Source organism: Mesorhizobium wenxiniae, assembly GCF_002284535.1.
Lineage (GTDB): Bacteria > Pseudomonadota > Alphaproteobacteria > Rhizobiales > Rhizobiaceae > Mesorhizobium > Mesorhizobium wenxiniae.
Genome location: NZ_NPKH01000034.1, coordinates 114542 through 171440, shown reverse-complemented (window position 1 = coordinate 171440; position 56899 = coordinate 114542). Strand labels below are relative to the sequence as shown.

Annotated in this window: 50 protein-coding genes, 2 tRNA genes, 1 other RNA gene and 1 pseudogene (2 of these 54 cut by a window edge); 31 read left to right on the top strand and 23 right to left on the bottom strand. The window is 62.4% G+C overall.

Annotated elements, in window-relative coordinates:
- Together CIT31_RS27205 and ffs are read right to left on the bottom strand one after the other, a co-directional pair.
- A protein-coding gene (locus CIT31_RS27205; RefSeq protein WP_095521130.1) for a DNA polymerase III subunit gamma/tau crosses the window boundary here: on the bottom strand, window positions 1–692 show its 5' portion. 1132 nt of this gene lie to the left of the window's left edge; the window shows 692 of its 1824 coding nt (coding positions 1–692); the start codon lies at window positions 690–692; its stop codon lies beyond the left edge, outside the window.
- A 105-nt stretch (window positions 693–797) separates the two neighbouring features.
- An RNA gene (gene ffs, locus CIT31_RS27200) (signal recognition particle sRNA small type) lies at window positions 798–894 on the bottom strand.
- Between the two features lie 248 nt (window positions 895–1142).
- On the opposite strand from ffs, the gene CIT31_RS27195 reads away from it, so the two are divergent.
- From CIT31_RS27195 to CIT31_RS27185, 3 genes are read left to right on the top strand one after another with little or no spacing between them, the layout of a single operon-like run.
- Window positions 1143–1562, top strand: a complete 420-nt coding sequence (locus tag CIT31_RS27195) for an HIT domain-containing protein (RefSeq protein ID WP_029356985.1) — start codon at window positions 1143–1145, stop codon at window positions 1560–1562.
- Between the two features lie 36 nt (window positions 1563–1598).
- Complete coding sequence (gene nudC, locus CIT31_RS27190; RefSeq protein WP_029356986.1) at window positions 1599–2540, top strand: NAD(+) diphosphatase; 942 nt, start codon at window positions 1599–1601, stop codon at window positions 2538–2540.
- Between the two features lie 18 nt (window positions 2541–2558).
- The gene (locus tag CIT31_RS27185) at window positions 2559–2852 is read left to right on the top strand and encodes a Dabb family protein (RefSeq protein WP_095521129.1); all 294 of its coding nucleotides are present in this window, start codon (window positions 2559–2561) and stop codon (window positions 2850–2852) included.
- Between the two features lie 46 nt (window positions 2853–2898).
- On the opposite strand, the gene CIT31_RS27180 is transcribed toward CIT31_RS27185, so the two are convergent.
- From CIT31_RS27180 to CIT31_RS27165, 4 genes are all read right to left on the bottom strand, one after another.
- A complete protein-coding gene (locus tag CIT31_RS27180; RefSeq protein ID WP_095521128.1) occupies window positions 2899–3552 on the bottom strand; it encodes a glutathione S-transferase family protein in 654 nt (217 codons plus the stop codon).
- Between the two features lie 144 nt (window positions 3553–3696).
- The gene (locus tag CIT31_RS27175; RefSeq protein WP_095521127.1) at window positions 3697–4500 is read right to left on the bottom strand and encodes an alpha/beta hydrolase; all 804 of its coding nucleotides are present in this window, start codon (window positions 4498–4500) and stop codon (window positions 3697–3699) included.
- Between the two features lie 64 nt (window positions 4501–4564).
- Window positions 4565–5428, bottom strand: a complete 864-nt coding sequence (locus CIT31_RS27170) for a prephenate dehydratase (RefSeq protein ID WP_029356989.1) — start codon at window positions 5426–5428, stop codon at window positions 4565–4567.
- 20 nt (window positions 5429–5448) lie between these two features.
- Complete coding sequence (locus CIT31_RS27165) at window positions 5449–6177, bottom strand: 3-deoxy-manno-octulosonate cytidylyltransferase (protein WP_095521126.1); 729 nt, start codon at window positions 6175–6177, stop codon at window positions 5449–5451.
- A 192-nt stretch (window positions 6178–6369) separates the two neighbouring features.
- Between CIT31_RS27165 and CIT31_RS27160 the strand changes: the two genes are divergently transcribed.
- From CIT31_RS27160 to CIT31_RS27125, 7 genes are all read left to right on the top strand, one after another.
- Window positions 6370–7074 carry a c-type cytochrome gene (locus tag CIT31_RS27160; protein WP_095521125.1) on the top strand — a complete coding sequence of 235 codons (705 nt, stop codon included), beginning with the start codon at window positions 6370–6372 and terminating at the stop codon, window positions 7072–7074.
- A 158-nt stretch (window positions 7075–7232) separates the two neighbouring features.
- The gene (locus tag CIT31_RS27155; RefSeq protein ID WP_095521124.1) at window positions 7233–9113 is read left to right on the top strand and encodes an extracellular solute-binding protein; all 1881 of its coding nucleotides are present in this window, start codon (window positions 7233–7235) and stop codon (window positions 9111–9113) included.
- Window positions 9113–10999, top strand: coding sequence for an extracellular solute-binding protein (locus tag CIT31_RS27150; RefSeq protein WP_095521123.1), 1887 nt, complete (start codon window positions 9113–9115; stop codon window positions 10997–10999). Before CIT31_RS27155 ends, CIT31_RS27150 begins: the two co-directional genes overlap by 1 nt.
- A gap of 279 nt (window positions 11000–11278) precedes the next feature.
- Window positions 11279–12373, top strand: coding sequence for a microcin C ABC transporter permease YejB (locus CIT31_RS27140; RefSeq protein WP_095521121.1), 1095 nt, complete (start codon window positions 11279–11281; stop codon window positions 12371–12373).
- Window positions 12373–13512, top strand: coding sequence for an ABC transporter permease (locus tag CIT31_RS27135; protein ID WP_095521120.1), 1140 nt, complete (start codon window positions 12373–12375; stop codon window positions 13510–13512). The genes CIT31_RS27140 and CIT31_RS27135 overlap by 1 nt, the downstream gene beginning before the upstream one ends.
- Window positions 13509–15140, top strand: a complete 1632-nt coding sequence (locus CIT31_RS27130) for an ABC transporter ATP-binding protein (RefSeq protein ID WP_095521119.1) — start codon at window positions 13509–13511, stop codon at window positions 15138–15140. The genes CIT31_RS27135 and CIT31_RS27130 overlap by 4 nt, the downstream gene beginning before the upstream one ends.
- 30 nt (window positions 15141–15170) lie before the next feature.
- Window positions 15171–16112, top strand: coding sequence for a 2-hydroxyacid dehydrogenase (locus CIT31_RS27125; protein ID WP_095521118.1), 942 nt, complete (start codon window positions 15171–15173; stop codon window positions 16110–16112).
- Between the two features lie 101 nt (window positions 16113–16213).
- Here CIT31_RS27125 and CIT31_RS27120 read toward each other — a convergent pair whose 3' ends face one another.
- The gene (locus CIT31_RS27120; protein WP_029356998.1) at window positions 16214–16573 is read right to left on the bottom strand and encodes a hypothetical protein; all 360 of its coding nucleotides are present in this window, start codon (window positions 16571–16573) and stop codon (window positions 16214–16216) included.
- Between the two features lie 218 nt (window positions 16574–16791).
- On the opposite strand from CIT31_RS27120, the gene CIT31_RS27115 reads away from it, so the two are divergent.
- A complete protein-coding gene (locus CIT31_RS27115) occupies window positions 16792–17802 on the top strand; it encodes a ligase-associated DNA damage response exonuclease (protein WP_095521117.1) in 1011 nt (336 codons plus the stop codon).
- Between the two features lie 51 nt (window positions 17803–17853).
- Window positions 17854–19455: a cisplatin damage response ATP-dependent DNA ligase gene (locus tag CIT31_RS27110; protein ID WP_095521116.1), complete on the top strand. Its 1602-nt coding sequence runs from the start codon at window positions 17854–17856 to the stop codon at window positions 19453–19455.
- A gap of 3 nt (window positions 19456–19458) precedes the next feature.
- Here the strand turns inward: CIT31_RS27110 and CIT31_RS27105 are convergent, their stop codons facing one another.
- On the bottom strand, window positions 19459–20649 hold the full coding sequence (locus CIT31_RS27105) for a hypothetical protein (protein ID WP_095521115.1): 1191 nt from the start codon (window positions 20647–20649) through the stop codon (window positions 19459–19461).
- Between the two features lie 341 nt (window positions 20650–20990).
- Between CIT31_RS27105 and CIT31_RS27100 the strand changes: the two genes are divergently transcribed.
- Both CIT31_RS27100 and CIT31_RS27095 read left to right on the top strand, forming a co-directional pair.
- A tRNA-Thr gene (locus tag CIT31_RS27100) sits at window positions 20991–21066 on the top strand.
- 957 nt (window positions 21067–22023) lie between these two features.
- Window positions 22024–22338, top strand: coding sequence for a hypothetical protein (locus CIT31_RS27095; protein WP_133116211.1), 315 nt, complete (start codon window positions 22024–22026; stop codon window positions 22336–22338).
- 93 nt (window positions 22339–22431) lie between these two features.
- Here CIT31_RS27095 and CIT31_RS27090 read toward each other — a convergent pair whose 3' ends face one another.
- The 10 genes from CIT31_RS27090 to CIT31_RS27040 all read right to left on the bottom strand — a co-directional run bounded on the left by CIT31_RS27090 (window position 22432) and on the right by CIT31_RS27040 (window position 34013).
- The gene (locus CIT31_RS27090) at window positions 22432–23679 is read right to left on the bottom strand and encodes a TadE/TadG family type IV pilus assembly protein (protein ID WP_095521113.1); all 1248 of its coding nucleotides are present in this window, start codon (window positions 23677–23679) and stop codon (window positions 22432–22434) included.
- Between the two features lie 433 nt (window positions 23680–24112).
- Complete coding sequence (locus CIT31_RS27080) at window positions 24113–24583, bottom strand: tetratricopeptide repeat protein (protein ID WP_095521111.1); 471 nt, start codon at window positions 24581–24583, stop codon at window positions 24113–24115.
- A 134-nt stretch (window positions 24584–24717) separates the two neighbouring features.
- Window positions 24718–25686, bottom strand: a complete 969-nt coding sequence (locus CIT31_RS27075) for a type II secretion system F family protein (protein WP_095521110.1) — start codon at window positions 25684–25686, stop codon at window positions 24718–24720.
- Between the two features lies 1 nt (window position 25687).
- Entirely contained in the window at window positions 25688–26653 is a 966-nt protein-coding gene (locus CIT31_RS27070) for a type II secretion system F family protein (RefSeq protein ID WP_095521109.1), read from the bottom strand.
- Window positions 26654–26656: 3 nt separating this feature from the next.
- Window positions 26657–28075, bottom strand: a complete 1419-nt coding sequence (locus CIT31_RS27065) for a TadA family conjugal transfer-associated ATPase (RefSeq protein WP_095521108.1) — start codon at window positions 28073–28075, stop codon at window positions 26657–26659.
- Window positions 28072–29283: a CpaE/TadZ family protein gene (locus CIT31_RS27060; protein WP_095521107.1), complete on the bottom strand. Its 1212-nt coding sequence runs from the start codon at window positions 29281–29283 to the stop codon at window positions 28072–28074. The genes CIT31_RS27065 and CIT31_RS27060 overlap by 4 nt, the downstream gene beginning before the upstream one ends.
- Before the next feature lie 27 nt (window positions 29284–29310).
- A complete protein-coding gene (locus tag CIT31_RS27055; protein ID WP_240992599.1) occupies window positions 29311–29559 on the bottom strand; it encodes a hypothetical protein in 249 nt (82 codons plus the stop codon).
- Window positions 29560–29576: 17 nt separating this feature from the next.
- Window positions 29577–31001, bottom strand: coding sequence for a type II and III secretion system protein family protein (locus CIT31_RS27050; protein WP_095521106.1), 1425 nt, complete (start codon window positions 30999–31001; stop codon window positions 29577–29579).
- Window positions 31002–31053: 52 nt separating this feature from the next.
- Window positions 31054–31980, bottom strand: a complete 927-nt coding sequence (cpaB, locus tag CIT31_RS27045; protein ID WP_245316481.1) for a Flp pilus assembly protein CpaB — start codon at window positions 31978–31980, stop codon at window positions 31054–31056.
- 905 nt (window positions 31981–32885) lie between these two features.
- Window positions 32886–34013 carry a PQQ-dependent sugar dehydrogenase gene (locus CIT31_RS27040; protein ID WP_095521104.1) on the bottom strand — a complete coding sequence of 376 codons (1128 nt, stop codon included), beginning with the start codon at window positions 34011–34013 and terminating at the stop codon, window positions 32886–32888.
- 304 nt (window positions 34014–34317) lie between these two features.
- Between CIT31_RS27040 and CIT31_RS27035 the strand changes: the two genes are divergently transcribed.
- The 5 genes and pseudogenes from CIT31_RS27035 to CIT31_RS27015 form a co-directional block, all read left to right on the top strand.
- Window positions 34318–34743 (top strand): globin family protein, encoded by a 426-nt coding sequence (locus tag CIT31_RS27035; RefSeq protein WP_095521103.1) that lies wholly within the window; start codon window positions 34318–34320, stop codon window positions 34741–34743.
- Between the two features lie 66 nt (window positions 34744–34809).
- Complete coding sequence (locus tag CIT31_RS27030; RefSeq protein WP_029357011.1) at window positions 34810–35136, top strand: hypothetical protein; 327 nt, start codon at window positions 34810–34812, stop codon at window positions 35134–35136.
- A 127-nt stretch (window positions 35137–35263) separates the two neighbouring features.
- Complete coding sequence (locus CIT31_RS27025) at window positions 35264–35800, top strand: DUF2380 domain-containing protein (RefSeq protein WP_095521102.1); 537 nt, start codon at window positions 35264–35266, stop codon at window positions 35798–35800.
- Window positions 35801–35844: 44 nt separating this feature from the next.
- A tRNA-Thr gene (locus CIT31_RS27020) sits at window positions 35845–35920 on the top strand.
- Window positions 35921–36189: 269 nt separating this feature from the next.
- A pseudogene (locus CIT31_RS27015) lies at window positions 36190–36969 on the top strand (FkbM family methyltransferase); the annotation flags it as partial.
- A gap of 139 nt (window positions 36970–37108) precedes the next feature.
- Here CIT31_RS27015 and CIT31_RS27010 read toward each other — a convergent pair.
- From CIT31_RS27010 to CIT31_RS26985, 5 genes are all read right to left on the bottom strand, one after another.
- Window positions 37109–38701 carry an indolepyruvate oxidoreductase subunit beta family protein gene (locus CIT31_RS27010; RefSeq protein ID WP_095521101.1) on the bottom strand — a complete coding sequence of 531 codons (1593 nt, stop codon included), beginning with the start codon at window positions 38699–38701 and terminating at the stop codon, window positions 37109–37111.
- Window positions 38694–40847, bottom strand: coding sequence for a thiamine pyrophosphate-dependent enzyme (locus CIT31_RS27005; protein ID WP_095521100.1), 2154 nt, complete (start codon window positions 40845–40847; stop codon window positions 38694–38696). The genes CIT31_RS27010 and CIT31_RS27005 overlap by 8 nt, the downstream gene beginning before the upstream one ends.
- Window positions 40848–40891: 44 nt before the next feature.
- The gene (locus CIT31_RS27000) at window positions 40892–41371 is read right to left on the bottom strand and encodes a MarR family winged helix-turn-helix transcriptional regulator (RefSeq protein ID WP_095521099.1); all 480 of its coding nucleotides are present in this window, start codon (window positions 41369–41371) and stop codon (window positions 40892–40894) included.
- Entirely contained in the window at window positions 41371–42942 is a 1572-nt protein-coding gene (locus CIT31_RS26995) for a phytoene desaturase family protein (RefSeq protein WP_095521098.1), read from the bottom strand. The genes CIT31_RS27000 and CIT31_RS26995 overlap by 1 nt, the downstream gene beginning before the upstream one ends.
- A 313-nt stretch (window positions 42943–43255) precedes the next feature.
- Window positions 43256–44047, bottom strand: a complete 792-nt coding sequence (locus CIT31_RS26985) for a cyclase family protein (protein WP_095521159.1) — start codon at window positions 44045–44047, stop codon at window positions 43256–43258.
- Window positions 44048–44169: 122 nt separating this feature from the next.
- Between CIT31_RS26985 and CIT31_RS26980 the strand changes: the two genes are divergently transcribed.
- The 12 genes from CIT31_RS26980 to CIT31_RS26920 all read left to right on the top strand — a co-directional run.
- Window positions 44170–45744 (top strand): phytoene desaturase family protein, encoded by a 1575-nt coding sequence (locus CIT31_RS26980; protein WP_095521096.1) that lies wholly within the window; start codon window positions 44170–44172, stop codon window positions 45742–45744.
- Between the two features lie 106 nt (window positions 45745–45850).
- Entirely contained in the window at window positions 45851–47377 is a 1527-nt protein-coding gene (locus tag CIT31_RS26975; RefSeq protein ID WP_095521095.1) for an ABC transporter substrate-binding protein, read from the top strand.
- A gap of 70 nt (window positions 47378–47447) precedes the next feature.
- Window positions 47448–48455, top strand: a complete 1008-nt coding sequence (locus tag CIT31_RS26970; protein WP_095521094.1) for an ABC transporter permease — start codon at window positions 47448–47450, stop codon at window positions 48453–48455.
- A complete protein-coding gene (locus CIT31_RS26965; RefSeq protein ID WP_095521093.1) occupies window positions 48448–49296 on the top strand; it encodes an ABC transporter permease in 849 nt (282 codons plus the stop codon). The genes CIT31_RS26970 and CIT31_RS26965 overlap by 8 nt, the downstream gene beginning before the upstream one ends.
- Complete coding sequence (locus tag CIT31_RS26960; protein ID WP_095521092.1) at window positions 49293–50180, top strand: ABC transporter ATP-binding protein; 888 nt, start codon at window positions 49293–49295, stop codon at window positions 50178–50180. The genes CIT31_RS26965 and CIT31_RS26960 overlap by 4 nt, the downstream gene beginning before the upstream one ends.
- Window positions 50173–51003, top strand: coding sequence for an ATP-binding cassette domain-containing protein (locus CIT31_RS26955; RefSeq protein WP_095521091.1), 831 nt, complete (start codon window positions 50173–50175; stop codon window positions 51001–51003). The genes CIT31_RS26960 and CIT31_RS26955 overlap by 8 nt, the downstream gene beginning before the upstream one ends.
- Window positions 51004–51109: 106 nt before the next feature.
- Complete coding sequence (locus tag CIT31_RS26950; protein WP_065005946.1) at window positions 51110–51721, top strand: VOC family protein; 612 nt, start codon at window positions 51110–51112, stop codon at window positions 51719–51721.
- 143 nt (window positions 51722–51864) lie between these two features.
- Window positions 51865–54159 (top strand): bifunctional salicylyl-CoA 5-hydroxylase/oxidoreductase, encoded by a 2295-nt coding sequence (locus CIT31_RS26945; protein ID WP_095521090.1) that lies wholly within the window; start codon window positions 51865–51867, stop codon window positions 54157–54159.
- Window positions 54156–54929 (top strand): SDR family NAD(P)-dependent oxidoreductase, encoded by a 774-nt coding sequence (locus tag CIT31_RS26940; protein WP_095521089.1) that lies wholly within the window; start codon window positions 54156–54158, stop codon window positions 54927–54929. The genes CIT31_RS26945 and CIT31_RS26940 overlap by 4 nt, the downstream gene beginning before the upstream one ends.
- Window positions 54923–55393, top strand: a complete 471-nt coding sequence (locus tag CIT31_RS26935; protein ID WP_029357027.1) for a MarR family winged helix-turn-helix transcriptional regulator — start codon at window positions 54923–54925, stop codon at window positions 55391–55393. Before CIT31_RS26940 ends, CIT31_RS26935 begins: the two co-directional genes overlap by 7 nt.
- A complete protein-coding gene (locus CIT31_RS26930; protein ID WP_095521088.1) occupies window positions 55390–56202 on the top strand; it encodes an enoyl-CoA hydratase family protein in 813 nt (270 codons plus the stop codon). Before CIT31_RS26935 ends, CIT31_RS26930 begins: the two co-directional genes overlap by 4 nt.
- 233 nt (window positions 56203–56435) lie before the next feature.
- On the top strand, window positions 56436–56899 hold the start of the coding sequence (locus CIT31_RS26920; RefSeq protein ID WP_095521158.1) for an acyl-CoA dehydrogenase family protein. The gene runs 685 nt beyond the window's last position; 464 of the gene's 1149 nt are visible here — the first part of the coding sequence; the start codon lies at window positions 56436–56438; the stop codon falls past the right edge of the window.

Here is a 56899-nt window from a genome sequence, read left to right as displayed (position 1 = left end):
CGCGCCGATCCTTCGGCCGCACGGGCGATCATCGCCAGTGCGTCGTCGTCGACCGCAATGCCTTCTTTGCCGGCGATCGAGGACAGATGCGCGACCAGCGTGCCGGCATCGATACGCCTGAGGTCGAAGCGCTGGCAACGCGACAGAACGGTGATCGGAACTTTTCTGATTTCGGTGGTGGCGAAGATGAATTTGACGTGCGGCGGCGGCTCTTCCAGCGTCTTCAGCAGGCCGTTGAAGGCCTGGGTCGAGAGCATGTGCACTTCGTCGATGATGTAGACCTTGTAGCGCGCCGACACCGGGGCGTAACGCACGCGCTCGATGATGTCTCTGATGTCGTCGATGCCGGTATGCGAGGCGGCGTCCATCTCGATCACGTCGACATGGCGGCCTTCCATGATCGCTTGGCAATGCTCGCCCAGCACGGCAAGGTCGACCCAAGGCTGGTCGACGGTGGCGGTCTTGTAGTTGAGCGCCCGCGCCAGAATGCGCGCCGTCGTCGTCTTGCCGACACCACGCACACCGGTCAGCATCCAGGCCTGGGCGATGCGGCCGGTGGCGAAAGCATTGGTGAGGGTGCGAACCATCGGCTCCTGGCCGATCAGTTCGGAAAAATTAGCAGGACGGTATTTGCGCGCCAGAACGCGATAGGCGACTGCCTTTTCCGTTCCCGCATTTCCGGCTTCGCTCATTCGCCCGTAAAGCTCCAAGGGCCGCGCCTGCAGGCGGCCGATTCCTGCGCATAGTTTCGCCCGCAGGGCTTGGCGCCGTCAATGTCGCGGGAGAAAGGCGAAGAGGTGGGAGGCTGGAACAATGACCCGTTCCGGGCTCGTTAGGGCTGCTTCCTTCCGGACCTGACCCGGTTGGCGAGTGGACCGTCCACCACCAACCTCCCGCTTCCATATCGGCAATCCGGCGATGAAATGCAAGGGCGCAGGATTCAATCAGCCGGGAGTGCCGCCGAATGCTGAAACAGAAAACCCGCCTCGGGGCGGGTCATTGGCGCAAAGCAGCACCATGGCCGAACCACTAGCATAACTGCCGTCACAAAGCAACGATTCGCTTGCCGCCTCTTGCGGGCCACCGGCAGCCGCTTTAGCGTTCAAAAGTCTAAAAAACACGACAAAAGTGAAGGAACGCCGATGTTGCCGGGCCTCAAGGCCGGATTTACGCTGGATGCTCGTCTGGAGGCGGACAGCGAGCAATTGATGTGGCTCGGCCTATGCGAGCTGCGGGTGATGAACGACCGCCGCTGGCCGTGGCTGCTTCTGGTGCCGCAGCGACCGGGCGTGGAGGAAATCCACGATTTGACGCCGCTCGACCAGGCGATGCTGACCTTCGAGACCAATATGGTGGCGCAGGCGCTGAAGAGGGTGAGCGGCTGCACCAAGATCAACAGCGGCGCCCTCGGCAACGTCGTGCGCCAGTTGCATGTCCATGTCGTCGCCCGCTCGGAAGGCGATCCCGGCTGGCCGGGCCCGGTGTGGGGGCACGGCATGCGCGAGCCCTATCAGCGCTCGGACCTTCGCCGGTTTGCGCAACAGATAAAGGCGGCGCTATAAGCCTGTCCCGTGTCCATCCTGAACCTTGAGTCTCCCATGAGCATCCGCCTGTTTGACGCGCCCTTGCGCGAGCCGAGCCAGTTCGTCGGCTTCGCCGGCAATGTGATCGACCGGCAATCGGAAAACCGCGCCGACGATTCCGTCGAAATGGCGCTCGCCGATCCCTCGGTCAGGCTTTTGCTGATGCATGGCGGGCGGCTCTACCTGAAGCTCAGGGATGGCGGCTTCGACCCCTGGTTCGGCGCCGAGGAAAGCCAGCCGCTCCAGGTGTCGCTCGACCATGGCGTCCTGCTCGGTTTTTCCGACAGCGGCCCGGTGCTCGCCGTGCCGGCCGGGCTCGATCCCGAACAATTGCCGGAGTCGATCAAGGCCATCGACTATCGCTCGGTCTATATGCAGGGGCTGATCGACGAGGCGGCGGCCGGCGCGATGGCGCAAGGAGCAGCGCTGCTCGCCTGGCATGCCAGCCACCGGTTCTGCAGCAAATGCGGCACCGAAGCCGAAATGCGGGCTGGCGGCTACAAGCGACTTTGCCCGGCCTGCGCCGCCGAGCATTTTCCGCGCACCGACCCGGTGGCGATCATGCTGACGGCGACCCGCGAAAAATGCCTGCTTGGCCGCGGCCGGCATTTCGCACCGGGCATGTATTCGGCGCTCGCCGGCTTCATCGAACCCGGCGAGACGATCGAGGCGGCGGTGCGCCGTGAAACGCTGGAGGAAGCCGGCATCCGGCTTGGCCGCGTCGTCTACCATGCCAGCCAGCCCTGGCCGTTTCCCTATTCGCTGATGATCGGCTGCTTCGGCGAACCGCTCAACGACGACATCCAGGCCGACCTCAACGAACTCGAAGACTGCCGCTGGTTCTTTCGCGACGAGGTGCTCTCGATGCTGGCCCGCGAGCATCCGGGCGGCCTGGTCACCCCGCCGAAGGGGGCGATCGCCTATAACCTCATCCGCGCCTGGGCCGACAGCGCATAAAAACTTATAGGGGAGCAAGTGATCCGTCACACAGTGGTGTTCAGGCTGAAGCACAAGGACAGCTCAGTCGAGGAGGCAAGATTCCTCGCTGATGCGAAAATACTGGCTGCGATACCGGGCGTCGAAAAGTTCGAGCAGCTGCGTCAGGTAAGCCCGAAGAACGATTATCGTTTCGGCTTCTCGATGGAGTTCGCCGACCAGGCCGCCTATACAGGTTACAACGACCATCCCGACCACATCGCCTTCGTCCGCGACCGCTGGATCCCCGAGGTCGAGGCGTATCTCGAGATCGACTACGCGCCGCTGTCCTAAGATCAGAGTTCTGAACGAGCAAGTTCGTCCCCATAGCGGACCTTTATCAGCCGGTCGGTGACGTCCCAGCGAAAACCGCCAACTGAGCGGCGAAAGCACGCTTGTAGGCCGGCCGGGCTTCGCCCCGGGCGACATAGGCGAAGAGGTTCGGATATTCGTCCAGTATACCCGACCCGCTCAACCTTAGCAGCACGTGCACCATCATCAGGTCCCCCGCGCTGAACGCACCATCGAGCCAGTCGGCATCGCCCAGGCGATCGGAAAGTTCGCCCAGCCGGTCACGGATGCGATCCTCGACCGTAGGCAGGCGCTGTTCGTGCCAGGTCTCGTCGCGCTCCAGGAGCACCGCGGTTTGGCGCTCAAGGATCGGCGGCTCCACCGTGTTGAGCGCGGCAAACATCCATGTGATCGCGCGCGCCCGCGCATTCGCATCGTCCGGCAACAGGCCCGCATGGCGCTCGGCGATATGGAATACGATCGCCCCCGACTCGAACAGGGCGAGATCGCCTTCCTCATAGGTCGGAATCTGTCCGAAAGGATGGAGTGCTCGATGCGCGGGTTCGTTCATCGCTTTGAACGAAACAAGACGAACCTTGTAGGGCTGGCCGACTTCTTCAAGCGCCCAACGAACGCGCATGTCACGCGCCAGTCCCCTTCCGCGATCGGGCGACCGTTCAAAGGCGGTGATGGTGGGGGTCATTGGAAGGCTCCGGATGATTGCATGACGCCATCGTGCGTGACGTCGTCGATTGAGCAGTTTCCTCATCTCGTCGCGTCCCTTCTTCGATTGAGGCAACCAAAGGACGAATGTCGAGCCGGAATTCCGACATCTGGGAACTGCTCGTCAATCGCGCGTGACCGCTGCAACGGAGGCGCGTAGCGCTCCGGCGAAATCGGGATGGCCATAGAGGTCGTTGTGGCCGGCCGCTATGGCGATGTGGTTGCGCAGATCACGGGCAGCCTCGCGCAGAGGTGCCGAACGTGCGGCAGGAACGATGGTGTCGTTTTCGGCGGTGATTACGGCCGTGGGCACATCGAGGTCGCGCAGGGATTCTGCCGCCTCCATGCGGTGCCGCAGCAGGAGGCGAACCGGCAGCCAGGGATAGTGGTGAGCGGCGAGTTCTCTCAGCGAATCGAAGGGTGTAACCATGACGATGCCGCGCAACGGCCGGGCCGTCGCCAGATCGACCGCAACCGCAGCGCCGACGCTAAGGCCGATGGCGACGATGCCGGCTTTGGCATCGGTGGCCAGGTGGTCGTGGGCGCGTCGGGCGTCCTCGAACAGGGCGGCGGCCGACGGGCTTCCGCTGCTCGGCGCATATCCGCGGTAGTGCAGCGCAGCGACCTGATGTTCTGGGAAAAGCTGGTGCAGCATGAGGGCAAGTGCGTCGGCATTCCAGGCATTGCCGGCGAATCCCAGCAGGAGCGGGCGCGGCGTGGCCGGCGTCTGCCTTGCCGGCAGGCGCACCAGAACGACGCGCTCGCCGTCCTTCGTCCCCAGTTCGACATGGCGGGCCCCGGCCGGCAGATCGGGTCCGAACGCCGCAAGGCCGGCCGGAAAGATCAGCCAGGACTGAAGCACATACACCACGGTGACAACGGCCGCATACAATGCAGCGACTGCGAGCATCAGTTTCAGAAGCCACATCGCAGGAATGTCGCCCGACGCTCGTCACCTGGCAAGGCGCTAGGTCCGGACGCCGCAGGGGGAGCTAATCCGCCACCTTCCATTGCTCGCGCGATTCGCTGGCCGGGTAGACGCCAAGGATCCGCATTTCGCGCGAGAAGAAGGCAAGCTCGTCGAGTGCCAGCTTGACCAAAGGATCGTCGGGATGGCCCTCGATATCGGCATAGAACAGAGTCGCGGTGAATGCGCCGAGCTGGTAGCTCTCCAGCTTGGTCATGTTGATGCCGTTGGTGGCAAAGCCCCCCATCGCCTTGTAGAGCGCGGCCGGCACGTTGCGGACGCGGAAGATGAACGTCGTCATCATCCTGGCTTCGGCGGAAGGGCGTTGTGCCCACTGCCTGTTCTTGGTCAGCACGACGAAACGGGTGACGTTGCTGTCGGTGTCCTCGACATTCTCCTCGATGATGTCGAGCCCGTAGAGCGTCGCGGCCAAGGCCGGCGCCAGCGCCGCCATGGTGCGGTCCTTCAGCTCGGCGATCAGCTTGGCGGCACCCGCCGTGTCGCCGGCGACCACCGGCTTCCAGCCGTTCTTGCGGATGTATTTGCGGCACTGGCCGAGCGCATGGATGTGGCTGTGCACGGTCTTGATCTCGTCGCGCCTGACGCCCGGCAAGACCATCAGCTGGAAATGGATCGGCAGGAAATATTCGCCGACGATGTGCAGCTTCGATTCCGGCAGGAGGTGGTGGATGTCGGCGACGCGCCCGGCAATCGTGTTCTCGATCGGGATCATGGCGAGGTCGGCCTTGCCGGTCTCGACCGCATTGAAGGCATCCTCGAAGGTCGGACACGGCAACGGCTCCATATCTGGGAACATGTTGCGGCAGGCAGTGTCGGAATTGGCGCCCGGCTCGCCCTGGAAGGCTATTCTGTTGGTTTTTTCAGGCATTCTCAGGTTGACCGGATGTTTCAGGTTGAAAGGAGGGTTCTGGCGCGTTCGAGATCGTCCGGCGTGTCGACGCCGAACGGCGCCGATTGCACAATCTCGGCGTCGATGCGCATGCCGGCCTCCAGCGCCCGCAACTGCTCGAGCTTCTCGCGCCGTTCCAACGGCGATGGCTTCAGCGCGACGAAGCGTTCGAGCGCTGAGCGGCGATAGGCATAGAGGCCGATGTGGTGATAGAGCGGCCCCTCGCCCCAGGGTGCCGTGGCGCGGGTGAAATAGAGCGCCCGCAGCCGTGTCTCCGACAGCGGCGAGCCGACGATCTTGACGACATTCGGGTTGGTCTTTTCCTCGTCGCGGACGATCTCGATACCGAGCGTGGCGATGTCGACCGTCGCATCCGCGAAAGGCCTCAGCGCGGCATTGATGATGTCGGGATCGATGGTCGGCAGGTCGCCTTGCACATTGACGATCGTTTCGACCTTACGCCCGGGATCCAGCGTGGCCAGCGCCTCGAAGATGCGGTCGGAGCCCGATTCGTGGCCGACGCGCGTCATCACCGCCTCGAAACCGTGCGCGCGCACCGCTTCGGCCACGCTTTCGGTATCGGTGGCGACCACCACCCGGCCGAGCCCTGCGTGGGCGGCGCGGCGGGCGACATGGACGATCATCGGGACGCCGGCGATGTCGGCTAGCGGCTTGCCCGGCAGGCGGGTCGAGGCCATGCGGGCCGGGATGAGGATGAGCGTGGACATCGGTGATGAAGCGTCCGAAAAAGAGGGAGGGAAAAGTGGCAAAAGGTCTCACTGGAAGCGCCCTTATAGGTGTTGCAACGCCAGAGCAAAAGACCTAGTTTCCGCCCGATTTGACCGCCTTGTGGGGTGGTTCACGATTACCGACGGACGGAGTGGACGGATCGGTCCGCCGGAAAAGGGAGCCTGGGGCGTATGGACTCTTTCGAAATCAACAAGCTGATCGGCGGCCTGCTCGGAACCGTGTTCGTCGTCTTCTCGGTCGGCATTGTGTCCGACGCGCTGTTCGCCTCCCCCGCACCGGAAAAACCCGGCTTTGCCATCGAGGCGACCGAGGAGCCTGCCGAGGGCGGCCCGGCAGCCCCCGCTTCAGAAGCCAAGCCGATCGCCGACCTCCTGGCCAACGCCAATGTCGAGGCGGGTGCCGCCGTGTTCAAGAAGTGCCAGGCCTGTCACTCCGGCGAGAAGGGCGGGCCGAACAAGGTCGGCCCCGATCTCTGGGACCTCATCGACCGTCCCGTCGCCGAGCATGGAGGCTTCGCCTATTCGGCCGGGATGAAGGATTTTTCCAAGGGCGGCGCCGAGAAGTGGACCTATGACAACCTCAATCACTTTCTCCTCTCGCCGAAGAAGCTCGTGAAGGGCACGGCGATGGGCTTCGCCGGCCTGCCGAAGGACGAGGACCGCGCCAACGTCATCGCCTATCTGCGCACGCTGTCGGACAGTCCAAAGCCGCTGCCGGCACCCGGCGCTTCGGCCGAGAATGCCGCCGCGCCCGCCGAAGGCGCGGCGCCGGCCAAACCGGCAGAAAGTGCAGCACCGGCCAAACCCGCAGAGGGTGCAGCGCCGGCAGCACCTGCGCCGGCCCCAGCTGCTCCGCCACCAGCGCCGGCGCAATAACGCAATTGTAATCGTACATTCCTTGAAAAAGCCGGGTTCAGCCCGGCTTTTTCAATCGGAGAAGCGCATGTGCGGCGACAAAGGCGACCTGTCGCGGTTTTCATGAGCGTCAAATGAACTAGATTGTCGGCTGACAGCTATCGCGCAGAGGAGAAGGCATGACGGTTGGCCGAACGTTTCTCAGATCGACGCTGGTTGTGGCGGCTTTCGCCGGCGGCCTGCAAGCAGCCTTCGCGGACGAATGGCGCACCACCTCGTCGCTGATCGGCGAATCCAAATACGGCAACAACTTCCAGCGCTACGACTACGTCAATCCGGACGCGCCGAAGGGCGGCACCCTAAATTCGGTGGTGCTCGGCACGTTCGACAGCTTCAATCCCTATATCGTCCAGGGTTCCTTCGCCGCCGGCTTCGTCCCGTTCGGCGGCGGCCTGCTCTATGACACGCTGATGGAGCAGGCGACCGACGAAGGCAGCGTCAGCCATCCGCTGATCTCCGACGCCTACAAACATCCGGACGACTATTCCTCGGCGACCTACCGTCTCGATCCGCGGGCCAAGTGGCACGACGGCAAGCCGATCACCACCGACGACGTGATCTGGTCGTTTCAGGTGCTGAAGGCCAACAGCCCGATGTACAGCCGCTATTTCGAGAACGTAACCGATGCCGTCGCGATCTCGGACCGCGAGGTCGAGTTCCATTTCGACCAGAAGGGCAATCGGGAGCTGCCGAAGATCCTCGGCGATCTGGTGGTGCTGCCGAAGCACTGGTGGGAAGGCACCGACGCCAACGGCAAGAAGCGCGACATCACCAAGCCGACGCAGGAGCCGCCGCTCGGCTCGGCCGCCTACAAGATCGCCACCTTCAAGCCTGGCACTGAGATCGTCTGGCAGCGCGTCCCGGACTACTGGGGTGCCAAGCTGCCGGTGAAGATCGGGCGAGAGAATTTCGACAGGCAGCGTTTCAGCTACTTTCTCGACGACAATGCCTCTTGGCAGGCCTTCACCAAGGGCGGCTTTGAGGATTTTCGCGTTGAGTCACGGGCCCAGAGATGGGCAGTCGAGTACACCTTTCCCGCCATCAAAGCGGGGGACGTCATAAAAGCGGAATATCCCACAACCTCGCCGGAACCCATGCAGGCCTACGTGATGAACACGCGCCGGTCGCTCTTTCAGGACGTGCGCGTGCGCCAGGCTCTGACCTACGCCTATGATTTCGAGAGCATGAACCGCACCATCTTCTTCGGCGCCTATACGCGCACGGACAGTTATTTCGAAGGTGGCGATTTAGCCTCAAGCGGTCTGCCGCAGGGCAAGGAGCTGGAAATCCTGCAGCAATATCGCGACAAGCTGCCGCCCGAACTGTTCACCCAGGAGTTCAAGCTGCCCGTCTACACCACGCCGCAGTCGGGGCGTGAAAATCTTCGGAAGGCCTATGACCTCTTCAAGCAAGCGGGTTGGGTCAATCGCGGCGGCAAGCTCGTCAACGAAAAGACCGGCGAACCGTTCAGGATCGAATTTCTCGGCAACGACCCCGTAGACGAACGCGTCGCCGGGCCCTTGATTGACAATCTCAGACGTCTCGGCATCGATGCCACGCTGCGCATCGTTGACGACAGTCAGTACACGAACCGGACCCGCGCCTTCGATTTCGATATGCTGGCGGTTGCCGGCTTCCAGCAATCCAATTCGCCGGGTAACGAACAGCGGGATTTCTTCAGCTCCACTGCAGCCGATACATCAGGGTCACGCAATTTGGCAGGGATCAAGAACCCGATCGTCGACGCCCTCATCGACCGAGTGATCTTTGCTACCGATCGGAACGATCTCATAGCGGCCACCCACGCACTGGACCGCGTGCTGCTCTGGAACTACTACATGATCCCACAGTGGCACTTGGGAAAAATTCGTATCGCCTACTGGAACAAATTCGGCATCCCGGAGAAGCAACCGGCCTATAGCGGCGTCGACCAGAGTTCCTGGTGGATCGACCCGGACAAGGAAAAGGCGCTGGCGGCAAAATACAAGAGTGGCAATTGATGGCGGCGCTCCCCTGCCGCAACTCTCTGGCCCGCCGCGACTTTCTGGCCCTGGGCGCCGCGGCCACGGCGGCAGCTTTGCTGCCCGGCCGGGCCTTCGCCGCCATCGCGACCGGCGTCAAGCTGCACGGGCTGTCGGCCTTCGGCGACCTCAAATATTCCCCAGGTTTCACACATTTCGACTATGTCAATCCGGACGCCGCCAAGGGCGGCCAGATGAATTTCGCACCGCCGAACTCCACCTTCAATCAGAGCTTCCTGACGTTCAACACGCTGAATTCCCTGGTGTTGAGGGGGGAATCGCCGCCGCGCACCGAACTCTGTTTCGATTCGCTGATGGCAAGCGCACTCGATGAGCCGGATGCGGTCTATGGCCGGCTTGCCGAGTCCGTCACCTTATCGCCGGACCGCAATGGCTTCCGCTTCAGCCTGCGACCTCAAGCGCGCTTCCACGACGGCTCGCCACTGACGGCGGAGGACGTCGCCTTCGCATTGAAGCTTTACAAGGACAAGGGCCACCCGAACCTGTCCCAGGTGTTGCGGCATATGACGGAAGCGGTGGCGGTCGATCCGGTGACCCTCGACCTTACCTTCAACGGCAAACAATCCGCGCAGAATATCCTTGCGATCGTGGCAATGCCGATCGTGTCCAAAGCCTTTTATACGGTCAATGATTTCGATGCCTCGACGATGAAACCGCCGCTCAGCTCCGGACCATATAAAATAGGGCGCGTGGCGGCCGGGCAGACCGTCGAATATGAACGCGTCGCCGACTATTGGGGCAGGGATCTGGCCGTGAACCGCGGCCTCTATAATTTTGACCGCATCCGTATCGATTTTTACATCAATCGCCAGGCAGCGTTTGAAGCCTTGAAAAAGGGGGACACGCATTTTCGCGAGGAATTTACCTCGCGCGTATGGGCGACCGGTTACGATTTCCCGGCGCTGAAGGACGGCAGAGTCGTCAAACGCGAATTTCCCGGCGAGAAAACGCCATCCATGCAGGCTGTCGCGCTGAACCAGCGCCGTGCGCAATTCCGCGATGTGCGCGTCAGACGAGCGATTGCCAATTGCTTCGATTTCGAATGGACCAAGCGGGTTTTGTTCTACGGCGCCTACGAGCGCTCGCAATCGAACTTCGAACGGTCGGATTACAAGGCCGAGGGCCTGCCCTCGGCCGAGGAATTGGCCCTGTTGGAGCCGTTTCGAGCCGAGCTGCCGCCGGAAACCTTTGGCGAAGCGGTGATGCAGCCTGTCTCCGACGGTTCGGGCCACGACCGTAAGCTGCTGCGCGCGGCTTCGAGACTGCTTGCCGAAGCCGGCTGGAAGCGGGCGGGCAATTTCGTCGTCAATGAAAAGGGCGAGCGGCTGCGGGTGGAAATGTTGGCCGAGGACGATGGCATCGTTCGGCTTTTCTCGCCGTGGGCCGAGAACATGAAAACGATCGGCATCGACGCTTCGATCCGGCAGGTCGATTCGACACAGTATGAACAGCGGCAGAGCAATTTCGACTTCGATTTCACCCTGCTCGCCTGGTCGATCGGGGCGACGCCGACTGCCGACGGCCTGGAGATACTCTATGATTCCCGGATGGCGAAAACGCCGGGAATGCGCAACTATCCCGGTACGGAAAGCAGGGCCATCGATGCGCTGATCGAGGCAGCCGGCAAGGCGCAAAGCCGGATCGAACTGGTCACGGCGCTCAAAGCACTCGATCGGGTCTTGCGCGCGCGGCTAGACTGGATTCCAACATATTATCTCGCGAATCACCGAGTAGCCTATTGGGACATGTTCGGCTTTCCCGAGCAGAAGCCTGATTTCGGCTTTCCGGTCGAGGCGCTGTGGTGGTTCGACAAGGACAAGGCGGCAAAGATTGGCAAAGCCTAAATTTCTTGCGGGCGTTGGCGCCGCCCCTCACCTGCCTGCCGGCATCCTCTCCCCGTATAGCGACGGGGAGAGGGGCGCTTCCATCGAGGGTTTCGCCAATCACAAGCGGGGCAATAAAAGCGCCGAGATTGCGGCCAGCCCCTTTCTCCCCGTCCCTATACGGGGAGAAATGTCCGGCCGGACAATGAGGGGCGGCGCCAGTGTCGAAAATTGGTTCGAGGCGATTGCCTTGGCGGCATCTCCAGACACAATGGTCTCCCTCAAGGAAGACAACATCTGATGGGCGCCTATATCCTGCGCCGCATCCTGCTGATGATCCCGACCCTGTTCGGCATCATGGCGGTGTCCTTCGCCGTCATCCAGTTCGCGCCGGGCGGGCCGGTCGAGCAGGTCATCGCCAGGCTGACCAACCAGGGCGGCAGCGATCGCCTTGGCGGTGGCGGTGGCGACGCCGGCGCCAGCAATTTCGACGTGGCCGGCAACGTCGGTTCGAAATATCGCGGCGCGCAGGGGCTCGACCCCGAATTCATCGCCAAGCTGGAAAAGCAGTTCGGCTTCGACAAGCCACCGCTCGAGCGCTTCGGCATGATGCTGTGGAACTATATCCGGTTCGATTTCGGCGACAGCTATTTCCGTGACATCTCTGTGATCGATCTGATCCTGGAGAAGATGCCGGTATCGATCTCGATCGGGCTGTGGATCACGCTGCTGTCCTACCTGATCTCGATCCCGCTCGGCATCCGCAAGGCAGTCAAGGACGGCTCGGCATTCGACGTATGGACCAGCGGCGTCGTCATTGTCGGCTACGCCATTCCGGGCTTCCTGTTCGGCATCCTGCTGATGGTGCTGTTTGCCGGCGGATCCTTCTACGACTGGTTTCCGCTGCGAGGCATCACCTCCGACAATTGGGACCAACTGTCCTGGCCGGCGCGGATCGTCGACTATCTCTGGCACATGACCTTGCCGCTGACGGCGCTGGTGCTGTCGGCCTTCGCCACCACGACGCTGCTGACCAAGAATTCGTTCCTCGAAGAAATCCGCAAGCAATATGTGGTGACCGCGCGCGCCAAGGGCCTGTCGGAACGGCAGGTTCTCTACGGACACGTCTTCCGCAACGCCATGCTGATCGTCGTTGCCGGCTTTCCCGGCGCCTTCATCTCGGCCTTCTTCACCGGCTCGCTGCTGATCGAGAACATCTTTTCACTCGACGGCCTCGGCCTGCTCGGTTTCAGGTCGGTGGTCGAGCGCGACTACCCGGTGGTGTTCGCCAATCTCTACATCTTCTCGCTGCTTGGCCTGATCGTCGGGCTCCTGTCCGACCTGATCTATACCTGGGTCGACCCGCGCATCGACTTCGAGCGGAGAGACGTCTGATGGCCGGGGCCGCAGCCCAAACGGCGCCGGACCGGATTGCCCGGCCCTGGCTGTCGCCGCTCAACCAGCGGCGCCTGCAGAATTTTAGGGCCAACCGGCGCGGCTATTGGTCGTTGTGGATCTTTCTCGTGCTTTTCGTGCTGTCGCTGTTTTCCGAATGGATCGCCAACGACAAGCCGGTCCTCGTTTCCTACAAGGGCGAGATCCTGTTTCCGGTCCTGGTCGCTTATCCCGAGGAGAAGTTCGGCGGCTTTTATGCGGTCACCGACTATCGTGACCCGGTCATCCAGGACGAGATCAATGCCCATGGCTGGATGATCTGGCCGCCGGTCCGCTACTCCTACCGGACCGTCAACAACGCGATCCCCGAGGCGGCGCCCACCAAGCCGTCCTGGCTCTATGACGTCAAGACACGCTGCAACCAGTATCCGCAAGGTGCCGCCGACCCCAATTGCGCCGTCGGCAACTGGAACTGGCTGGGCACCGACGACCAGGCCCGCGATGTGCTGGCGCGCGTTATTTACGGATTCAGGGTCTCGGTGCTGTTCGGCCTGATCCTCACCGCCGGCTCGGCGCTGATCGGCGTGACGGCCGGGGCATTGCAGGGCTATTTCGGCGGCTGGACCGACCTTCTGTTCCAGCGCTTCATAGAGATCTGGTCGGCGATCCCGGTGCTCTATCTCTTGCTGATCGTCGCCGCCATCCTGCCGCCCGGCTTCTTCATCCTGCTTGGACTGATGCTGCTGTTCTCCTGGGTGGCGCTGGTCGGCGTGGTGCGGGCCGAGTTCCTGCGCGCCCGCAACTTCGAATATGTCAACGCCGCCCGCGCGCTCGGCGTACCCAATGGCACCATCATGTTCCGGCATCTGTTGCCAAACGCCATGGTGGCGACGCTGACCTTCCTGCCCTTTCTGCTCAGCGGCTCGATCTCGACGCTGACCTCGCTCGACTACCTTGGCTTCGGCCTGCCGCCCGGCTCGGCGTCGCTGGGCGAGCTCCTGAAGCAGGCGCAGCGCAACCTCAACGCGCCATGGCTGGGCATTTCCGGCTTCGTCGTCATCTCGCTGATGCTGTCGCTGCTGGTCTTCGTCGGCGAAGCGACCCGCGACGCCTTCGATCCGCGCAAGACGTTTAGATGAGCGAAGCCCCTCTCCTCTCCGTGCGCGATCTCAGCGTCGCCTTCGCGCAGGAAGGCCGCCAGTCGACGGCCGTCGACCACATCTCCTTCGACATCGCCAAGGGCGAGACGGTGGCGCTGGTCGGCGAATCCGGCTCCGGCAAGTCGGTCTCGGCGCTGTCGGTGCTGAAGCTGCTGCCTTATCCGGCTGCCAGCCATCCATCGGGAAAGATCCTGTTCCAGGGCGCCGACCTGCTCGCCACCGACGAGAAGGCATTGCGCCGCGTGCGCGGCAACAAGATCACCATGATCTTCCAGGAGCCGATGACCTCGCTCAATCCGCTGCACACTATCGAGCAGCAGATCGTCGAGGTGCTGGCGCTGCACCAGGGCCTGGGCGACCGCCAAGCCAGGGCGCGCACCCTGGAGCTGCTTAACGAGGTCGGTATCCGCGAGCCGGAGAAGCGGCTCGACGCCTATCCGCACCAGCTTTCCGGCGGCCAGCGCCAGCGCGTCATGATCGCCATGGCACTGGCCAACGAACCGGAACTGCTGATCGCCGACGAACCGACGACGGCACTCGACGTCACCGTGCAAGCGCAGATCCTCGAACTGCTTGCGGAGCTGAAGAGCCGCAAGGGCATGTCGATGCTGTTCATCACCCACGATCTCGGCATCGTCAGAAAGATCGCCGACCGGGTCTGCGTGATGACCAAGGGCAAGATCGTCGAGACCGGACCGACGAAAGATATCTTCGCCAACCCGCAGCACACCTATACGCGGCATCTGCTGGCCGCCGAACCGAAGGGCAAACCGCCCGCCGCCAACGCTGCCGCCAAGCCTGTGATGACGGGCCAGGACATAAAAGTCTGGTTTCCGATCAAGAAGGGCTTTTTCCGGCGCACCGTCGACAATGTGAAGGCGGTGGACGGCATCGACGTCACCGTGCGCGCCGGCCAGACGCTCGGCGTCGTCGGCGAATCCGGCTCTGGCAAGACGACGCTCGGCCTGGCGCTGGCCAGGATGATCTCGTCGACCGGGACCATTCGGTTCAACGGGCGCGATATCAACGAACTGTCATTCAACGCCATGCGGCCGCTGCGGCGCGAGCTGCAGATCGTCTTCCAGGATCCGTTCGGGTCGTTGAGCCCGCGCATGTCGGTCTCCGAGATCATCGAGGAAGGGCTGAAGATCCACGAGCCGAAGCTGTCGCACGATGAGCGCGACAAGCGCATCGTCGATGTGCTCGGGGAAGTCGGGCTCGACCCCGCCACGCGCAATCGCTATCCGCACGAGTTTTCCGGCGGCCAGCGCCAGCGCATCGCCATCGCCCGCGCCATGGTGCTCAACCCGCGCTTCGTCATGCTGGACGAGCCGACCTCGGCGCTCGACATGAGCGTGCAGGCGCAGGTGGTCGATCTTTTGCGCAGCCTGCAGGCGAAGCACGACCTCGCCTATCTGTTCATCAGCCACGACCTGAAGGTCATCCGCGCGCTTGCCAACGACGTCATCGTCATGCGCAATGGCAGGATCGTCGAAACCGGCCCATCCGAACAGATTTTCGAACGGCCGCAGACCGACTATACCAAAGCGCTGATCTCGGCCGCATTCAGGATCGAAACGGCGCCGGTCGGCACCGTCAGCGAGTAGCCTGTACCGCATAAGGAAATAGAATCCGCAATGGAAAAAGGCCGTATCCTGCTTGCCCTCACCGGTATCCATCCAGGCCGTTGGCGCGAACTCTTGTCGGCGGAACGCGAGGTGGTGCTCGAGCCGGACGGCGCCAGCGATCCCTCGATCACCTATGCGGTGGTGTGGAAGCAGCGGCCCAACCTTCTGTCGTCGCTGCCCAATCTGCGCGCTGTCTTTTCGATCGGCGCCGGCGTCGACCACATCTTCGCAGACCCCACTTTGCCCGACGTGCCGATCGTCAAGGTTGTGGCCGACAACCTGACCCAGTACATGACCGAATACGTCGTCTGGCGGGTGCTCGATCACCATCGCCAGGGCATGCTCTACCGGTCGCAGCAGCAAAAGAAGATCTGGCACGAGCCACCGCAGCGACCGGCCGGCGACATCTCCGTCGGCATCATGGGGCTCGGCACGCTTGGCCGCGCGGCGGCGTCGGTGCTTTTGTCACTCGGCTTTGCGGTCAATGGCTGGTCGCGCAGCGAGCGGCCGATGAACGGCGTTTGGACCTATGCGGGCGAGGCCGGATTGGTCCCCTTCCTCAACGCCACCGACATTCTGGTGGTGCTTTTGCCACTCACGCCGCAGACGCAAGGCGTGATCAATTACGGCGTGCTGAAGGAATTGAGGAAACGCAACGGCCTCGGCGGCTCGGTGCTGATCAATGCCGGGCGCGGCAAGTTGCAGAAGGACGCCGACATTCTGCGTGCGCTGGAGGACGGCACACTCAAGGAAGCGAGCCTCGACGTGTTCGAGGTCGAGCCGCTGCCGAAGACCAGCCGGCTGTGGACCCACCCAAAAGTGTTCGTGACGCCGCATGCGGCGGCGACCTCCGACCCCGTGCATCTGGTGCCGATTATGCTGCGCCAGATGGCCGCCTTCGAGCGCGGCGGGAAGCTCGAGAACGTGGTGGATCGCGACGCGGGGTATTAGAGCGCCGCGCGTCCGATTGAACGCGCAAAGGACGCTTTAACATTTTTTGCATCGGCGCATGATCCTTTCCGGAAATCGATTCCGATTTCCGGGATCATGCGCTAACCCGGCAGGCCAAGCTTGGTCTGCTTGGCCGGCTTGCCACATTCGCGGCGGGCGATCGACCGGTTCATGGCATCGATCCGGCCGCTCGCCTGTTCGACCTCTCGCTGGGCCTTGGAACGGGCGTCCGGCGTGAACGGGCCGAGCCCCACCCCGGGATCGGAGAAGGACGGCTTGGCATCCTGTGGAAGGCGGTATTGCTGTGCCAGCCGGTTGCGTTGCGCCAGCAATTGATTGCAGGGCACGCTGTCATATTGCAGCGAGGACTGGACATTCGCGTCCTGTCGCTCGGCAATCGAGGTGCCGATGCAACCGGCTATTGCCAGGCAAGATGCCAAGACCACCAAGTTCCAGCGCATGCAACGTCCTCCGTGTCGGTGTCCTTGCCCTTTCGGGCATGCGAATCGGACTTTTTTCGCAGCCGCCGCCACGTGTGGCGCAGGTGAACGAAAATGATCGCCGACAAGGCCTGATGCGGTTTCACTGATGGAGGTCCCGCCGACAGTTGCCTGTAAGCCGAGTCAGCAGTCACTTGCAACAGGCTTCCCGCGCCGGAATTAGCAACTATCTTGGAGCCATGCGCGCCAGTGACCTGCTTCATCCCCGGCCCGAGGGTCTCTATTGCCCACCCGCCGATTTCTTCATCGACCCGGTGCGGCCGGTCAACCGGGCGCTGATCACGCACGGCCATTCCGACCATGCCCGTTCCGGTCACCGCTCGGTGCTGGCCACACAACAGACGCTTGACATTATGGGGCTGCGCTACGGCGAGGACTTTGCCGGGACGACGCAAGCGGCAGCACTTGGCGAGGCGATCGCGCTGAACGGCGTCACCGTAACCTTTCATCCGGCCGGCCATGTGCTGGGCTCGGCGCAGATCGAGGTCGTGCATCAGGGCTCATGCATCGTCGCTTCGGGCGACTACAAGCGCCATAGGGACGCGACTTGCGAGCCGTTCGAACCGGTCAAGTGCGACGTGTTCATCACCGAGGCGACTTTCGGCCTACCGGTGTTCCGTCACCCGCCCGATACCGAAGAGATCGCCCGCCTGCTGAAATCGACGGCGCAGTTTCCCGAGCGCGCGCATCTGGTCGGCGCCTATGCGCTCGGCAAGGCGCAGCGCGTCATGCGGTTGCTGCGCGACGCCGGCTACGACAAGCCAATCTACATCCACGGCACGCTGGCCAAGCTCAGCGACTACTATCAGCGCCAGGGCATCGACCTCGGGACGCTGGAGCCGGCGACCGTCGAAAGCGGTGGCAAGGACGACTTCACTGGGGCCATCGTCGTTGGCCCGCCCTCGGCCTTCGCCGACCGCTGGGCGCGACGCTTTCCCGATCCGATCTCGTGCTTTGCGTCCGGCTGGATGCGCATCCGCCAGCGCGCCAAGCAGGGCGGCGTCGAACTGCCGCTGATCATTTCCGACCACGCCGACTGGGACGAGCTGACCGCCACGATCAGGGAGACCGGCGCCGGAGAAATCTGGGTGACGCATGGCCGCGAGGAGGCCCTGGTGCGCTGGTGCGAACTCGAAGGCATCGCCGCGCGGCCGCTGCATCTCGTCGGCTACGAGGATGAGGGCGATTGAGCTGATGGAAGGAACAATCGTCAACGCAGCGCTGACGCGGTTCTCATCGCCATGAATCGCTTCGCCGAACTCCTCGATCGCCTTGTCCTGACTCCGTCGCGTAACGGCAAGCTGACGCTGCTGAGCGATTATTTCCGCAGCGTCGAGGATCCGGATCGCGGCCTGGCGCTGGCTGCCATCACCGGCGACCTGACCATCGCGGCGGTCAAGCCGGCTATGCTTCGCATGCTGGTGATGGAGCGCATGGATCCGGTGCTGTTCGGCTATTCCTACGATTATGTCGGCGACTTGGCCGAGACGGTGTCGCTGGTCTGGCCGCAATCGCCTGGGGATATCGCCAACCATGAACCGACGCTCGCCGAGGTCGTCGCAAAGCTGCAGGCGGCGAGCCGTTCCGACGGGCCGAAGGTGCTGGCCAGACTGCTCGACAGCGCCAGCATCTCGGCGCGTTTCGCCATTATCAAGCTGGTCACCGGCGGGCTGCGCATCGGCGTCTCGGCGCGGCTGGCCAAGCAGGCGCTGGCCGATCTCGGCAAGGTCGACGTCGCCGAGATCGAAGAACTCTGGCATGGGCTGACGCCGCCCTATACCGAGCTGTTCGCCTGGCTGGAAGGCAAGGCCGAGAAACCCAAAAAGACGGCGCTGGCGCTGTTCCGGCCGGTGATGCTGTCGAACCCGATCGGTGACGGCGACCTCGAAAAGCTCGACCCGGCCGACTATGCCGCCGAGTGGAAATGGGACGGCATCCGCGTCCAGGCCGTATCGGAAGGCGGCATTCGCCGGCTCTATTCGCGCACCGGCGACGATGTTTCCGGGGCTTTTCCGGACCTCGCAGAGGCGATGAATTTTTCCGCCACCCTCGACGGCGAGCTTCTGGTCGGCGATCCCTTGCAGGCGACCGGCACGTTCTCGGACCTGCAGCAGCGGCTGAACCGCAAGAGCGTGACACCGAAGATCCAGCAGCAATACCCGGCCTTCATGCGCTGCTACGACGTGCTTCAGATCGGCGAGGAAGACTTGCGGGCGCGCTCTTTCCGCGAGCGGCGCGCCCGCCTCGAAGCCTTCGTGCAGATGCTCGATTCGAGCCGCTTCGATCTGTCGCCCCTGGTCGAATTCACCGACTGGCAGGCGCTGGAGGAATTGCGCCGCAAGCCGCTGCATCCGGTCATTGAAGGCGTAATGCTGAAGCGCTGGGATTCGCCCTATCTCACCGGCCGGCCGAAAGGCCCATGGTTCAAATGGAAGCGCGATCCGCACACGGTCGACGCCGTGCTGATGTATGCCCAGCGCGGCCACGGCAAGCGTTCGAGCTTCTATTCCGACTACACGTTTGGCGTGTGGTCCGGCCCGGAAGGATCGGAGGAACTGGTGCCGGTGGGGAAAGCCTATTTCGGCTTCACCGACGAGGAACTGAGGCAGATCGACAAATATGTCCGCGACAACACCATCGAGCGCTTTGGCCCGGTCCGCTCGGTACGGGCCGACCGCAGACAAGGTCTCGTGCTGGAGGTGGCGTTCGAAGGGCTCAACCGCTCGACACGGCACAAATCCGGCGTCGCCATGCGCTTTCCGCGCATTTCACGGCTGCGCTGGGACAAGCCGGCGGCCGAAGCCGACCGCATCGAGACGCTGCAGGCGCTGCTCGATACCTGAGGATCACGGAACAATCGAGACGCGGATCTCGTAGATGTCGACCGACTTGCCTTGTTTGTCGAAGTCGGAATTGATGGCGATGGTGCCGGCAGCGCCCGGACGCTTGTCGGGAAACCGCACGTCGAACAGATATTCGTTGCGCTCGTGGCCGACCGCGTAGCGCTTGCGGCCGCAGTCGCCGAGTTCGCCGAAGTTGCAGTCGACGGAGATCTGAGTGTCCTTGCCCTCCTCGGAGCGGGCGATGATGTCGAACGTGGCGTGCTTGCCGGCGAGTTTTTCCAGCACGCCTTGCCCGACGTCGAAGCTGATCGCCGAACCGGAGGCGCCCGACCGGATGCGCAGGAAGGAACCGCTGTCGTCCTGCATGACTTCGGCCTTGGCATCCGAAGGCGCACTGACAAGCGCCGGGTCGCTCGGTGAAAACACATTGATCCAGTCGCGCGCCGTCTCGCCGGAGTCCAGCGGCGAGGCGGTGTCGCTTGGCGGCGTGAAATCATCGTCCTCCACCGTCGGAGGCGTCTGCGGCGGGGCCGTGTCGAGTTCAGCCGCCGACTTGAAGACGCCGGTCTGGGCAGCGAAATAGAGGCCGATGCCGACAGCTGCGAGCAGCGTCACGCCGAGGAAGATTGCGGTGAGAGGCAGGCGGGGGCCTCTCGCCCGCCTGTCGTCGCGGTCGGGCATCACCTCTGCGTCGTCGTCTCCGGTCGATGGAGGGGACGACAAGTCGATCTCCGGCGCACCGGAAAAAGCCGCTTCCGGCATGATATCGGGAACGACCGGCAAGACGCGCGAGCGCGGCGCGTCGGCAGCAGGGGGCGCGTCGGATGCAGGAGGCTCCGCCGGACCGTCGACAACGACGTCAGGCGGCGGCGCGGGTTCGGCGTCGGCTTCGGCATCCGGTTCGGCTTCGGCTTCGCTATCAGCCGGCTGCTCCACCGCCGGTGCTGCAGCGTCATCATCGGCCTGTGGGCCGACGCCGGCAACCGCCGGCAGGAATTCGGATTCGATTTCGGTGATCTTGGCCTGCACCGCCTTGCGGCGCTTGATAGCGATTTCCACCGTCACGCCCGGGTTGGCCTGCAGGGCACGGTCGAGAGCGGCGAAGGCCGATCGATAGACCCGCTCGCGAAACGCGCGGTCTTCGGCATTGCCTTTCTCGAAGGCATTCCGGATCGCTTTTTCGATCGCGTCCAAGCTGGATCCCTCTGCACCTACGGCCACATGTCATGATCGTTAGCCGCAGGCGATCAATCAATCAACGGGCCAGCGGCCGCATTCTGTCTTCGTGACGCATCCAAAGCCCATTTCGGCGGTTTTCGATAAAGGAATCAACATTTTTCACCGATTTCCCGATGCAGCGCCAACGCGACATCGCGCAACCTGCCGGTGTGGCTTCGCGCAACCGCGCGGCGGGATCGGTGCGGAAGCCCGCTTATGCGCCCGGCATGAGCCCACACGAATTGCCAAGTCCCATCTTGAATTCGCGGCCGGTTGCGGCTATCACCCAGCGCATCTTGGAGGCCCCGGCTTCCCGGGCCGCTTTAGCTCAGTTGGTAGAGCACATCATTCGTAATGATGGGGTCAGGTGTTCGAGTCACCTAAGCGGCACCAAGATTTTCAAGGGTTGCGGGCCCAAAGCGCTCCTCACCACACCGCAAATTCGAGATCAGGACACACATTTCGGGACACAAAACCGAGCGTCGGTGGTGTCGATAGTCGCCAGGACCAGCAAGGAGCGCCATGGCTCGCAGCCCCAAGGACGATGCCAATATGAGTTCGTGGAGCGTGCTGCAAACCCCCGCATAGCTGGCTGCTTGCAGCCGATAACCTCCATGCTCAAGCGACGGCTCTTGCCCGCGCAAAAGAAAAGGGCTGATCGTTCAGATCGACGCGAATGACAAGGTCCTGGGCCACTGGGACGAGACGAATAAGGCGGTCTTTCTGCTAGGTGGATCGCCCCTTGAGAATGCCATCAAGGCATTCCTCATTTATGAGAACCCGACATCATGGATCTCGAATGGTGGGCTCGCTCGTCATCTAAAATCACATTCGCCGGTCGAGCTCCAAAGTCGGTCGAGGCTGATCCCTTACAAAAATAGGCACCGGGTCGTGCTCGCTACCTTCGAGATCGGGTTAGAATCTTGGGCTAGCTATCCTTGCGCCCTCTCGGTCGAAGCGTCGGCGCCTGAGCCTGCAATGACGAACGCAATCTGAACCGGCTATATTTTCCTGATGCGCGCTATGGCCGTCGGCTTCAGCGGCTGCTTTCGCAGGGTACTGGCAGGGCCCGCACGGGTTCAAAGGCTGATGGACATTTCGTGGCGATTTTCTGATCGCGGCAAGGAAGGTTTAGCTAGGGCTGCGCCGGCCACCTTGGACACGTTGGACAGTCACGCGCGCGAGCCCATCAGATCAGCCTGGGCTGCACCAGGCCTGATCGGTGCGCTTCCGGCAGCTTCGGATGCTGGTGGCCGCAGCCTTCCCGGCCGAACTCGTAGATCTCGAGACCGACCTCATCGTGCAGCCACGCGCTGACGTAGCCGCGGTGACAGAAAGGTGACAGAGAAATTGGCGTCTCGCGGCCGCTCCCAGCAAAGGAGCGCCGCCGACCGGCCTCGTGCCAGATCCCTCGATCCGGCAAACGGTTTCACCTGGATCGAGCCTGGCGAGCTGATCAAGGTAACGCCGGCGATATTCGTCGACGTCGACGCTCTTGAACCATTCGCCGGGGGCGAGTTCGCGCAGCGCGGGGATCTCCCGAAGGCGATGCGGCGCCCACCGCGCGATCAATATCAGCGCGAACTGCGGCGGGAGCTGGGTAAACTCGGGAGGCTGATCAGTGCGCGTTATCCCCTGTCCTCGCTCTTCAGGCATCAGGAGTGATCGGCCTCAGAGGCTTGGCCATTGCGCTCAACAACCGTGGGGTCAGAACGGCGTGGGGCGGCCAATGGGAGATCTCGAACGTTCGCAACTGCCTTACATCGAAAAGTAGAACGGGCCTGCCACTCTAGCTTCGCGTCCCCCCAGTTCCGCACTGCAGTCGGACTTGATGTTCGAATTGCCGCTCATCTTGATCGTGTCGGCAACGATGCGCATGCAGCTGCTGCTAGTTCCGTTGTTGTTACCATTGTAGGTCAGGTCGCCATAGGGGAAGTATAGGACGCCGTTCAGATCAGTGGCGCCATTCCCATTGAACAGGTGGGACGATGCGTTCGCTCGTGCCGACATCATCAGCATGCCGGCATAGTCGCCTGTCTGCGGCGCGCTCAATGACAACGAGCCGTTGCCGTTCACTGTTATGCCGCCATCAGCCATGAAGATGGTCACTCCGGCGCCGGTCACTGTGCCTTTGACGGAAAGAGAACCTTCGACATAATAGAGGCCCGGCTCCAGGGTTTTGTCGCCGCTCAGATCGAGATTTCGATACCGCCCTGGACTGACTGTCAAGTCGCCAGCTTTCGGATTAGGATACAAGATTGGTGGTACCGGTTCCACCAGGTCACCCCATGGGTCAGGCAGTCGCCACGCATTGACGCGATTTTGCTCACAATCGGTGATCAGTCCGCTGGTCGCCACTATTCCGCCAGATGATTGAATGCAGTCCGCCTCAAGGGACGCGTCGCCGCCAACATAGATGGAATCCGGAGCCGACGAATTGGAAGCGATAACGCAGCCATCCATGATGACTGTGGTGCTCCCGGCCGCCTCGAAGGCGCGCGGCGCGGCCCGGTTGAGGGCATAGACGCACGCAGTATCACCATTGTTGGACGTTATGCGAGACCGGACGAGAATGCTGGTCGATGACGGTCCATCGCCGCCGATTGAGCGCGGAATGAGATAGGTGTAGTTGAGGCTGGATTCAGTCCTGAGGCTCTGGCTTCCGTCGTTTTCCGTCGCCAGACCGTGATAGACGAGCGAGGGTATGTTATCCGCGCTTGCATGGACCGATGCCAAGTTGGCTTTGAGTAGCTTGTCGCCAAGAGCCTGTAGCTCACCGTCGCTCAGGCCTGAGTTGACCTTAACGGCGATCTCCATGCTTGCTGCATCCAGAGCCGATTGAAGCCTGCTCCGCTCGCGGTTCATGTTCGCGAAATCCACCGCGGCGCCGACTGCTGCAATCATAGGAAGCAGCATGACAACGAGACCGGTCGCAAAGTTACCGCGGCTGTCTCGAAAGAACCGTTTCACAAGCAGAATTTGGTGCATCATGCCGGCAAAATGCATCCCTGCGGCGAAGAAGTTGTTTCATTGATCACTAAACTCTTAAGTAGGACGGAATTCATCCTCACAGAAAAGCTGCCGGACGGTCAAACCGCTGTCCGGATGGAGGATGCGGCCGTTCCGTGGCCGCGAATGCAGAGCGCTCTCAGCGAGCGGGTGCAGGTATCGCTCGACTGTGCACAGCGCCGAACGGTTATCCGTCGGTAATTCTATTGAAAAATAAAAATTCGAAATGGGTGATCGCAGGACTAATCGTGACCTATTCCAGTTTAGAAGGGCAAGTTCTGGCGCTGAACAACACGCCAGATCCGTTCTACGCCACCATTTCGCTCCAGAACCGATCTAGCCAGGCTTTCTACAATTTTTCACGTTGGACCCCGCGGCGGCCTGTAAGCCAATCTGCAATTCGTTGGATCCGGCAACGGTTCGAACGCTGCTACGACTTGTTCATCAGTGCGAGGTTGGCATCGACCACCGAGGTATCGGTCATTCCTGCCTTGGCCTCCAGAAGCAATTTGCGGGCTTTTTTCTTGTTGCCGCGCAACAATTGCGAATACCCCATATTGTTGAGGATGTGGGCCCGGCGGCCGGCAACCACAACAAGCTGATCGTAAGCGCGGTCGGCAAAGTCGAAGCGGCCGAGCTGGTCGTAGGAGGCGGCAAGTCCCAGCCATGCCTCGGCATTGTCGGACCGAAGTTCCACCGCCTTGCGGAAGTGCTTTTCCGCCAACCCATAATTGGCTTCGCGGAACTGCGTCTTCCCAGATACGAGATCAGCCTCGCTGATGTCGGTCGTCGCCGGAACGATCGACGTGGTCTCGGTGATGTCGACGCTGCTCGTCGTGCATCCCGTCACAATCGTCACGACTGCGACCGCAGCCAACGCGGCGAATTTCGATTGCCCCATAACCTGCCCCATCCGGCCGCTTGGCGGGCCGTCTCATCAAGCACCATAGCGGGTTCGGCTTAAGCTTCGGTGGCGGGTTTCGAGCAAATATTAGGAAAGCCGAACATATTGGATTAACTATCGACTGGAACGGATCAGTCGCCTGCCGTCATTTTCACGATGATCGGGATGATGGCGATCATCAGCACGACTGGCAGGATGCAGATCGTAACCGGCACCGACATCTTTGCCGGCAGCGCGTGCGCCTTTTCCTCAGCTATCGACATGCGCTTGTGACGCATTTCGTCCGAATAAACCCGAAGCGCGCCCGAAAGGCTGGTGCCAAGCTCCTTCGATTGCTGAAGCAGCGTGGCGAAGGAGCGTACCTCGTCGAGACTCAGGCGATCAGCCAACGATTTCAGCGCATCGTCAAGGCTGCGCCCTGCCCTGAGTTCGAGCGAGACAAGCTGAAGGTTCTGGCTGAGCGAGGGATAAGTGATGAAGAGCTCTTTCGACACCCGCTCGATCCCGGCCTCCATGCTCATGCCGGCGTCCGCGCAGACGATCATCAGGTCCATGAAATCGGGAAAGCCATTGCGGTATTCCCGCATTTTCGTGCGGACCTGCAAGGTCAATACAAGACCCGGCAGAAAATAACCGGCGCCACCGGACATGATGATGAAAGTCCAGCGGCTCGGAACTGCCGATTCACCACCAAACCAGCGGACGACCAGAAACGCAACAACGGCTCCAGCCAGGAAGCCGACAAAGCGGATGACAAAAAACCTGCCGACCGCGCCTGGATCCATGTGACCAGCCTGGATGAGTTTCATCCGCAACCGCGCAACGTTTTCCGGATCGCTTTTGGCGTAGAATTCATGGGCGGTTTTCATCGCCTTGTCGCGGACGGCGCTGGCGTTCCGTTTCGGCGCGGCGGTCGGCTTGGGTGCCTCCGCAACCTCGGAGACTTCGACCTTGAGCCGGCGCTTCAAGTCGCCGCGTCCTCCACGCGCGGTACTCCACTGCCAGAGGATCGCTCCTCCTCCCACGGCGAGCAGCAAAAGCGCCATCGGCGCCAGCGACGTCGGGCGAAGGGAGGCAAGGAGGCCGATCAGGGTTTCCATGTCAGAATTTGAAGTTCGACATCTTGAACATCATGGCGTTGCCCAGCATCAGCCATGAGATCGAACCGCCCAACAGATACCAAGTCATCGGCTCGCCCCAGACGCTCTCGTAGAATTGCGGCATCATGACCATGATGCCGACCATCAGCAGCGCCGGTACGGCGGTCAGGATGTAGGCCGACATGCGGCCCTCGGTCGAGATTGCTCGCACTTTGCGCCGCAGCTTTCCTCGATCGCGGATGACCGACGACAGGCCATCCAGGATTTCGCGCAGATTGCCGCCTGAGCTGCTCTGGATCGACACAGCGGTGACGAACAGCGGAAGGTCCTCGTGTCCGACGCGCTCGAACAGCGAATGCAGCGCGGAAACCAGGTCGGAGCCATAGGTCACTTCGTCGGCGATCACGCCGAATTCGGTGCCGATCGGATCGGCCATTTCACGCGCCACCATCGAGATCGCCACCGGAACCGGATGCCCTGCCTTGAGGCTTCGCGTGATGAGTTCCAGAGCTTCTGGAAGCTGCATTCCGAACATCTTGTGCCGCCGCTTGCGCAGGAACCGCAGGGTCACGATCGGAAAGACCAAACACATGACCGGAAGCACTGCCAGTGCAATGATCAGCGGCAGGCCGTTGGAAACGGCAAACAGGCAGATGCCAAGCGCCAGACCCGACGTGATCAGCAGAAATTTCGGCAGTGGTAGGACCATGCCGGACTGGATCCGCAGCTCCCGAATCCGGTCGAGCGAAAGCATCGAAGCACCGCCTTCCATCCCACGCTCTTTCCGCAATTGGATTAGCACCTGCTCTTGGCTGAGCTTTTTCTCCTGCAGCTTCATTCGCCGATTGATCGCCATGCGGCGATCCCGGTGCCCGGCGTAAAGCAGGTAAAACGCTTCGGCGATCATGATGCCGGTCAGACCGGCGCCGGCATAAATCACATAGATGGCGGTGAATCCCTCGAGCATTGATTATTCCTGCTGTCTGCCAGGCTCGAAATACCGCCCGGGAAATTCGATGCCCATCGCCTTCAGGTCTTCGAGGAAGCGCGGGCGCAGGCCGGTCGCCTCGAAGTGGCCAAGGATCGTCCCGTCCGCTTCTGTGCCGGTGCGCACGAAGCGAAATATCTCCTGCATCTGGATCACGTCGCCTTCCATCCCGGTCACTTCGGCGACGCTCGTGACCTTGCGCTTGCCGTCGGAAAGCCGGGTAAGCTGCACGATGATGTCGAGCGCGCTTGCGATCTGGCTGCGGATCGACTGCACGGTCATCGGCATTCCGGTCATGCCGAGCATCTGTTCGAGACGGGAAATCGCGTCGCGCGGCGTGTTGGCATGAATGGTCGCCATCGAACCTTCGTGGCCGGTGTTCATCGCCTGAAGCATGTCGAAGGCTTCCTCGCCGCGGCACTCGCCGAGGATGACGCGGTCCGGCCGCATGCGCAGCGCGTTTTTGACCAGATCGCGCTGCTTGAGTTCGCCGTGACCTTCGATATTGGCCGGCCTTGTCTCCATGCGCGCCACATGCGGCTGCTGCAATTGCAGTTCGGCCGCGTCTTCGATGGTGATCAGGCGCTCGTCTTCTGGGATGAAGGCCGACAGCGCGTTCAGCATCGTCGTCTTGCCGGTGCCGGTGCCGCCGGAAATAATCGTCGTCTTGCGGGCATGGACTGCGGCGGCAAGGACCTCGGCCATGTTCTGCGTGACCGCACCAAATTCAACGAGCTTATGCAGGCCGAGCTTATTCTTGGAGAATTTGCGGATGGATACCAGCGGCCCGTCGACACCGACCGGTCGGATGGCGGCATTGAAGCGTGAGCCGTCGAGCATGCGCGCGTCGACCATCGGCTGGGATTCATCGACGCGGCGGCCGACGGCCGCAACGATCTTGTTGATGATGCGTATGAGGTGAGCTTCGTCCTTGAACGGAATATGCACCTGCTCGAGCTTGCCATGCCGCTCGACGAAGCAACTGCGATGGCCGTTGATCAGGATGTCGTTGATGGTCGGGTCTTTCAGCAACGGCTCGAGCGGGCCGAGGCCGACCATTTCGTCGACAATGTCATCCACCAGCGCGTCGAGTTCGGCGACGTTGACCGCAAGCCGTTCGCCGCGCGCCTTCTCGGAGACGAAATCATGCACCTGCCGCTGCATCTCGTCGCGCGGCAGGCGCTCGAGCGCTACGAGGTTGATCTCTTCGATCAGCATGCGGTGGATGCGCATTCTGGCGTCGAGGACCTTCGTGGGCTTTGCCGGTCCCACCTCGGGTTTCGGCGGGGCCGGCTTGCGTGTCGTCGGGATGACGACCGGCCGATGCTGGATTGGCGCCTGCTCCTGCCGGCTTTCCGGCGTGGCATCGCGTTTCTGGAGCGTCGAAAATCGGCTGATCACCCGGCTCTCCTCAAAAGACTTTTGCCGAGCCGGAACAGCGAACGCTTTTTCCGCGTTTCCGCCACGACTTCGTCAGGCAGGACTATTCGCCTGAGATCGTTGACGACATTCGCGTTGGGATCGATCTCGTGCAGCGGAACGCCGCGATCGACGGCCTCGCGCACCAGCTTGTAATTGTTCGAGATGCTTCCGACGAAATGCTCGCCGAGGAATGCCTGGACGTCGGCCCGCTTGATGCCGCTTTCGAACAGGCGTTGTTCGAAGCGGTTGACGATGACGTTTGGCTTCACCTCCTTGCCCACCGTCTCATAAACGGCCTGGATCAGCCGCTGCGTATGGCGCAGGCACGGCACGGTCATTTCGGCGACGATGTAGAGCTTGTTTGAGCCCAGCAGCACGGTCTCCGTCCAGGGAAACCACGTGCGCGGCATGTCGATGACGACATTGTCGAAATAGGCGGAGACGAGGTCCAGCATGCGGACAACCACGTCGGCGTTGAACGTGCGCATCTCCGCTGGCCGCGCAGGCGCAGCCAGCACGCAGAGACCGCTCGCATGTTTCGAGAGCATCACGTCAAGAAGCTGGCGGTCAAGGCGCTCCGGCTGATTCTCGATTTCGTTGATGTCGAAGCGTGGCTCGAGGTCGAGATATTCGGCGCATGAGCCTTGCTGGAAATTGAGATCGACTACGCAGGTCGACGATCCGCGGGTTACCGAATGGTGGAGCTGGAACGCGGTTTGCAGTGTCAGCGTGGTGGTGCCTACCCCCCCGGCGGCGGGCATGAACGTGTAGATTTGCGACTCGGTGTTCTCTTCGCGCCCCGGTCCCTCAAGCGCGCGAACGCAGGAGCGAACAAGATCGGCGGTGGTCAGCGGCTTGACCAGAAAATCGGCGACCTGAAGCTGAACCAGGATGCGCGCGGCGGACGCATTGAATTCATGAGTCACAACGATGATTGCAGCGCGCCTCTCGAGCCGCCGCGTAATGCGCTGCAGCGCCTCGATCTCGTTGAGCTTGGCCGCATCCATGTCGACGATCACCGCGCTGCAATCAGCCTCCTGGATTTCGCCGCGTAACTCGGTGACGTTCTTCTCGACCGTAACAAGCGCAACCGCCTCCGACGAGGCGAACGCCGTCCTCGTTTTCTGCACAAAGCTCTTGTCGGTGGAAACAAGCACGATCCGCTTGGTTTTTCCGGGATTTGCCATTCTTCTCGCACGCGTTTGGTGGCCTGATCAGTAACCGGCCGTGGGTTGCGATGCTTTTTCCTCGACCGCTTTCGCGGCCGCGCTAGGCTGGGCGCCGCGGTTTGCTGGCACCCGAAGCCGGGTGCGTTCGACGCCCTCAGGCCACGGATCGACCATCTGCATCACGGTGTTGGCGGCCATCGCATTGCCCGCGCCTTGGGTCAGCCCGTCGAGACGCATCGTCTCCTCGGTTGCACAACCGCTGGCAGAGGCAAGCATTGCAACGGCGCCGATCATTGAAAGCGTTCGCATGCTCATTGCTTTGGGAGATCGAGGAAGTGGCCGACTTTTGTGGCTGGAGCGGCAGCGTCGGTTGCGGTCCCGCCATTGTGGGCGGCGTCGACGGTTTTCACCTCCTCCACATTGCCCAGAAAATAATCGACATTGCTTGCCGGCAAGGTGCCGTCAGCCGGCGTCAGCGGCTTCTTCGATGGGTCCATCGGCTTAACGAGGTACGGCGTGACGATGATGACCAGGTCCGTTTCGCGCCGCTGATACGCTCTGGAACTGAACAGCGGGCCGAGCACCGGCAACTTGCCCAGACCTGGAACGCGCTGCTGAACCATGTCGTTCTCGCTTTGCAGCAAGCCCGCCATCATAAAACTCTGACCGCTTTTCAGATCGATCGACGTGTGCGCGCGCCGCACCACGAAACCCGGGATGGAGATATTGCCGATATTGTAGGAAGCCGATCTATCGATCGAGGAGACCTCCGGCTCGATGTCGAGAGCGATCAGGCCGTCGCTGAGCACGGTCGGTGTGAAGTCCAGACTGACGCCGAACTTTTTGTATTCGACTGAGATCTTGCCGTCCTCTTCCGAGACTGGGATCGGAAACTCGCCGCCCGCCAGGAAGCTCGCTTTTTCACCCGAGCGCGCAATTAGGTTCGGTTCGGCAAGACGTCGCGCGACACCGCGGTCTTCCAGAGCCTTGATGGCGACATCGATTGACACGCCGTTGGAGAGAAGGCCGCCGATGAGCTGTGCCGCGGGAGTCGCCTTAGAAACCGAAGGGGTGGAGTTGAACGAGACGCCGCCATTGCTGCCGATGTATGTCACGCCGATTTTGGTGCCGAGTTCCTGTCCCACCTGCCGGTTGATTTCGACGAAGCGCACATTCAACTGAACCTGCTGCGAGGAGGAAATATTGACCGAGTTGATGACCGTTTCTTCGCCCGAAAAATTGGTGGCGATCCGAGTCGCCTTATCAACTGCCAACGCATCTTCGGCCGAGCCGGACAGAACAAGCCGGCCATTCGCCGAGCTAACCTTTATGTTGGCCCCCGGCACGCTGTCGCGGATGGTGCTGGCCAAACGGTCGGTGTCGAGCGTCACCTCGATGTCCATCGTACCGACCAGTTGCTTGTTTTCATCGTAGAGAGCGATGGCCGTGGTGCCGAGATTACTGCCGAGCAGGTAGAAGGAGCGGTCCGTCAGCGGATTGACATTGGCGATCTCTGGATCGCCGATGACGATCTCGTAGAACGGCACATCGGTCTTGATCGTTCTGGGCTTTCCCCTGGCGAGCTTGATCGACATGTTTTTGGTCGAGGTAACGTAAACCACGCCGTTGCCGGCCTCAGCGTTTCCAACGCCAACCAGAAAGTGTCCCGCCGCAAACGAGATCGCCAGCAAGGCTATTCCGGCAGCATGCGCGCCGCTCCGACACAAATTGCCCATCCCCCCAAACATTGCCTGTCCCCAAAAATCCGGCACCCCTGCCGGTGTCGTGTCACTTGTCCGGCGCAACAACCTGATAGGATTGCGGGTTGGTGCCGCGCGTCACAATCACGGTCTTGAATTTTTGCGCTTCCGGCTCCTCTGCGGCGATTGCCTCGATGACTGCGCCCGCAGCATCCGACGCGCCGGCCGCCACCGAGCCGCCGAATGAAGAGATGGTCGTCAAACCGTCTGTCGAATCACCGCCTTCGCTTGAGGCGCGCAGTGACAGCGACAGCGTGCCCACCGTGCGGGCCAGCGCCACCTTCTGCGCGCCCTCGGCATTGACCTCGATGGTCACAGAATTAGCGATCTGCGGACTGATCTGCCGCTCGTCGGCGCCCTGGCCGACGGTCAGCACCTTGGCGCTCTCGACCACGATCTCGCTGGTCAGCGTCGAACCGGCCGCGCCTTCGGCATTTTTCGCGACTTCGGTGATGGCGCCGGCGTCGCGCGTCAGCACCACGTCGACATGGTCGCCGGGCATAACGAAGCCGCCGACGCCGGCTATTTCGTCGGTGCGGATTGTCACCGCCCGCATGCCGGGCGAAAGCAGGTTCGACAGCGTCGCGCGCCCATTGGGACCCGACAGTTTTGCAAGCAAAAGCGGCTCGTTGATCTCGAGGGGTGAAAGCACGACACGACTTCCCTCGGCCAAAGCTTCGTTGATCGTCGTGAAGGCGCCCTGCGGAAGCGAATCCTTCGGCCACGGAATTTCCGCCAGTTGCGTTCGCTCTAGCGCCATGCCGAAGCGCAGCGGCGCCCTGGCGACGACGATCGTCTGAAACTGCGTCGCCGGCGGCGCGGGTGTCGGAACTGCGAGCGAAATCCCTCCGGCACGAGCGTTTGCTTCGCTCTTAATCCAGAGATCGGCGGCAAAGATCGAGGCCGCGCCGAACACCGCGGCGATGCCGATCATTGTAATGGCTTTGCCCTTCACACCCGATACCTCAAAATGCACCCTCCTTGTCTTTTGTCTTTGGCCGGACGCTACCGGGCGATTCTGAACAATTAGAAACTTCGCTTATTCGAATTGGAGCTATCGTTGCGTCTGGTTACCGAACCCTTGGACCTTTTTCCGCAATTTGAGTGAGCGCCATTTACTTTTGGGTCGAAATTCACTTGGCTCGACGTTTCCGGCACGTCGTTACGTTGTTGGTTAACCCAAACGGTCAATGCGGCCAGAAGCAATCGGTAGTTTTCAGGAACGAGTTCATCAGGCCTCTGTGAAATGCTTCGCCATCTAATCTGCGATGGCGTCGCTACCGTGAGCGCCCGGGTCCCAGTTCCGGTGATCGGCCTCTTCAAGACCTAGCGCGCCGGCACCGGCGTCTACATCGCGGCCGGTCGCAGGACTTTCTGGCATTTTATCTCGGCGTGCAGGCTGTTTCGACTACACGGAACATGCAGTTGGATATCTGGGCATGGCGAACCGATCTTGTAGGTTATGGTGACAAGTTGGAACGTACTCTTTCCGTCGCCATATTCTTAATTGTATTTACGTGTGCGATCCTCATCTTGCTCTTTCAACATTAATTCTATTAGATTGGAAATATCGTATTCGAAATTGTTTTCGGACTAGAGAAGACTAACGATAGCATCGGACCATTTTCTAGCTGTACTAGGACTCTTTTTGCTATTCTCTGTTCCGTGCTTTCGATGGTAATGATTTTGCTTTTAATTTGGCGCTGCTCTACGAAAGTTGCCCACGTCGTGTCTGAAGTATTCCGCGACGACCGTCCTTAACTCGATCACTTTAGATAGAGCGGGCCTCCAAGACGTTGGATGTCACAGCGCGATCAACCCCAACGTTTCAGAAAATCACGTCTGTCGCGCCGCATGGGCTCACTGCGACGCTGCCGGCGCCAGTCGCAATATCCTTCCCGCTGGCTCGTCGGTCAACGCCATTACCGCGCCGTCGGGAGCCTGCACCACGTCTCGGATACGCCTGCCGAGAGCGAGGACTTCCTCGCCGGCGACCTGCTTTCCATCGATCCTGACACGAACGATGCCTTCCGCCGAAAGTCCGCCAATCAGGAGGTCGCCTCGCCAATCGGCAAACATGTCGCCGGTGTAGAAGGTCATGCCGGAAGGCGAGATGACCGGCGTCCAGCTATGGATGGAGTCGGCAAACTCCGGGCGCGTGGAAGGATCGGGGATGCGTTCGCCCGAATAATGTCGGCCCCAGCTAACCACAGGCCAGCCGTGATTCCTGCCTGCTTCCGGAATGTTCAGCTCATCGCCGCCGCGCGGTCCCATTTCCGCCGTCCAGAGCACGCGGGTTTCGGGATGGATCGAAGCGCTTTGCACATTGCGGTGCCCGTAGGACCATATCTCATCGGCGCCGTCCTTGCCGACGAAAGGATTGTCGTCAGGCACAGAACCATCGGGATTGATGCGGACGACCGTGCCGAGATGATTGTTCGCGTCCTGCGCCTGTTGCGCCTTGCCGCGATCGCCGAGCGTGACGAAGAGCTTGCCGTCCGGCGCGAATACCAGGCGGGAGCCGTAGTGGTGCCGGCTGGACACGGCTGGTTCCTGCCGGAAGATCACTTCGAAGTTCGAAAGCGCGCTGCCGTTCTTATCCAGACGTCCACGGCCGACGGAGGTGGCCGCGCCGCCGCCGCGTTCCTCCGAGTAGGAGAGATAAACCGTCCGGTTGTTGGCAAAGTCCGGATCGAGCGCCACATCCAGCAGACCGCCTTGTCCGCTGGCGAGGACGTCCGGGACACCGTCGATCGGATCGGAAACGGCCCCCTCGGTCGAGACGAGCCGCAGGCGCCCCGGACGCTCGGTGACCAGCATTGCGCCGTCGGGCAGGTAGGTCGCGCCCCAGGGATGTTCGAGCCCTTCGGCAAAGGTCTCGACCGCAATGCGGCCGGTCTCGCTCTCGATGCTGCCGTCCTGCGCGAGCGTGGTCGAGGGCGCACCGAAGGCAAGAAGAAAAGACGAAGCAATGAATATCCGCAGCATGATTTCTCCATCCGAACGGGGGCATAGGGGAGGAGCAGCCGGCTCCCCGATATAATGACCGACTGCCGATGCAGTTCCAAGCTGGCGCGCGCGCCTAGGTTTTCAACTATGACCAGGTCCGGATCAAGCGAGATGAGCACGGGGCCCGTGCACCCTCAGTACGATCTACCTAAAAAGAAGCCAAATGAGCGCGAACTGAAAAACTATCGAGACACAACTGAAACACATCTGCGCGCAGGCGACATGCACGCGAAACGCTTTGGGGCGATGGTCACCCCAAGCCAGGAACGCAGGAGCGTCGCCGATGACACCCGACCAGATCAGACTTGTCCAGGACAGTTTTCGCGAGGTCGTGCCGATTCGCGTGGCCGCCGCCGCGCTGTTCTATGACCGCCTGTTCGCGATCGACGCGGACCTTCGCGCGCTGTTTCCGGTGAGAGACATGACCAAGCAAGGCGCCAAGCTGATGGCGAGCCTGGGCTTCGTCGCGCACGGATTGGACCGTGCCGACACCATCCTCCCGACGGTGCGCGTGCTCGCCAAGCGTCACGTGACCTACGGCGTCGAGGAGCGTCATTACCCGATCGTCGGGCAAGCGCTCATCGAGACGCTGGCAGTCGGCCTCGGTCCGGCTTTTACACCGCCTGTCCGCGACGCTTGGGAGGCAGCCTACGGATTGCTCGCGAATGTGATGATCGCGGCTGCCCGCGAGGATCAGCTCGCAGCGTGATTTTATTGGATGCAGCCGAAGGCGACCATCCAGCCGAACGGCAAATCATAAATAGAGGAGAAAACGATGTTCAGATACACAGCTCTTGCAGCGCTTTGCGTTGTGGCAGGTTCCGCTTCTGCCGGCGAACTCACGGCCCGTCAGGGTGGGAGCGTCGATCTCGGCAACTTTCACGGCGTCGTCTACTACACGGAGGCGGCTGACGGCTACCGGGTGGTCACCACGATGGCGGCGGGCGAAGAAAGTTTGCCAGTACGCTTCGTCGCGACCCTCACCGAGGGCCAGGCGTTCGTGATCTCGGTCCCGGGCGAGTTGGCAGGGGCCGGCCAGGCACTCGAAATCTCGCGCGCCCAAGGCAAGCTCGTTGTCGCCAAGGTGGAGTCCACCCAGTAACGGGCGGAAAGTTGACGTTGCGACGTAACTGGATAGCCTTGCGCTTGCTTTCCGCCTCTTCCAACAACGCAACGAGACAATCGGCACCGCCAAAGGGATGACTATCGTCCCAACCTCGGAGAACTAGATGCTCAAGGTGCAATGCGCAGAGGTTCGATTTCGACTTTTTGAGTGCGGTCGATTTTTCCTGGCGCTGATCGGCGCTGGCGTGCTTGCGTCGGCCGCCTTTGCCGATGCCGAGCCCACGATCCTTGCCGTCGCGGATTTCGAGTTCAAGGATACATCAGGCGAAGTCAGGGACCAGACCGCCGAACACGAGGCGCGACTGAAGGCATTTGGCGTTGCGTTGCATGATGGTCTTTCGGGCAACCAGAAGATCGACCTCGTCGCGCTGCCCTGCCAGACGGAACAGTGCACCATTAGGGATCCCGGCCTTGTCGATCTCTCGAAGCGGGCAAGAACAGTCAGCGCGAAATATCTCCTGATCGGTCAGGTGCACAAGATGAGCACGCTAGTTGGCTGGGTGAAGTTCGCAGTGCTGGATTTGAACGACAACAAACCTGTCTGCGATCGATACCTGACCTACCGCGGGGATACCGACGAAGCGTGGCGACGCGCAGCAGAGTTCACGGCGCGCGACATCGAGAAGCACTGCATTCCGTAGCGTTGCGTCTATCACCAGCGCATCTGGGAAGACTTGGCTTCCCGGGCGCTTTAGCTCCGTTGGTAGAGCACATCATTCGTAATGATGGGGTCAGGTGTTCGAGTCACGCAAGCGGCACCAGTTGTTTCATAGGCTTAGGTGCACTGCCCGCAAGCTCAAAGCCTTTCCATCAAGACGCGTTCCGAGGCACAAATGGCGCCATTCGTGTCAGGCTTCTTCCTCTCTGCCGGTTAGTCCACCTTACGTCTGGCCGGCCCCATCAAGCCACTCTCCATTGATGCGACGCCGTCATCTCCTTTCTGGACCTCGCCACAACGCTGTTGCGTGCGGTCAACCCCCCGGAACCGCTCCGTGTGTCAATGTGATCGTCCAGAAAGGGCATCCCTCGAATGGACGAAGACAGGCCCAGATTTAAGCGTACTTTGCCGTGTTCGTTTTCCAATGGCGCTGCGGGATCGGAAGCTCCGTGCGAGGTTCAAGCCCCTATCGGAACTGAACGGTCCACCCGGGCGGGGGCAGGAGGCCGAGGATGTTCATTGCCGCTACGGGGGCCGACGGCCCAATTGGCAACAAAGCTCACTAAAAAGACCCAGAAAGCAACAGACGTCTTGAGAACCGAGGGGCTTGGGCGGTTCCTCCAACTGTCGGCCTTGTCGCTGAGCGAACCCTTTAGGTCGCGATGGCTCCGTCGTCGCGTTGCGACGGACGCAAGGCAGGCATTGTCCAAGCTCAAGGCAGCAAGGCGAAGTCGCGGATTGTTTATCGATTGTGGTTCGAACATCGGTCAGGGGTACAAATACTTTTCCCGGTACTACACACCCGACCGCTACGACTTCGTTCTGGTCGAGCCCAACAAGAATTGCCTGGCGCACCTTTATGCTTTGCGATCAGAAAAGGCGACTATGGAGATCATCGGCAAGGCGGCAAGCGTGAAAGATGGCTACGCCGAATTATTTGGTCCCCCTCCGGGCCGGTCGGAGCCCACCCACCAAAGTTGCTCGATCGTCCCTGACCACAACGAAAGCTTGTATCAATCGCTGCGATTTGCCCCGGACCTTGTCGAAACGTTTTCGCTGTCACAGATGATCCGAGCGAAGCATGAGCTGTACGACGTGGTCGTTCTCAAACTCGATGTAGAAGGGGCAGAGTACGAGATCCTTGATGACTTGATCAGGTCCGGAGTCCATCGCGATCTTTATGCCGCATATGTGGAATTCCACTCTCTCAAAATGCGGAATTCTGAGAGACGAAAGAAACACGTCGTGGAATTGCAAATCAGACATGAATTCCTTGAGGCAGGCACGCGCTTCAATTTGCCAGATCCGAGCCCAACGACGCCACAGTTTTCAGCGCGCCGTCGAGCATCTCGCCCTTCTCGTCCTTCAACGCGGCTTCGCGCAAGCGGCGGATCCAGTCGGCGGCGTCGGCGCGGCCCTTGAGCAGATCGAGTGCCGACAGCACGCGGTCGAATTTCGACTGGGCGCGGGCATGGGTGTCGCTGTAGCCCTTGATCAGGCGGCGACAGTTGAGGATTTCGACGGAGAGTGCGTAGTCGTCCCTGACATGGCCGAGCGCCAGCGCATACCAGTGCTCGAGATGTGCGGTCTCGACCTTGTGGCGCAGCAGGCGACGGCGCCAGCGACGCAGGCCGCCGATGAACCACAGCGCGACGAAGCCGGCGAAACTGTCGGTGCGGATGCGGCGGCCATGGTTGATGCGGCGGTCAAGGAAGGCGGCAAGCTTCGGCCGCGTCTCGATGTAACTGCCGAGGCGGGACGGCAGCGTGCCGCAGAATTCCTCGATGCGCGGATGGAAATATTCGGTCACCTGGAGGATCGTTCCCTCCTTGACACCGACCTCGCGGCGCACCCGCTTGTCGCGCGTCGAACGCGTCTTCAGGTCGGCGACGCGGATCATGTCGTCGTAGCACATGGCGTTGGCCAAATGCTTTGCCGCTGATATCGATAGCGCGTAGTCGTGCTCGGCACCGTCCAGAGCGACGGCCTGGTCGAGCCGGTCGAGATACTCGCCGCCATAGGCGATGTCCTGATAGTCGACGACCTTTTTCAGACCGCGAAACGTCATGTCGCGCAGGGCAAGCGGCAGCGCAGCGACGCGCGCCGCAAGGTCCTGCCAGCCCTTCAGCAGGCTTTCCGGGCCGCTCACCTTTGCCGCCGCGCCAGAGCCGGTTTCGGCAGCTTTCGGCTCCGCCGCTTTTTCGGCTGGAGGTGGCGCACTCGCGATGCCGCGGGCGCGATCAAAGGACGCGCCGAAGGCGGCGAGGCTGGCCTTCACGCCGCGGCCGCCGGCACTGATCGCCTGTTCATAGCTCTCGCGTGTGAACGGCAAGGCATCGGAGCCGGCCAGCGCGCCGAGCAGGCTGGCCGAGATCATCGAGCCGTTGTCGGCGGCGATCTTCTCCATGTCGAAGGCGATGAAGCGCTTGGCCGCCGTTTCAGCCGTGGCATGCACCTTTGAGGACGAGGCGCGGCCATCGCCGGGCTCGATCTTTTCCGAGACCGCGGCGATGCGATGCGACGAGGCAATCAGCGTCGTGCGCTCCGGCGTGACGAAGCCGCGGATGATGGCGCGGCCGGCTTCCATCAGTTCGGCGGCGATCAAGATGTCGACGTCGCCCTGCGAGGGCGACAGCGCAAAGACCGGCAGGCGGCCGGTGTCGCGGCACATTTCGACATAGTAGATCGTGGCGCCGGTGCGCTGGGCGACGCCGGCGACCGAGGTCGATTGCGCGACATAGCCATTGCGTTCGGCGACGTCGGTAATCCAGTCGGCGAGCACGCCGCCGCCCTGGCCGCCGACCGCCAGCACGGCAAGCTTGATGACGCGTTCGTTTTCGGGAGCACCGGCGTTCGAGCGCGATGAGGGAACGGCGTCAAGCATCGGCGAATGTCAGGCGCCGGCTTTCACGGCGCCGCTGCAAGAGGCTGATCGTGGCGCGACGCGCGGCTTCGAGGAAACGGTCCCAGCGGCTGGGATTGTGCACCACGTCGGCGCGGTAGAAGGACGGGCACAGCACCGCCGCATCGGCAACCTCGCCGCAATTGCCGCAGCCGACGCAGCTCTGGTCGATATGCGCCACCGGATCGTCGCGCAGCGGATCGTCCAGCGACTTCACCGACAGCGACGGGCAGCCGGAAAGCCGCATGCAGGCATGGTCGCCGGTGCAGATGTCCTCGTCGACGCCGAATTTCGGCTTGACGATCCTTTTCCCGCCCTTGATCGCCTTGTCGACCAGCGGCTTTTCGCGGCGCTGCCGGTTCAGCATGCATTCGGACGAGGCGACGATGACTTTTGGGCCCTTCTCGTCCGTCGTCAGCGCCTCGCGCAGCGTGTCCTGCATCTTGGTCACGTCATAGGTGCGGTCGATGTGGCGCAGCCATTTGACGCCCATGCCCTTCACCGCCTCGGTGATCGGATGCTTGGTCGATTTCGTATTGTTGCCGGCGCGGGATGAAAGAATGTCCTGCCCTCCCGTCGCCGCCGAATAGAAATTGTCGACGATGACGATGACGCCGTCGTTCTTGTTGAACACGGCGTTGCCGATCGACGAGGTCAGGCCGTTGTGCCAGAAGCCGCCGTCGCCGACGAAGGAGATCGACCGGCGCTTGGCATCGGGCGAATTGAACGCTGAGGCCGAGGCCGGCCCCAGCCCGTAGCCCATGGTAGTAGCGCCAAGCTCGAAAGGCGGCATGATCGAAAACAGATGGCAGCCGATGTCGGAGGCGATGTGGTGCTTGCCCAGCTCCTGCTCGACCAGCTTGGTGGCGGCGAAGATCGGCCGTTCCGGACAGCCGACGCAGAAGCCGGGCGGACGGCCCGGAACGACGTTGATCAGGTCGGCGGTATCCAGCCCGTCGCCGATCTTGTTCGGCGCGCGGACTTCGCCCGGCAGCAGGTGCGGGATGGTGGCGCGCAGGAACGATCCGATGCCGTCGAGCATGACCTGGCCGGTGTATTCGCCGGCCATCGGCAGGTGCTCCTTGCCGACGAGTTTCGTGCCACGCCCGGCCTTGTGCAGCATCGATGCGAAAGCCTGCTCGATATAATTGGGCTGGCCTTCCTCGACGACGAGCACAGCGTCCTTGCCCTCGCAGAAGGACAGGAACTCGTCGTCGACCAAGGGATAGACGGCATTCAGCACGTAGAGCGGCACGTCTGTCACACCATAGGTGTCAGCAAGGCTTAGCCGTTGCAGCGCTCGGACGACCGAATTGTACATGCCGCCCTGCATGACGATGCCGACCGAGCCGTGCTCGGGACCGAAGAACTCGTTGATCTTATTCTTGCGGATAAAATCGACCGCCGCTGGCCAGCGTTTCTGCACCTTTTCCTTCTCGTGCAGGAAAGAGGCGGGCGGCAGCACGATGCGGCCGGTGTCGCGGCGCGGCGCGTCGAGCGCATCAGCCACCGTCATGGTCGGCCGCTTGTTGTCCTTGGCGATGAAACGGCCATGGACGTGGCAGCAGCGGATGCGGACCTGCAGCATGACAGGCGTGTTGGAAACCTCGGACAGCTCGAAGCCGTCCTCCACCGCCTTGACGATCGACGGCAGGTTCGGCCGCGGGTCGAGCAGCCAGACCTGGCTTTTCATGGCAAAGGCGTGGCTGCGCTCCTGCATGATCGAGGAGCCCTCGCCATAATCCTCGCCGACGATGATCAGCGCGCCGCCGGTGACGCCGCCCGAGGCGAGATTGGCGAGCGCGTCCGACGCGACATTGGTGCCGACTGTCGACTTGAAGGTCGCCGCACCGCGGATCGGATAATGCACCGATGCGGCCAGCATGGCGGTGGCGGTGGCTTCCGAGGCGCTCGCCTCGAAATGCACGCCGAGCTCGCCCAGAATATCCTGCGCATCGGCCAGCACATCCATCAGATGGCTGATCGGCGCGCCCTGATAGCCGCCGACATAGCCGACGCCGCATTGCAGCAGCGCCTTGGTGATGGCGAGAATGCCCTCGCCGGAAAACTCCTCGCCGGCGCCGAGCCTGAGCTTTTCGACTTCCTTGGCAAAAGACCGTTCGGCCATTTTGGGCTCCTTCCGTTACCGCCGGCATCCGGCAGCGCGTAAGATCAAATGTCGTGCTTGCGAATGTTCTTCAGCATCTTCTGCAGCGTCGCGATCAGCGCCGCATATTCGGCATCATCGACGTCGTCGAACATCGCCTCGAACGCGTCGTGCATGGCCGGCCAGGCGCGGCTGAACTCGGCGCGACCCTCGTCGGTCAGGAACACATGGCGGATGCGGCTGTCGGTGACCCCCTGCTCCCGCCGCACAAACCCTTGCGCTTCCAGCGTGTCGAGCGTCCGGCTCAACGTGGATTGTTCGATGACCGTGTAGACCGAGAGATCGTTGACGGTGACGCCGTCGGCGACCGACAGCACGGCGAGTGTGCGCACCTGTGGGATGGTCAGGCCCTGCTTGCGAAAATCGTCGCGCAAGGTGGCGTTGTAGCGGCCCATGATGCGGTTCATCAGATAGGGCGCGAATTGCTGCAGTCCGATCTGGCCCAGTGTCGAGATGCGCTGGCGCTTTTCAACCTTCTGTTCCATCACAGCCTCCCCGCCAGCAGAAAGCCGGAACCGCCGCCAAGCCCGGCGCCGGGATGGGTCGAGGCTCCGATATGGTAGAGGCCCTTGATCCCGGTATCGTGATTGCAGCTCGTCTTGAACGGCCGCCATAGGAACGACTGGTCGATGGTCGATGAGCCGCCATAGGGATCGCCGCCGACCAGATTGACGTTGATCGCTTCCAGATCGGCCGGCGAATAGGCGCGGCGTGCAATGACGCTGTCCTTGAACCCGTCGATATGGCTGGCGAGGATCGCTTCGGCACGGTCCGCGTAGGCCTCGCGCAGCGCGTCGGTCCAGCGGCAGTCGGCCGGTGTCTGCAGTTTGCCGGCGGCATCGCCGTTGATATGGCGTGGCGCCTCGGGCAGTTGCAGCCACAGGATCGCCTTGCCTTCCGGACAGCGCGAAGGATCGAGCGCATGCGGCTGGCCGACGCAGATGGTCGGCACCTCCGGCAGCATGCCGCGCGTGGCCTCGTTGCAGGCTTTCGACACGCCGTCGAGCCCCGGTGTCAGATGCAGCAGCGCGACCTTTGCCAGGCCCTCGCCGCGCCATGCGGGCGGCTTGTCCAGGGCATAGTGTATTTGGAAATTGCCCTTGCCGTAGCGGTATTTCTGCGCCGCCTCGAGGTCGGCTTTCGGAGCCGCGTCGCCGAGCAGCCGCCCGTAGAGATGGGTCGGCGTGACCGAGCAGATCACGCTCTTCTTCGCGGTGACCGTTTCGCCCGAAGCCAGCCGTACGCCGGTGGCTCGGCCTCCGCTCTGGATGATGGAGGCAACGTCCCCTTCAGTCCGGATCACGCCGCCGCGCTCCTTGATCAGCGCTTCGAAGGCGGACAGCAGATTCCCAGCGCCGCCCTTGACGATCGGCGCGCCGGCAGCTTCCAGCGCAAAGGCGATAACCCTGGCGATCTGGCCGGAGAACGCGTCTTCAGGCCCAAGGCCGGCATGCAGCACCCAGGGCGCCCACAGCGCCCGGGTGATCTCCGACTGGTAAGTGTTCTCCAGCCAGCCGCGCGCCGGCACCAGCGCATCGCCGAGAAAGGCGGCAAGGCCGCGCGGGCCGCGCCGCCATGCTTCGCCCGCAAGCAGCCTGGTCGTGGGGTAAGACCACAGGCTGCCGCCGAGCAGCCCGAACAGCAGGCCGGCATTGCGCTCGATCTCGCCGACGTCGCTGCCGTGCCGGTCGCCATCGCCTGCGGCAAGCGCATTGGCAGCCGCGACATTGGCGGGCCGATCGGTGCGCAGGATGGCATAGCTGCCGTCCGGCCGCAGCACGCCGGTCGGCGTGCCGGTGTTGCAGAATTCCAGGCCGTGCCGCGCCAGATCCTTGCCCAGCGCCGCATAGGCAGGCGAGGTGATGAACAGTACGAAGGTCGTCGCCATCACGTCGTGGATGAAGCCGGGCGCGGTGATCTCCTCAGTGCGCATGCAACCGCCGATGCGGTCGTTGCGCTCGAGCACCAGCACCTTTGCCCCCTTGCCGCCAAGCATCGCCGCGCAGACCAGCGCGTTGATGCCGCTGCCGACGATGATGTGATCGGGCGCGTTCATCTGCGATTGCTCCTCGTCCTCGGGAGGTTGGAGTCAATTGCGCGGGTTGGCGTTCCTTCGCGCCCCCCTCTGTCCTGCCGGACATCTCCCCCACTTGGGGGGAGATCGGCCGTCGCTACGGCCTTCACCAATCTCCAATGTCGCAGGAACAAGCGCCTCGCCGAAGCTGCCAATCTCCCCCCTCGTGGGGGAGATGTCCGGCAGGACAGAGGGGGGCGCCGTAGAGCGACGGCGCTACAAGGCTGCCGCTCCAAATCCGTCACTACAGCATTGCCTACAAGCATGATCTTCTCCCGAAGACCGCCACCTCGTCCTAATGCCTTGGCACCAGAGCCAGTGCGCGGATCGGGCTGCCGGTGCCGTGCTCGATTTTGAGCGGTGCGGCGATCAGGATCGCGCCTTTCGGCGGCAGCCGGTCGAGATTGCACAAGCTGGCGAGGCCGTAGCGGTTCGCCTTGTGCATCAGGCTGTGCGCCGGGAATGGCGGCTCCATTCCCCCTGCTTTGCCAGCATCCGTGCCGATCGTCTCGCTGCCCCAGCCCTTGATGTCTTTGCTGATCAGGTACTGGATGGCCTCGGCCGTCGGTCCGGGCGTGTGCGGTCCGGTCTCGTCGGCGTTGAGGAATTCGGCTTCCGAGCCGTTGCGCTTACACCAGTCGGTGCGCATCACCACCCATTCGCCGGCGCTAATCGGGCCGTGCTCGGCTTCCCACGCCTTAATGTGGTCGACTGTGAGGAGGAAATCGTTGTCGGCGGCGGCTTGCTTCGAGCAGTCGATGACATTGACCGGGCCGACGAAATTCTGAACCGGAATGGTGTCGGTGGCACCGTCCGGATAATCCTTGCCGGTAATCCAGTGCTGCGGCGCGTCGAAATGCGTGCCCGAGTGTTCGCCGAGCTTCAGCCAGTTCCATGCCCACCACGGACCGTTCTTGTCATAGTGGGAGATGGCGTGGATCTCGACCTTCGGCGTGTCCACCGCCAGCTCCGGCGGCAGCTTGATCAGCGGCGTGTTGGGCCCGAGCGGCGCCGTCAGGTCGACCACCTGGATGGTGCCTGAAAGAAGCTGGCCGGCGACCTCGCCGAGGAGTTGTTGCGTGTCCATGGTCTCTATTCCCTCTTTCTTGGTGATGATCAAGGCTCTTCGCGGCCCTTAATATCCTACTAGACTAAAACATATGCATCTGCAATTATCTTTAAGCATAAAGGAAATGGGTTGGGTGGGGTGTGAGCGAGTTTGACGCCATATTCGTCGGGGCAGGCCACAACAGTTTGGCATGCGCCGCGCATCTGGCGCTCAAAGGTTGGAACACCGGGATTTTTGAGCGCAGCGCAACTATCGGCGGCGCCGTCCAGAGCCGCGAATTCACGCTTCCCGGCTTCCGGCACGATTTCGGCGCGATGAATCTGAGCCTGTTCGCCGGCTCGGCCTTTCACAAGAAATATGCAAATGAATTGAAAAGCCATGGGCTGGAATTTGCGCCGGTCGCCGATTGCTTTGCCAGCGCCTTTCCCGACGGACGGTGGTTCGGCGTCAGCAACGATCTGGAAAAGACCGCGTCGCGCATGGCAACTTTTTCCGCAACCGACGCCGCCACATGGCGCCGGCTGGTCGGCGCCTTCCCGGGGGAAGCCGAGCATCTGTTTCGGCTGCTCGGCTCACAGATGAGCGGTCGGGCGCTGGCCGGCACCGCATGGAACCTGTGGCGCAAGAAGGGCCTTGCCGGCGCGCTCGACACCGGCCGGCTGCTGCTCTCATCACCACGCTCGTGGCTCGAGGAGAATTTCGAGTCGCCGCATGTCAGGGCGACGCTCGCCACCTGGGGCATGCATCTCGACTTCGCCCCTGACATCGCCGGCGGCGCGGTGTTCCCCTATCTGGAATCGATGGCCAACCAGTGCTTCGGCATGGTGCTCGGCAAGGGCGGCGCCGACACCATCATCCGCGCGCTGACCGGCATGGTCACCGTTGCCGGCGGCCAGATTAGCACCGGTGCTGAGGTGGCCGAGATCACGGTGTCCGGCGGCCGAGCGACAGGCGTGCGGCTTGCTTCCGGCGAGACCCATACTGCCACCAAGGCGGTGATCGCCGGCGTTGCACCCGGGGCGCTAACCGGAAAGCTTTTGCCCGATGGTTCCGGCGACGCCGGCTTCGACACGGCGATGAAAAAATTCCGACATGCGCCGGGCACGATGATGATCCATCTGGCGCTTGACGATCTGCCGGACTGGCGCGCCGGCGCCGAGCTTCGGCAATTCGCCTACGTCCATCTTTCGCCGTCGCTCGACGCCATGTCGCGGACCTATCAGCAGGCAATATCCGGCATGCTGCCGGACGAGCCGGTCCTTGTCGTCGGCCAACCGACTGCGGTCGATGCATCGCGGGCGCCGGAAGGCAAGCACGTTCTGTGGGTACAGGTGCGGATGCTGCCCGCCGAAATCATTAGCGATGCGGCCGGCAAGATCGCGCCAGCTCATTGGGATCAGGTCAAAGAACGCTACGCCGAGCGCGTTCTCGACATCCTCGATACCTATGCGCCCAACCTTCGCCGGAATATCCTCGGCCGTGCCGTGTTCTCGCCCCTCGACCTCGAACGCGAGAACCCCAACCTCGTCGGCGGCGACCAGATTTGCGGCAGCCATCATCTGGCGCAGAATTTTCTGTTTCGTCCGGCGCGCGGTTTTGCCGGCTGGAACACGCCGGTTATGAATTTGCATCTCACCGGTGCTGCAACATGGCCGGGCGCCGGCACAGGCGCGGCCTCGGGCTATATGCTCGCCCAACAGCTTGGCGGGAGGTAGAATTCAAAACACTTGCGGGTGAAGGAGAGGCAATGCGCGGTTGCCCAAGGAGCCTGAACCCACTGCATGATAACGACGCGCATAGAAAACCAACAGGGGAACGACCATGACAATCAACAGACGAGAATTGCTCGGATATGGCGCAGCAGCACTTGGCGCCACCGTCATCGGCCTGCCGCAAATAGCCAAGGCAGCCGGCGAACTGACCATCGCCTACAACGTCAACCTGCCGTCCTGGGACCCGACAACCGGGCCTTCGGCGGTCAACCCGACGATCCAGGGCCTCTACCAGTCGGTGTTCGATCAGTTCATCCCGCAGAAGCCGGACCTTTCCTTTGCGCCGGGCCTGCTCACCGAATGGGGCTGGAACGACGACCGCAGCAAGATCATGATTACGGTGCGGGAGGGCGTCACCTGGCATGACGGCTCGCCGTTCACCGCCGAGGACGTGGTGTGGTCGCTGCAGCGGGCGGGCGACGAAAAGACCGGGAATCCGATCCAGTTCGTCTGGAAGAACGTCAACAACTTCAAGATCGCCGGCAACAAGATCACTGGCGACGTCGTGCAGTTCGACCCGGTGTATTTTAAGTGGATGTCGTTCCTGACCGGCTACATCATGCCGAAGGCCTACTACGAGAAGGTCGGCGCCGAAGGCTTCGAGAAAGCCCCGATCGGCACCGGCCCTTACATGGTCGACAAGTTCGAGCGCAACGCCTTCCTGCGGCTCAAGGCCAACCCGAACTATTGGGGCGGCAAGCCGGCCTTCGAGAATGTGACGATCAAGTTCGTCACCGACGCAGCGAGCCGCGTTGCCGAAATCGAGTCCGGTTCTTCGCAGGTGACGCTCGAAATCCCCTATGAGGAATATGATCGCCTGATCGCCAAGGACGGGCTTGCCGGCTCGTGCAAGAACGTTTCCGACATCGGCATGATCTTCTTCAACGACATCGACGTGATGCTGGACAAGAACGTCCGCCAGGCCGCGGTGATGGCGGTCGACAAGAAGCTGCTCGTCGACCGGCTGCTGCGCGGCTACGGCCAGCCGATCGATACGCTGGAGACGCCGGAATACGAGGCCTACGACCCGTCAATCAAGGTCGAGCACAATCCGGAAAAAGCTAGGGAATTGCTGGCCGCGTCGGGCTACTCGCCGGAGAAGCCGGTCAAGTTCACGATTCAGACGACTAAGGGCTTCAAGCCCAAGGATTACGAGATGGTCCAGGCGATCGTCGGCATGTGGCGCAAGGTCGGCATCGAGGCCTCGATCGAGGTCTACGAGATCGCCAAGCACTACGAGCTGCGCGCCGCCGACAAGCTGGCCCCGGCCGCCTTCTACAATTGGGGCAACGCCATCGGCGATCCGACCACCTCGACCGGCTTTGCCACCTATGGCCCGAGCCCGCATTCGGTGTGGGACAGCCAGGATCTGATCGACATGATCAACCCGCTATGGGGCGAGAAGGACGAGACCAAGCGCATCGCCGGCTGGAAGGCTGTCGACAAATACATCGCCGAACAGGCCTATGTGCTGCCGCTGATCCAGTATGCGCAGCCGATCGTGCACGCCAAGGGCGTCAACGTCGTGCAGCATGTGTCCGGCGCGCTTTTGCCGGCGCTGATGACCCCGGCCTGACATCGGCCAGGGATCGCCGCGCGCCGTCCGCAATGACGGCGCGCATTTTCCGCCAGGCATACAGGCGACCATGCTGCTGCAAAGATTCCTGATCCGTCTTTTGACAATGGCGATCACGCTGCTCGGCGTCGCCGTCGTGGTCTTTGTCGTCATTCGCGTCGCGCCCGGCGATCCGGTTGCGATGATGCTGCCGCCCGGCGCGACCGATGCCGACATCGCCCGGCTGCGCGCGCTCTACGGGCTCGACAAAACCATCGTCCAGCAGTTCTTTATCTGGCTGTCCGGCGTCATCAGGGGCGATTTCGGCACCTCGATCTCGCTCCGGCAGGATGTGCTGGGCCTGGTCTTCAACCGGCTGCCGGCGACACTGGAACTCGCCATCGTCGCGCTGTTGATGGCGCTGGCGATCGGCGGCACGACGGCGATCCTCGGCGCACGCGAGCGCGGCACGGCAGTCGAAGCCGGCATCGAAATCGCCAGCGGTGCAGCGCTTTCCATTCCCGACTTTTTGTGGGGCCTAGTGCTGATTCTTTTGTTCGGCGTGCTGGTGCCGGTGTTCGACATTTCCGGCCGGGTGTCGCCGCAGCTCGACCTGCCCTTCGTCACCCAGTTCTATCTGTTCGAGAGCATCGTGCGGCTGCGCTTCGACCTGACCAAGGACCTGCTCGGGCACATGCTGATGCCGGCCGTGGCCCTGGCGCTGCCGCTCGCCGCGATCATCTCGCAGCTGTTGAAACAGTCGTTGAAGGAAGTGCTCGACCTCGATTACGTCGTGCTGGCGCGGGTGAAGGGCTTTTCGGAAACGCAGGTCATTTTGCGTGAGGCGCTGAAGAACGCCGCCCTGCCGACGCTCACTCTGGTCGGCGTGCAGTTCACCTTCCTGATCGGCGGCACGGTCATCGTCGAACGGCTGTTTTCCTATGAAGGCCTCGGCAACATGGCGATCGACGCCGTCATCAACCGCGACCTGCCGCTGATCCAGGGCATCGTGCTGGTCTTCGCGCTGCTGTTCGTGCTGATCAACCTCACCGTCGACATGATGTATGCGCTGCTCAATCCGAGGCTGCGGCATGGATGAGGGCCGCATTTCAAGACATGGCTCGGGCGCAAGGCTGTGGCTGGCCGGCGGCTGGCTGCTGCTGGCTTCGCTTGCCGCGATCTTCGCGCCGCTGATCGCACCGCAGAACCCGCTGGCGCAAGATCTGATGTTCGAACGCCTGCCGCCCTTTTGGATGAGCGGCGCGGAGCCCGGCTTCTGGCTCGGCACCGACAGCCTCGGCCGCGATCTCCTGTCACGGCTGATCTTCGGCGCCCGCATCGCCTTGATCGTCGCCTTCGCGGCGGCCTTGGCCGCCTGCCTGATTGGCTCGACGCTCGGCCTGATAGCAGGCTATTTCGGCGGCTGGGCCGATCGCATCATCTCGCGCATCGTCGACGTCTGGATGGCGTTTCCGCCGGTGCTGTTCGCCATCCTGCTGGTTGCCGTGCTCGGCACCGGTCTGAGCTCGGTCATCATTGCCATCGCCGTCATCGACTGGACGCGCTTCTGCCGGGTGATCCGCGCCGAGACCATGGGCCAGGCGCGCATGGATTATGTCGAGAACGCCCGCATCGCCGGCTATGGCCGCATCGGTATCATGCTGCGCGAAGTGCTGCCCAATGTGGTGCCGTCGATCGTCGCGTTGCTGTCGCTCGAAATGGGGATCGCCGTGATCGTCGAGGCGATCCTGTCCTTCGTCAACCTGTCGATCTCGACCGACGATCCGACCTGGGGCGGCATCATCGCCGAGGGCCGCCTGTCGATCCATCAGGCGTGGTGGGTGCTGGTGTTCCCGCTGGTCACCCTGATCCTGACGGTTCTGTCGTTCAGCCAGTTCGGCGAGGGTCTCAAGGCGCGTTTCGATCCGGTGCTGCGATGAACGCCACGAGACCTTGCCTCGACATTCAGTCGTTGAGCGCCGTGCTGCCGAATGGCGCGCGCGTGCTGAGGTCGGTGTCGCTCTCCGTTCAACCGGGCGAAGTTCGCGCGCTGGTCGGCGAGAGCGGCGCCGGCAAGACGATGATCGGCAAGGCGGTACTCGGCGTGCTGCCACCCAGCGTGCGCGTCGTCGAAGGCGATATGCTGCTCGAGGGCGAGGACCTCGGCCGGCTTCAGCCAAAGGCGAGGCGCACGCTGATCGGAGCGCGCACCGCACTGATCCCTCAAGACCCGCTGACCGCGCTCAATCCGTCGCGCCGCATCGGTCCGCAGATGACCGACCGGCTGGTGCGCATCCTCGGATGGAGTGGGCCGCGAGCCGACGCCCGCATCCGCCAATTGCTCGACGCGGTACAGATCCGCGACCCGGACCGCGTCCTCAAATGCTATTCGCACGAGCTTTCCGGCGGCATGCGCCAGCGCGTGCTGATCGCCGCAGCCTTCGCCGCCGAACCAAGGTTGATCGTCGCCGACGAGCCGACCACGGCGCTAGACGTAACCGTGCAGAAGCAGATTTTGCGGCTGATCGCGCAATTGCAGCGCGAGCACGGCACGGCGATCCTGTTCGTCACCCATGATCTCGGCGTCGTCGCCAAGATCAGCCAGAAAGTGTCGGTCCTCTATGCCGGCAAGGTGGTGGAGGAGACCGAGACGGCGGCGCTGTTCGCGGCTCCGCAGCACCCCTACACGCGAGCGTTGATGGCGGCAACACCGCGCTACACCGATCCGTTCGCCTCGCTGAAACCGGTGGACGAGGCGGTATTGGCCGGGCTGGCCTCGGAGATCGCCGCTGCCGACCAGGCCTGGAGGCGACCGCATGGCTGATCCGCTGTTTTCCGTGCGCGAGCTGAAGGTCGCGTTGCCGGACATGACGCGCAAACCACTGATCGGCCGGGCGCCGATGGCCGAGATCCTCAAAGGGCTCGATTTCGAGCTGCCCAGGGGATCGGTGACCGGCATCGTCGGCGAATCCGGATCCGGCAAATCGACGCTCGGTCGCGCTTTGGTGCGCCTCCTGGAGCCGAGCGCCGGCAGCATCATCTTCGACGGCCGCGATATCACGCATCTGCCGGAGGCGGAGCTCAGGCCGCTGCGCCGCAACCTGCAGATGATCTTCCAGGATCCGATGTCGTCGCTTAATCCGCGCCGCACCATCTTCAGCATTATCGCCGCCCCACTCAGGCAAAACGGGTTTGGCGACAATCTCAAGGATCGTGTCGCGGAGGCGCTGCAGCGCGTCGGCCTGCCGCTAAGTTTCGCCAGCCGCTATCGTCACCAGCTGTCGGGCGGCCAACGCCAGCGCGTCGGCATTGCCCGGGCGCTGGCGCTGTCGCCGAAATTCGTGCTGGCCGACGAGATCGTCTCCGGCCTCGACGTGTCGACCCAGGCACAGATCCTGACGCTGCTGGAACGGCTGGCGGCCGAAATGGGCCTGACCGTCGCCTTCATCAGCCACGACCTGTCGGTAATCCGGCGGCTTTGCCGGCAAGTGATCGTCATGCGCGAAGGCGTGATTGTCGAGGCAAGCGCCACCGACGCTTTGTTCGCGAACCCGCGGCAGGCCTACACGCGCGATCTTCTCGCAGCCATCCCGCTGCCCGAGATCGATGACGGCTGGCTGCTGCCTGGGGCGAAGGCGCCGGCATGACATCGGTCGCAACGATCATTCACAGCACATCTCATTCGCACGCCGAAGAGCGGGCCTCGGGCGTGCGCCCGGCAAGTCACCCATGTCCCGCGAGAGGATAACTGAGATGAAAAATGCGCTCCTAACTGCAACGCTTGCGGCCGCCGTCCTGGGCACCATCGGTGGAACGATCAGCACAGCCTCAGCCGATTCCATTCCTGGCATGCGCGGGCATGATCACACCGGGGTTACAGTCCCCGACATGAAGCAGGCCGTCGACTTCTTCACCGAGGTCGTCGGCTGCAAGAAGGCGATGTCCTTCGGGCCGTTCGCCGATGATAAGGGGACGTTCATGCAGGATCTGCTGGGAGTCGACCCCAAGGCGGTGATCGAGGAGATCACCCTGGTTCGCTGCGGCTACGGGTCGAATATCGAGCTGTTCAAATATACCGCGCCCGACCAGAGAGACCTTCAGGCCCGCAACAGCGACATTGGCGGCTTCCACATCGCCTTCTATGTCGACGATATCGCTGCCGCGAAAGCCTATTTCGATGAAAAGGGCGTCAAGACGCGTATGGGGCCGCTGCCGGTTACCGAAGGGCCGGCGGCCGGCCAGAGCATCCTTTATTTCCAGGCGCCCTGGGGCCTGCAGCTGGAAGCGATCAGCTATCCCAACGGCATGGCCTATGAAAAGGACGCAGAGACGGTGCTGTGGAGCCCGAAGACCCCGGAAAAATGATCCGGCAGGCGCGTGCTTGCGGGTCTGACCGCAAGCACGCCATAGGCACCTGAGACGAATCGCTTCAATTATGAAACTTCAAGCTTGAAATAATATAATTCAGGCGCGATACTGAAGATAGGAAGCGAGAGGAGATCGCACAGATGAAGGTTGCGGTTCTCGGCGGCGGACCAGCCGGCCTCTACTTTGCCATTTCGATGAAGCTCAGGGACGCCGCGCACGAAGTGACCGTGTTCGAGCGCAACCGCGCCGACGACACATTCGGCTGGGGCGTCGTACTGTCGGCCGAAACGCTCGACAATCTGACCAGGAACGATCCGGTCAGTGCCGTCTGGATCAGGAAGCATTTCGCCTATTGGGACGACATCGCCGTCATCCATGATGGGGTGCGAACGGTCTCGACCGGCCATGGCTTCTGCGGCATCGGCCGCAAGCGGCTGCTCACCTTGCTGCAGCGGCGGGCCCGCGAGCTCGGCGTAAAGCTGGTCTTCGAGACCGATATCGCCGACCCCAAACCCTACATGGAGAGCCACGATCTGGTGGTCGCCGCCGACGGCTTGAATTCGAAGGCACGGAGCGCATTCGTCGACGTGTTCAAGGCCGATATCGACACCCGCAAATGCAAGTTCGTCTGGCTTGGCACCCAGCAGAAGTTCGACGATGCCTTCACCTTCATCTTCGAGAAGACGGAGCATGGCTGGGTGTGGGCGCATGCCTACCAGTTCGACAAAGACACCGCGACCTTCATCGTCGAATGCAGCGAGCAGACCTGGGGGCGCTTCGGCTTCGGCACGATGTCGCAGCAGGAATCGATCGTCGTCTGCGAACAGATCTTCGCCAGGCATCTCGCTGGCCATTCGCTAATGACCAACGCCAACCACATCAGAGGTTCGGCTTGGATCAATTTTCCGCGCGTGCTGTGCGAGCGCTGGTCCTACAAGAATTTGGCGCTGATGGGCGACGCAGCGGCATCAGCGCATTTCTCGATCGGCTCCGGCACCAAGTTGGCGCTGGAAAGCGCGGTTGCGCTAGCCGACTATGTTGATTCCGAGCCCGGCCTCGAGGCGGCGTTTCGCAAATATGAAGACGCCCGCCGCACCGAAGTGCTGAAGCTGCAGTCGGCGGCGCGCAACTCGCTCGAATGGTTCGAGGAGGTCGAGCGCTATCTCGGCCTCGATCCGGTGCAGTTCAATTATTCGCTGCTGACGCGCTCGCAGCGCATCAGCCACGAGAATTTGCGGCTGCGCGATGCCGAGTGGCTGGCCGGCGCCGAAGAATGGTTCCAGCGCCAGGCCGGCGCCGGCGGCAACAGTCTTCGTCGCGCGCCGATGTTCGCACCGTTCCGGCTGCGCGATATGGCGCTGCAGAACCGCATCGTCGTTTCGCCGATGGCGCAGTACAAGGCCGTCGACGGCTGCCCGACCGACTGGCACTTCGCCCACTATGCCGAACGGGCCAAGGGTGGCGCCGGCCTGCTCTACATCGAGATGACTTGCGTCAGCCCCGAAGGCCGCATCACGCCTGGCTGTACCGGCTTTTACGCGCCCGAGCACGAAGTCGCCTGGAAGCGGCTTGTTGATTTCGTCCACACCGAGACCGAGGCGAAGATCTGCGCGCAGATCGGCCATTCCGGCGCCAAGGGTTCGACCCGGCTCGGCTGGCAAGGAACCGACGTGCCACTGACATCAGGCAACTGGCCTGTCATGGCGGCGTCGGCGGTGGCATGGTCGCCTGAGAATCAGCTGCCGAAGGCGATGGACCGCGCCGACATGGATTTGGTGCGCGATCAATTCGTCGCTTCGGCCGAGATGGCTGAACGCTGCGGCTTCGATATGCTCGAAATCCACGCCGCGCACGGCTATCTCCTGTCCTCCTTCATCACACCGCTGACTAACCGGCGCACGGACGCCTATGGCGGCTCGCTCGAAAACCGCATGCGCTACCCGCTCGAAATTTTCCATGCCGTGCGCGCCGCCTGGCCTGATGAAAAGCCTGTTTCAATACGCATCTCGGCCAATGACTGGGTCGGCATCGAAGGCGTGACACCGGCCGATGCGGTCGAAATCGCGCGGCTGCTGCATGAGGCCGGCGTCGACATCTGCGACGTGTCGGCCGGCCAGACTTCCGCCGAGGCAAGGCCGGTGTATGGCCGTATGTTCCAGACGCCGTTTTCCGACCGCATCCGCAACGAGGTCGGCATGGCGACCATGGCGGTCGGCAACATCTACGAACCGGACCATGTCAATTCGATCCTGATGGCCGGCCGGGCCGACCTGGTCGCGATGGCACGACCGCATCTCGCCGACCCCTACTGGACGTTGCATGCGGCCGTCACGCTCGGCGACCGCGGCGTCAAATGGCCGGATCCCTATCTGCCTGGCCGCGACCAGATCTACCGGCTGGCCGAACGCGACGCGGCAGCGGGGCTGAAGGTATGAGCGTCGTTGAAACGATGGCGGGACGGCATGCGCTGGTCACCGGCGGCGGCTCCGGCGTCGGCCGCGCCATCGCGCTGGCGCTCGCCGATGCCGGCATCGATGTCACCATCTGCGGCCGGCGCGAGGCAGCGCTGGCCGAGGTCGCCAGGGAAAACGACCGCATTTTCGGCATCGCCGCCGACGTCACCAATGAGGCGGCGATGGCGTCGCTCTACAGCCAGGCCGAGGCGGCGCGCGGGCCGATCGATATCGTCGTCGCCAATGCCGGCATGTCCGGCAGCGCGCCAGCACCGCGGACCTCGCTTGCGGACTGGCAGCGCACGCTCGACGTCAACCTGACCGGCGCGTTCCTGACGGTGAAACCGGTGCTGGCCGGCATGGTCGCGCGGAAGATTGGCAGGATCATCTTCGTTGCTTCAACGGCCGGGCTAAAAGGCTACCCGTATGTCGCCGCCTACGTTGCCGCCAAGCATGGCGTCGTCGGCCTGATGCGCGCACTAGCGGTCGAGACGGCCAAATCCGGGGTGACGGTCAACGCCGTCTGCCCGGGCTTCATCGAAACCGACATGCTCGAGGAATCCATCCAGCGAATCGTCGAAAAGACCGGCCGCTCGGCCGAAGAAGCACGGACGAGCCTTGCCTCGACCAACCCGCAAGGCCGCTTCATCCAGCCGGAAGAAATTGCAGCCGCGGTGCTGTGGCTGTGCGGCGATGCTGCCCAATCGATCACCGGACAGACGATTTCGATCTCGGGAGGCGAGACATGGTAGCCGGTCCCCTGCCCGCGCCGTCCGGACCCGGCAAGGATCGGCTGCGGCTGTGGGTGCGGCTGCTGCGCGCCTCGCGCAGCATCGAGGCCGAGCTGCGCGAGCGCCTGCGGCAGGAATTCAACACGACGCTGCCGCGCTTCGACGTGATGGCGGCACTCTACCGCGCGCCGGAAGGCATGTTGATGAGCGACCTGTCTCGCTTCCTGCTGGTGTCCAACGGCAATGTGACCGGGATCGTCGACCGGCTGGTTTCGGAAGGGCTGGTTACCCGCGCCCGGCGCAATGGCGACCGCCGCACCTCGATGGTGCGGTTGACGGAGGAAGGTTCGAAGGCTTTCGCTGTGATTGCCGCCGCGCATGAAAGCTGGATCGGCGAGCTGCTGGGCAACGTGAGCGAGGACGAGGCGCGCCGGCTGACCGGCATGCTGAATTCCTTCCGCAGCAATTGGGAGGGACGGGAATGACAAAGATGGCCGGCCGCAAGCCGAAGCATTTCCTCTGGCAGGTCGAAGGCAAGATCGCAAATATCCGGCTCGACCGCCCGGAGCGCAAGAACCCGCTGACCTTCGAAAGCTATGCCGAGCTGCGCGATACTTTTCGCGACCTCGTCTATGCCGACGACGTCGATGCGGTGGTGTTCCTGCCCAATGGCGGCAATTTCTGCTCCGGCGGCGATGTTCACGACATCATCGGCCCGCTGGTGAAGATGGACATGAAGGCATTGCTCGCCTTCACCCGAATGACCGGCGATTTCGTCAAGGCGATGCTCAATTGCGGCAAGCCGATCATTGCGGCGGTCGACGGCGCGGCGGTGGGCGCCGGTGCCATCATCGCCATGGCGTCCGACATCCGCATCGCCACGCCTGAGGCCAAGACCGCGTTCCTGTTCACGCGTGTCGGTCTTGCCGGCTGCGACATGGGCGCCTGCGCGATCCTGCCGCGTATTATCGGCCAGGGCCGCGCCGCCGAGCTGCTTTACACCGGCCGGACGATGAGTGCCGAGGAGGGCGAGCGCTGGGGTTTCTACAACCGGCTGGTCGATGCGGCGGCGCTTGAAGCCGACGCGCTCGACATGGCTACGCGCATCGTTTCCGGCCCGACCTTCGCCCACTGCATCACCAAGACGCAGTTGAACCAGGAATGGTCGATGGGCCTCGACCAGGCGATCGAGGCGGAAGCGCAGGCGCAGGCGATCTGCATGCAGACCGGCGATTTCAAGCGGGCGTACTCGGCTTTCGTCGCCAAGCAGAAGCCGGTGTTCGAGGGCAATTAGGATGAGAGCTGCATCCATAAGAACGGACAGATTGGCGGGACAGCGCCCCCCTCTGTCCTGCCGGACATCTCCCCCACTTGGGGGGAGATCGGCAGTTCCACTGCATCGCCCCTTTCTGCAACGCTGGAAATCGGCGAAAGCGCCCGCGACAGCCAATCTCCCCCCCTGGGGGGGAGATGTCCGGCAGGACAGATGGGGGCGCCGTGGAGTGCAGTTCGGGACGAGGCATTCCCATGCCTGACCGCTCCTTCCTCAACTGGCCGTTCTTCGAGGACCGCCATCGCGAGCTTGCCGAGCGGCTGGACGCCTGGTGCGGCAAAAACCTGCCGGTCGCGCATGACGATGTCGATGCCGCCTGCCGCGAGCTGGTGGCGAGGCTCGGCCAAGACGGCTGGTTGAAACCGACGGCGCTTGACATCGCAAACCCCGGGCCGCTTGACGTGCGCACGCTGTGCATTACGCGCGAGACGCTGGCCCGGCATGACGGACTGGCCGACTTCGTCTTCGCCATGCAAGGGCTCGGCACCGGGGCGCTCAGCCTGTTCGGAACGCCCGACCAGCAGCGCTGGCTGGCGAAGACACGCGCCGGCGAAGCGATTGCCGCGTTCGCGCTGTCGGAGCCACGCTCCGGATCTGACGTCGCCAATATGGAGATGACGGCCGCGCGCGACGGCGACGACTATGTTCTGTCAGGCGA

What these genes read in the sequence shown, in the direction of transcription:
- CIT31_RS27060 (WP_095521107.1), bottom strand. Translation starts at nt 29,283, where the DNA reads ATGGCAAATCCCGGAAAAACCAAGCGGATCGTGCTTGTTTCCACCGAC.
- CIT31_RS26970 (WP_095521094.1), top strand. Translation starts at nt 47,448, where the DNA reads ATGCTGCTGCAAAGATTCCTGATCCGTCTTTTGACAATGGCGATCACG.
- CIT31_RS27180 (WP_095521128.1), bottom strand. Translation starts at nt 3,552, where the DNA reads ATGACCCCCACCATCACCGCCTTTGAACGGTCGCCCGATCGCGGAAGG.
- CIT31_RS27040 (WP_095521104.1), bottom strand. Translation starts at nt 34,013, where the DNA reads ATGCTGCGGATATTCATTGCTTCGTCTTTTCTTCTTGCCTTCGGTGCG.
- CIT31_RS26930 (WP_095521088.1), top strand. Translation starts at nt 55,390, where the DNA reads ATGACAAAGATGGCCGGCCGCAAGCCGAAGCATTTCCTCTGGCAGGTC.
- CIT31_RS27005 (WP_095521100.1), bottom strand. Translation starts at nt 40,847, where the DNA reads ATGGCCGAACGGTCTTTTGCCAAGGAAGTCGAAAAGCTCAGGCTCGGC.
- CIT31_RS26985 (WP_095521159.1), bottom strand. Translation starts at nt 44,047, where the DNA reads ATGGACACGCAACAACTCCTCGGCGAGGTCGCCGGCCAGCTTCTTTCA.
- CIT31_RS27070 (WP_095521109.1), bottom strand. Translation starts at nt 26,653, where the DNA reads ATGCTCGAGGGATTCACCGCCATCTATGTGATTTATGCCGGCGCCGGT.
- CIT31_RS27025 (WP_095521102.1), top strand. Translation starts at nt 35,264, where the DNA reads ATGCTCAAGGTGCAATGCGCAGAGGTTCGATTTCGACTTTTTGAGTGC.
- CIT31_RS27140 (WP_095521121.1), top strand. Translation starts at nt 11,279, where the DNA reads ATGGGCGCCTATATCCTGCGCCGCATCCTGCTGATGATCCCGACCCTG.
- CIT31_RS27165 (WP_095521126.1), bottom strand. Translation starts at nt 6,177, where the DNA reads ATGTCCACGCTCATCCTCATCCCGGCCCGCATGGCCTCGACCCGCCTG.
- CIT31_RS27090 (WP_095521113.1), bottom strand. Translation starts at nt 23,679, where the DNA reads ATGCATTTTGCCGGCATGATGCACCAAATTCTGCTTGTGAAACGGTTC.
- CIT31_RS27000 (WP_095521099.1), bottom strand. Translation starts at nt 41,371, where the DNA reads ATGGAACAGAAGGTTGAAAAGCGCCAGCGCATCTCGACACTGGGCCAG.
- CIT31_RS27080 (WP_095521111.1), bottom strand. Translation starts at nt 24,583, where the DNA reads ATGGGGCAATCGAAATTCGCCGCGTTGGCTGCGGTCGCAGTCGTGACG.
- CIT31_RS26975 (WP_095521095.1), top strand. Translation starts at nt 45,851, where the DNA reads ATGACAATCAACAGACGAGAATTGCTCGGATATGGCGCAGCAGCACTT.
- CIT31_RS27130 (WP_095521119.1), top strand. Translation starts at nt 13,509, where the DNA reads ATGAGCGAAGCCCCTCTCCTCTCCGTGCGCGATCTCAGCGTCGCCTTC.
- CIT31_RS26950 (WP_065005946.1), top strand. Translation starts at nt 51,110, where the DNA reads ATGAAAAATGCGCTCCTAACTGCAACGCTTGCGGCCGCCGTCCTGGGC.
- CIT31_RS27155 (WP_095521124.1), top strand. Translation starts at nt 7,233, where the DNA reads ATGACGGTTGGCCGAACGTTTCTCAGATCGACGCTGGTTGTGGCGGCT.
- nudC (WP_029356986.1), top strand. Translation starts at nt 1,599, where the DNA reads ATGAGCATCCGCCTGTTTGACGCGCCCTTGCGCGAGCCGAGCCAGTTC.
- CIT31_RS27125 (WP_095521118.1), top strand. Translation starts at nt 15,171, where the DNA reads ATGGAAAAAGGCCGTATCCTGCTTGCCCTCACCGGTATCCATCCAGGC.
- CIT31_RS27075 (WP_095521110.1), bottom strand. Translation starts at nt 25,686, where the DNA reads ATGGAAACCCTGATCGGCCTCCTTGCCTCCCTTCGCCCGACGTCGCTG.
- CIT31_RS27195 (WP_029356985.1), top strand. Translation starts at nt 1,143, where the DNA reads ATGTTGCCGGGCCTCAAGGCCGGATTTACGCTGGATGCTCGTCTGGAG.
- CIT31_RS27135 (WP_095521120.1), top strand. Translation starts at nt 12,373, where the DNA reads ATGGCCGGGGCCGCAGCCCAAACGGCGCCGGACCGGATTGCCCGGCCC.
- CIT31_RS27120 (WP_029356998.1), bottom strand. Translation starts at nt 16,573, where the DNA reads ATGCGCTGGAACTTGGTGGTCTTGGCATCTTGCCTGGCAATAGCCGGT.
- CIT31_RS26940 (WP_095521089.1), top strand. Translation starts at nt 54,156, where the DNA reads ATGAGCGTCGTTGAAACGATGGCGGGACGGCATGCGCTGGTCACCGGC.
- CIT31_RS26960 (WP_095521092.1), top strand. Translation starts at nt 49,293, where the DNA reads ATGAACGCCACGAGACCTTGCCTCGACATTCAGTCGTTGAGCGCCGTG.
- CIT31_RS26995 (WP_095521098.1), bottom strand. Translation starts at nt 42,942, where the DNA reads ATGAACGCGCCCGATCACATCATCGTCGGCAGCGGCATCAACGCGCTG.
- CIT31_RS27110 (WP_095521116.1), top strand. Translation starts at nt 17,854, where the DNA reads ATGAATCGCTTCGCCGAACTCCTCGATCGCCTTGTCCTGACTCCGTCG.
- CIT31_RS27035 (WP_095521103.1), top strand. Translation starts at nt 34,318, where the DNA reads ATGACACCCGACCAGATCAGACTTGTCCAGGACAGTTTTCGCGAGGTC.
- CIT31_RS27175 (WP_095521127.1), bottom strand. Translation starts at nt 4,500, where the DNA reads ATGTGGCTTCTGAAACTGATGCTCGCAGTCGCTGCATTGTATGCGGCC.
- CIT31_RS27150 (WP_095521123.1), top strand. Translation starts at nt 9,113, where the DNA reads ATGGCGGCGCTCCCCTGCCGCAACTCTCTGGCCCGCCGCGACTTTCTG.
- CIT31_RS26955 (WP_095521091.1), top strand. Translation starts at nt 50,173, where the DNA reads ATGGCTGATCCGCTGTTTTCCGTGCGCGAGCTGAAGGTCGCGTTGCCG.
- CIT31_RS27030 (WP_029357011.1), top strand. Translation starts at nt 34,810, where the DNA reads ATGTTCAGATACACAGCTCTTGCAGCGCTTTGCGTTGTGGCAGGTTCC.
- CIT31_RS27160 (WP_095521125.1), top strand. Translation starts at nt 6,370, where the DNA reads ATGGACTCTTTCGAAATCAACAAGCTGATCGGCGGCCTGCTCGGAACC.
- CIT31_RS27010 (WP_095521101.1), bottom strand. Translation starts at nt 38,701, where the DNA reads ATGCTTGACGCCGTTCCCTCATCGCGCTCGAACGCCGGTGCTCCCGAA.
- CIT31_RS27115 (WP_095521117.1), top strand. Translation starts at nt 16,792, where the DNA reads ATGCGCGCCAGTGACCTGCTTCATCCCCGGCCCGAGGGTCTCTATTGC.
- CIT31_RS26945 (WP_095521090.1), top strand. Translation starts at nt 51,865, where the DNA reads ATGAAGGTTGCGGTTCTCGGCGGCGGACCAGCCGGCCTCTACTTTGCC.
- CIT31_RS27170 (WP_029356989.1), bottom strand. Translation starts at nt 5,428, where the DNA reads ATGCCTGAAAAAACCAACAGAATAGCCTTCCAGGGCGAGCCGGGCGCC.
- CIT31_RS26965 (WP_095521093.1), top strand. Translation starts at nt 48,448, where the DNA reads ATGGATGAGGGCCGCATTTCAAGACATGGCTCGGGCGCAAGGCTGTGG.
- CIT31_RS26935 (WP_029357027.1), top strand. Translation starts at nt 54,923, where the DNA reads ATGGTAGCCGGTCCCCTGCCCGCGCCGTCCGGACCCGGCAAGGATCGG.
- CIT31_RS27050 (WP_095521106.1), bottom strand. Translation starts at nt 31,001, where the DNA reads ATGGGCAATTTGTGTCGGAGCGGCGCGCATGCTGCCGGAATAGCCTTG.
- CIT31_RS27055 (WP_240992599.1), bottom strand. Translation starts at nt 29,559, where the DNA reads ATGATCGGCGCCGTTGCAATGCTTGCCTCTGCCAGCGGTTGTGCAACC.